Here is a 56,441-nt window from a genome sequence, read left to right on the forward strand (position 1 = left end):
GCACATTGTCGGCCGTCGGCGCGATCTCGCCATAGACCTTGTCGATCGCCTCGGCGTAGTAGCGGATGGTGCCGGCCGCCGACAGCGGCTCGGCCTTGTAGGCCATGCCGATCTCGGTGCCGTTGTCGCGCACGCCAAGCACGGCCAGCCCATCGACATGTTTTTCGATCAGCTCGGCAAATTTCGTCAGCACCTTCTTGCGAAAGGCAGGGGCGGCGCGCGACCATGAACCCTTCTCGAATGCTTTTCGCGCCGATCGGACCGCGCGATCGATGTCGGCGGCATTGCCGTCAGCGATGCTGGCAAAAGGGCGGCCGTCGATCGGCGAAATCACCGCCAGCGTCGCGCCGCTCGTCGCTGCGGCCTGTACGCCGTCGATAAACAAGCCCCGCTCGCCGATCTCCGTCTTGCGCAGCGCGTCGATGGCATTCTGGCTGATCATTGGTGGCGAACTCCCAGGGAAACATACAACGTGGTTGGCGCGCGGAATTCCCAGCCGCGAAACACCGGCACCTTGCCTGGCACCAAGCTGAGATCGGGGAAGCGCAGGAGCAGCAGCCTTAACGCAATGCACATCTGCTCGCGCGCGAAAAACCGGCCCGAACAGAAATGATGACCAAAGCCGAAGGCGGCATGATTGCCTTCCCTGCGGTTGATGTCGAAGCGGTCTGGATCGGCAAAGCGGCTCTCGTCGCGGCTTGCCGAGGAGACAAGTGCAGCGACCGCGGCGCCGGCAGGGATGGTTACGCCGCCAAGCTCGACCGCCTGCGTCGTCTGCCGCGTCTGGGTTCCGATCGGCGCCACCCAGCGCAAGCCTTCATCGACAGCCCTGGGCACAAAGGTCTCGGGATCGGCGAGCACCTGCCGCAATTGTTCGGGATGCGCAAGCAGGCCGGCGAGGATCGAACCGGCACCATGTCCGGGCTCCTGCATGCCGCCAAGCAGAATGACCTTGATGCTCGGCATCAAGAAATCGATCGGCCGCGTCGTGCCTTCCGGCATGCCGTCATGCAGCATATGCGACAGCGCCGAGCCGTCGGGGGCGCGCGCCAGTCTATCCAGAGTCGGCCGGATGGCTGCGCCGACCTCGGCGCTGATCGCGTCGGCGATCTCTTGCCGCTTCGGGTCGTTCTCGAAATTGATGGCGCCCTGCGCAAGGCCATAGAACCAGCGGCGCAGCGTCGGCATGTCGATGTCGGCAAGGCCAAGCGAGCGCGCCAGGCTGAGCGTCGACACCGGCTCGAAATAATCCGCCATCAGCTCGGCGGAGCCTTGTTCGGCGATCCGGTCGAGAAAAGGTTCGGCAATCGACCGTACGAGATCGCCGGCATAGGCGGCGACGGTGCGCGGCCGGTATTTCGGATCGACGCCTTGGCGCAGCTGTCTATGCGTTTCGCCGTCGGTGGTCAGGATGGTCGGCTTGCCGAACGAGCGTTCGACCGGAGACGTACCGACGACGGCGGAGAAGATGTCGGGTGACTTTGCGACGGTCTCGACGTCCTTCCAGCGGGTGACGAACCAGAGATTGACCGCCGGCACGAAAGCGACAGGCGCACTGCGCCGCAGTTCCGCATAGATCGGATACGGATCGGCTTCCAGCGCCTCAACGGTGATGCTCTCGGCAAAGCTCAACGCCGTTACTCCCTTGCGATGGAAAGGGGCGGCGCCGAACGCGCTACCCCCTTGTCCTTTGTCCTAGTCCTTCAGCGGCACGCCGAGATTTTCGAAGGCAACCGGATCCCGGCTCTTCAACGCACCGGCAAGCAGCAGGCCGACCACCGCGGCAATCAGCACCAGCCCCGGCAGCAACACGCCAAGGAAGCCACCGGCCCCGGACAGGCCACCGAAATTAATGACGATCAGGTAGATGATGACGACGAAAGCGATGAAGGCCAGCCCAGGCACGATGGTGGTCTTCAGCGTATTCTCCTGCGTCGACGGGTTGGCGCGGAAGTACATCACCACGGCGAGCGAGGCCACTGCCATCATGACGATGACTCCCAGCGTCGCGACATTGGTCAGCCAGGAAAACAGCGCCAGAACCGGATCGAGGCCGAGTATCGCGAACAGTCCGATGACGATCGCTGCCAACACGCTCTGGATGACGGAAGCAACATGCGGGCTCTGGTGCACTGAATGCGTCACGCCGATCGCTTCAGGCAACAGCTTCTCGCGGCCCGAGACGTAGATGTAGCGGGCAACCGCGTTGTGGAACGCCAGCACGCCGGCAAACAGGCTCGACACGAACAGGATGCCCATGGCGTGCGACAGCATGGTTCCGGCGTAGCGGTCGGACAGGCCGAACAGGAAAGTCGTCGGATCCTGAAGCGCTTGCAGTGCGGGCAACAATTTGTCGACGCCGGCGCCGACCGCCATCAGCCAGGCCGTGACCATGTAGAAGACGCCGATCAGCAACACTGAGAAATAGGTGGCGCGCGGAATGGTCACCTTGGGGTCGCGGGCTTCCTCGGCGTAGATCGTCGTCGCCTCGAAACCGATGAAGGCGGCGAAACAGAACAGGATGGCGATGGCGGGCGAGCCGCTGACGATCTGGCTCCAGCTGAACGGCGCCGCAGAGAGACCACTGTCGCCACCGGTCTTGAGGATGGCGAGGTCTAGCACCAGCACAACGATGTATTCGCACAGCACCAGCACCGTCAGGATCTTGGCCGAGAGGTCGACCTGGCGGTAGCCCAACACCGCGACGATGGCGACGGCGATGAAGCTCCACACCCACCAGGGCAGGTCGATGCCCCAGCCGGCGAACAGGCCGGCGGTTGCGGCCCCCAGCAGGCCCATGACCCCGATCTGCATGGCGTTGTAGGACAGGATCGCGATGATTGCGGTTGCGCCGCCGGCAAAACCGCCCAGCCCGCGCGCGGCATAGGCATAGAAGGCGCCGGCATTGCCGACATGGCGCGACATGGCGACGTAGCCGACCGCAAACAGCAGCAGCAACACGGTCACGATAAGATAGGTGCCGGCAAAGCCCGCCCCATTGCCCATAAGCATGCCGAGCGGCGTGCCGCCGGCGACCGCGGTGAGCGGCGCCGCCGCCGAAATCACCATGAAGGTGATAGCGCCGACGCCAAGACTGTTCTTGCGCAGCCTGTTGGCGGGCGCCTGTTCCGAAACTGCTGACATTTGTCCCTCCAGTTTTACGAACCCGTGGGTTCGCGGCCGCTCGGCCTGTTCCCTGAATTCCATCGGTTCATTATTTGAACCCTTATTTTGAATATAGACTTGCAAAGAATGCGGATGCCTGTCAAGTTAATTCACACATTAAGTTTCTATCCGAGCGGGAGGCTGGATGGGTACGGTCGGCAAGGCGATTTCACTTCTGGAGCTGTTCACGGTGGACGAACCCGAGTTCGGACTTTCCGATCTCGCGCGGCGGTGTGCGTTCGACAAGGCGACGACGCGGCGGCTGCTGGTGGCGCTTGGCGGCCATGGTTTCGTCGAGCAGGATGCCGGCACGCGGCACTATCGCCTCGGCGCCGGCCTGTCGCGGCTGGCGCGTATCCGCGAAGCCTGCTTCCCGTTCCTGCAAACGGCAATTCCCGTGGCGCAGGATTTGGCGGGTTCGACAACCGAGACGGTGCATCTGTCGGAATTCGGCGTCGACAGGCTGATCACCGTTTATGTCGAGCATTCAAGCTGGGCAAACCGGGTGAACATCGATGTCGGCCAGCTTCTGCCGCTGCATTCCACCGCCTCCGGCATCGCCTATCTCGCCTTCGCCGACAACGCGACCGTGAAAGCATGCCTGACAGGTTCGCTTGAGGCCTTCACCGATCATACCCTCGTCGAGCCGGCCGCCATTTCAAAGTCGATCGGCGAGGCGCGCGACCGCGGCTATTCGATCTGCGACCAGGGCCATGAGGACGGCGTGATCGGCGTCGCGGCTGCAATCCGCGCCGCCGATGGTCTTGCGCTGGGGACAATTGCGGTGGCAGCCCCGAAGGCCAGGACGACACCGGCTACGATCGTGGAACGAGGGCTTGCGGTTGTGACCGCGGCACGGGAGATTTCGATGCGCCTCAATGGCGAAAACCTGCAAACCCTGAGGAGGCAGGCCTGATGTCTGCAGATATGGCGACGCCCCGCATCCTGGTCATCGGCACGGGCGACACCAAGACCGACGAACTGCTGTTCATGAAAGCGTGTATCGAGGCATCCGGTGGCCGCGCCGTGATGATGGATGTCAGCGTGCTGGGCGCCCCCGCCTATAGTCCCGATCACGACAAGCATGCCGTTGCGCGGGCCGCTGGCGTGACGATGGCCGAAATCGTCTCGAGCGGCGACGAAAACACCGCCATGACATTGATGGCCGTCGGCGCCGTTCAGCTGGTGCGCCAGCTTCACCAGCGCGGCGAGATCGACGCCTTCATCGCCATCGGTGGTTCGATGGGAACCGATTTGGCGCTCGATGTCGCGCTGTGCCTGCCGCTCGGCGTGCCGAAATTCGTCGTCTCGACCATCGCCTACTCGCATCTCATTCCGCCCGAGCGCGTCGCGCCCGACCTGATGATGATCCTGTGGGCAGGCGGGCTCTACGGCCTCAACACCATCTGCAAGCTGGTCCTTTCCCAGGCCTGCGGCGCGGTGGTCGGTGCGGCGAGGATCGTGCTTGCATCCCGTGCTTCGGCCCCGGCGGTCGGACCGACCATCGGCATGACTTCGCTGGGCAGCAGTTGCCTGCGCTATATGAAGACGCTGAAGCCGGCGTTGGAGCAGCGCGGCTATGACGTCGCAGTCTTTCACACCACCGGGATGGGGGGCCGGGCCTTCGAATCGATCGCCAGCCAGGACCATTTCTGCGCGGTGTTCGACTTCAGCCTGCAGGAGATCACCAATCATCTTGCCGGTTCGGTCGTCAGCTCCGGCGCCGACCGGCTCGAGAATGCCGGCGCCCGCGGCATTCCGCAGATCGCAGCCCCTGGCGCCGTAGACATGGTCGATTTGCCGACCTGGCAGGCGCTGCCGACAAAGTTCGCGCAGCGGCCATTCCATGCTCATAACAGGTTGATCGGCTCGATCACCGTCGATGCCGCCGACCGCCGTGAAGTCGCCAGGACCATCGCCGCCAAGCTCGGTGCGTCGAAGGGGCGCTCCGCTTTCATCCTGCCCTCCGGCGGCATCCAGGAATGGGATGCGCAGGGCGAGCCGCTGTACGAACCCGAAGCCCTCGCGGCGTTCACCGATGAGATGCGCAAGGCCATTCCCGCCGGCGTCGAGTTCCACGAGATCGACGCCCACATCAACAGCGACGAGTTCGTCGGCAAGGCGCTCGAAATCTTCGACCGCTGGGTCGAGGAAGGCATCATCCCGCGCGGCATGCCGGCCAAGGGAGTGGCTGCGTGAGCGCTGTTCCTGCCCAGGCGCTCGTCCTCGATTTCGGCGGCGTCGTCACCCGGACCCTTTTCGAGACCCATGCCTTGACCGAACAGGCGCTCGGCCTCGCGCCGGGAACGCTGCAATGGCACGGGCCGTTCGACCCGGATTCAGATCCGCTGTGGCGCTCCATGCAGGCCAACGACATCAGCGAGCGCGATTATTGGCGCACCCGCACCAGCGAAGTCGGCCGGCTCGTCGGCGAGGACTGGGAGGCAATGGAGACATTCGTCCAGCGCGCACGCGGAGCCGAGCCGGAAAAGATCGTGCGGCCCGAAGCCGTCCGCGCCATCCGGACCGTGCATGCGGCGGGATTTCGCCTGGCGATCCTGTCCAACGAGCTAGATCTGTTCTATGGCGCCGGCTTCCGTCAGCGGCTGCCGCTGCTCGAGCTGTTCGACACCATCGTCGACGCCACCTATACCCGCATCCTCAAGCCCGATCCGCGCGCCTATGCCTTGGTGACCGAGGCGCTTGGCCTGCCTGCCCGCGCCTGTGTGTTCGTTGACGACCAGCAGCGCAATGTCGATGGCGGCCGTGCCGTCGGCATGCGCACCGTTCATTTCGACGTCGCGCGGCCGGCACTTTCCTATGCCGAGGCCCTCGGCCATTTCGACCTCATCTCCTGAGACATTTGCGGAGCCTTGCGATGCGCGACATCAATTTCCTCACCGAGAAAAACGCCAAGCCGATCTGGCATCCGATGGCACACCCGGCCGAGATGCGGGCCAACCCGCCAAAGGTGATCATGAAAGGCGAAGGCGTGATGGTCACCGACATCGACGGCAACACCGTGCTCGATGCGGTTGGCGGACTGTGGAACGTCAATCTCGGCTACTCCTGCGACCCGATCAAGAAGGCCATCGCCGACCAGCTCAGCGCCCTGCCCTACTATTCCGGGTTTCGCGGCACGTCGACCGGCCCGTCGATCGAGCTCGCTTACGAACTCAGCGAATGGTTCGAACCGGAAGGCATGGTGCGGACCTTCTTCACCTCGGGCGGCTCGGATTCGGTCGAAACCGCACTGCGGCTCGCCCGCCAATACTGGAAGATCCGCGGCCAGGGCGACCGGACAAAATTCCTCGCGCTGAAGAAGGGCTATCACGGCACCCATTTCGGTGGCGCGTCAGTCAACGGCAACGCCAATTTCCGCCGCAACTATGAGCCGCTTATGCCCGGCGTCTTCCACATTCCCGCACCCTGGACCTTCCGCAATCCGTTCGATGAGACCGATCCGGCGCGGCTGGCCAAACTGTGCGCCAAAGCGCTGGAGGATGAGATCGCCTTCCAGGGCGGCGACACCATTGCCGCCTTCATCATGGAGCCGGTTCTCGGCGCCGGCGGCGTCATCGTTCCGCATGACAGCTTCATGCCGCTGGTCCGCGAGATATGCGACCGCCACGAAATCCTGCTGATCGCCGACGAGGTGGTCACGGGGTTCGGTCGCACCGGCGCCTGGTCGGGTTCGCGGCTATCCGGCGTGAAGCCGGATTTCATGACCATCGCCAAGGCGATCACCTCGGGCTATTTCCCGCTCGGCGCCACCTTGATCGGCGCCAAGGTCGCCGACGTCTTCGAGGCCGACAAGACCAGCTTCGGGGCGATCGGTCATGGCTATACCTATTCCGGCCATCCTGTCGGCTGCGCGGCAGGGCTGGCTGCACTTGCCGAGACCAAGCGGCTTCGCCTGGACGAGAACGCAGCCGCGCGCGGCATCGAGCTCGCGGCGACGCTGGAGGGGCTAAAAGCCAAGCACGCGATCGTCGGCGACATCAGGTACAAGGGCCTGATGGCTGCGCTAGAGCTGGTCTCCGATCGCACGACGAAAAAGCCGGTGGACAAGAAGACCATGGCCGTGGTTTCGGAAGCCACTTATGACGCCGGCGTCATGCTGCGCGTGTCCGGCAACAACATCATCCTGTCGCCGCCGCTGATCATCGGCGCCGCCGACGTGGCAAAGATCGGCGAGGCCATCGATGCAGGTCTGTCGAGGGCCTGATAGACCCGCTGACGCAATGGAGTTTGGTACGCAATGACCCAATCTGAGAAGAACCCGAGCGAGGAAGCGCTCGTCAAGCGGCGTGCCCGCCTGCTCGGCGCGAAATCGCAATTGTTCTACGACGAGCCCGTGCACCTGGTGCGCGGCGAAGGCGTCTGGCTCTACGATGCCGACGGCCGCAAGTATCTCGATGCCTACAACAACGTCGCCCATGTCGGCCATTGCCACCCGCATGTGGTCGAGGCCTTGTGCCGTCAGGCAAGCCTGCTCAACACCCACACACGCTATCTGCACACCGCAATTCTCGACTATGTCGAGCGGCTGACGGCGACCTTCAATGCAAGCCTCGCCACCGCAATCCTGACCTGCACCGGCAGCGAGGCCAACGACATCGCGCTGCGCATGGCGCAGGCCGCCTCCGGCAATATGGGCATCATCGCCACCGACGCCACCTATCATGGCAACACGACGGCGGTTTCGCAGCTGAGCACGCGCATGCCTCCGATCCGCGGCCGCGCCCCCCATGTCAGGCTGGTGCCGGCCCCCGACAGCTATCGCCATCCCGATGCGATGGCCAATGGCAAGGCCTTTGGCGACGCCGTGCGTCAAGCGATCGCCTCGCTGGCACAGGATGGCATTGGCCTGTCTGGCATCATCTTGTGTCCGCTGCTCGCCAATGAAGGTTTCCCGGCTCTGCCCACCGGATTTTTCGACGACGCCTTGGGGGCCGTGCGCGAAGCCGGTGGTCTGGTCATCGCCGACGAAGTGCAGCCCGGCTTCGGCCGCACCGGCAGCCATTTCTGGGGCCATCAGCGCGCCGGCTTCGTCCCCGACATCGTCACCATGGGCAAGCCGATGGGCAATGGCCATCCGATCGCGGCCGTGGTCACCACCAAGGAGATACTGGCGACCTTCCGCGACGCTTTCCGCTACTTCAACACCTTTGGCGGCAACCCGGTCTCCTGCGCAGTCGCCAATGCCGTCCTCGACGTCATCGAACAGGAAAACCTTGTCGCCAACGCGCAAGACGTCGGCGCCTATGCGCTTGGCCTGCTGCGCCCGCTGGCCGATCGGCATGAGTGCATCGGCGAGGTCAGGGGGGCCGGACTGTTCTTCGGCGCCGAGCTGGTCCACGACCGCGACACGCGCGAACCGGCGCCCGACATTGCCGAGCAGGTCGCCAATCGCATGCGCCATCGCGGCGTGCTGATGGGCAAGACCGGCATCCACGGCAATGTGCTCAAGATCCGCCCGCCCATGCCGTTCTCGCGCGACAATGCCGAGTTCCTGATCGGCCTGCTGGACGAGGTGCTGGGCCAAGTCGGCGGAGTGCCGGCGTGAATTCTGTTTCCACCCAATCCCAGCCCGAAACGGCAGCCGATGTCACGGAGCTCGCCAGGCGTGCGCTCGAACATTGGGGCGTCCGCAACTCTGAGCCGGAACTTCTGAAGCACCGCGAGAACGCCGTCTTCCGCGTGCGGCTGCCGGATGGCCAGCCGGCAGCCATGCGCATCCACCGGCTCGGCTACCACACGGACGCCGCGCTGCGTTCGGAACTGCAATGGATGGGCTTCCTGCAATCCGCCGGCGTCGCCACGCCGTCTTGCGTCGCAACACAGGCCGGCGATCCGTTCGTGCTTGTCAGAACGGCCACCTCGGCGCAGCCCCGGCAGGCCGATTGCCTGAGCTGGCTGGAGGGCCGCGCCGTGGGCGCACGCGGCGTGCCACTGGCCTACACGGCCGACCAGTCGATCCAGATCTTCACGGCGATCGGGCGGACCATCGCCCATATGCACAATGTCACTGCCTCGTGGACGCCGCCCGCGGGCTTCGTCCGCCATGCCTGGGACTTCGACGGCTTCTTCGGTGCGAACCCGGTCTGGGGCCGGTTCGAGACCTCGCCCCTTCTCGATGGTCCTCGCCGCGCGCTGGTCTTGCAGGCGCGCGACAAGGCAGTGAAGGCGCTGTCGGAACATGAGCGCAGCGCGCGCAATTTCGGCATCATCCACGCCGATCTGGTGCGCGAAAATGTGCTCATCCATGACAGCGCGGTGCGCATCATCGATTTCGACGATTGCGGCCATGGCTGGCACATGTACGACCTTGCCGTCGCCCTCTATCAGAACCGCGAGGAGGCGATCTACCCGCTGATCGAAACCGCTTTGCTTGACGGCTACCAGCAAGAGCGTGCGCTGATCCCGCAGGACATCGCCGCATTGCCTCTATTCGCCGCGTTGCGTGCCTTCGCCTTTCTTGGCTGGGTGCAAAGCCGCGTCGAAGGCGACATCACCAGGGATGTCGGCTTGCGGATGTCGACCATCGCAGCCGATGTGGTGATTGACTACCTGCGCGGCGAACAGCCCAACTGACGAGCCGATGAGAGCCGTCAGCTCTTGGCGAAATGGATGCTGACCGTTCCCGAGCTGCCGAAGTCGGCGACGATGGTATCGCCGGGCCGCGCCTCGACCGGGCGCACAAACGATCCGGACAGCACCACCTCGCCGGCCGCGATGGACATGCCGTAGCGGGCGAGCCTGTCCGCCAGCCAGGCAATGCCCATCGCCGGATGGTTGAGCACGCCGGCGCCAAGCCCGGTCTCCTCGACCTCCGCATTGCGCGAGACGATGGCGCCGATCCAGCGCATATCGGCTTCATCGGGTCGTTGCGGCCGACCGCCGATGACAATGCCGGCATTGGCGGCGTTGTCGGAAATCGTATCGAAGAAAGTGCGCGCCTTCTTTGTCTCGGCATTGACGCGTTCGATGCGCGTGTCGAGGATTTCGAGCGCCGGCGTGATATAATCGGTGGCGTTGAGCACGTCGAAGATGGTCACGCCTGGGCCCCTCAGCGGCGCCTTCATGACGAAGGCTATCTCGGCCTCGACGCGCGGCTGGATGAAGCGGCCGACGGGTATCGTCGCGCCGTCGTTGAAGAACATGTCGTCGAACAGCACGCCCGAATCCGGCGTGTCGATGGCGAGCGCATATTGCATCGCCTTCGATGTCAGGCCGATCTTCCAGCCCTTCGGGGTCAGCCCGGCATCGGTCTTGCGTTTCACCAGCGCTGCCTGGACGCGATAGGCATCCTCCATCGTCGCGTCGGGAAAATCGAGGCTGAGCAGACGGATCTGGCGGCGCGAACGCTCGGCTTCGAACAGCCTTGCCGCGGCATCTTCAACTTGCTCGGGGGTCACGATGCTGCCTCGTCGACGACCCCGTTGCGGAGCACGCCGATGCCGTCGGCTTCGACTTCGATCACGTCGCCCGGCTTCAGCCAGATCGGCGGGTCGAAGCGGGCGCCGGCGCCGGTCGGCGTACCGGTGACGATGATATCGCCTGGCACCAGCGTGGTGAAGGTGGAGACATAGGCGATGATCTTGCGGAACGAGAAGATCATCCGGCTGGTGCGGTCCTGCTGGCGCAATTCGCCATTGACGCGGGTGGTCAGCGCGATGTCGGCAATCTGCGCCTCGTCGGTGAACGGCACCAGCCACGGACCGAGCGAGCCGGTGCGGTCGAAATTCTTGCCCTGCGTGACGTTGAACTTGGCGTGCCGTACCCAATCGCGAATGGTGCCTTCGTTGCACAGGGATAGTGCCGCGATATGGTCAAGCGCATCCCTCTCGGCGATGCGTCGTCCACCCTTGCCGATGACGATGACGATCTCGCCCTCATAGTCCAGCTGCGGCGATTCCGGCGGCCGCACCAGCGGCGCGTCGTGGCCGACGAAGGAGCGGGGGAAGCGGATGAACAGCGACGGGTTGGAAGGCGCGGCCTGGCCGTCCTTGTACTCTTCGTTGCGGTCCGGGTAGTTGACGCCGACGCAGATGATCTTTTCCGGCGACGGCAGAGGGATTTCATAAGCGATGGCGCCGACTGGAAAATCGACGGCGTAGGCTTCGGCCTCTTCCGCCAGCCGCCGTAGCACGCCGGCCTCGATCACTTCGCGCAGCGTCGGCCACTGGCTGTGCCGCGCCGACAGGTCGACGACGCCCTTATCTGTGACCACGCCATAGCGCGTCTTGCCGCCGACGGTGAAGGTGGCGAGCCGCCCAGGTGCAGTCATCCCGGTCTCCGTCAGGTTCGCGTCTGTGGTCACGGTGCGATGATCGGCGACGCCGTCAAATCCGGTTGGCGTGCGGCCGCGCCGGCAAAGGTGCTGCCCTCCTCGAACCAGCTTTTCGGCGCCGGCGCGCCCCACAGCGTCTGGCGCTGCGGGTCCTTGAGGTCCCACTTGATCGGCTCCAGATCCGGATCGACCGTCTGGTAGTCCGAGCAGTAGATCTCGATGCGGTGATTGTCCGGGTCTCTGACATAGAGGAAGAAGGCGTTGGAAATGCCATGCCGGCCGGGGCCGCGCTCGATATTTGCGAGGTAACCCGTCGTCGCCATCAGATCGAGCAGGTCGATGATGTTGAGCGGTGTCGGCACCCAGAAGGCGACGTGATGCAGGCGCGGACCCACACCGTTGGTGAAGGCGATGTCGTGGACGCCGCCCTTGCGGTGCGTCCAGGCCGCCCACAGCTTTCCGCTACTGGCATCCTCGGTGTATTCGGTGACGCGGAAGCCAAGCTCGTTGTAGAAGGCGACGGACTCGTCGACATTGGGCGAGAAGCAGTTGAAGTGGTCGATGCGCAGCGGCTTCACGCCCTTGTAGAGCGCATATTTCTGATGAATCGGCGGCAGCCTTTCCATTTGGGCAAAGAACTCGAGCGGAATGCCGTGCGGGTCGCGGGTGCGGAAGGTGCGCGACTGGTACGGTCGCTCGACCCACTCGACCGGCAGGCCTTTTGCCTTGAAGAAGTGCTCGGCCTTGTCGAGATCCTCATCCGAGAAAACCTTGAAGCCGAGATCGCGTGCTTCGGCGCTGCCGGCCCTCTTCAGCACGATGCAGTGGTGTCCGCGCTCTTCCAGGGCCCTTAGATAGATGGCGTCCGATGTCTCGTCGGTAACCTGCAGGCCGAGCGTGTCGACATAGAAGGCGCGGGATTTCGCAAGGTCGGTGGCCGCCAGTTCGACATGGCTGAGGCGCACGATGTTGAAGGCGGGATAGAGGTTTGGTTTGGGCAGTGGCATGCGATGTCCTCCGGTCAGCCGCCGAGTTTCTGGATCGTGTGCGCTGAAGTGGCGAAGGCGATGTTCTTCGTCTCCATGTAGAAATCGAAGGAATGGTCGCCGCCGTCGCGGCCGATGCCGGAATTCTTGACGCCGCCGAACGGCGTCGGCAAATGCCGCACATTCTCCGAATTGACCCAGATCATGCCGGCGTCCAGCGCATCGGTGAAGCGGAAGGCGCGGGTAACATCCGACGTCCAGAGATAGCCGGTCAGGCCGTATTGGGTGTCGTTGGCCAGCGCCAGCGCTTCGGCCTCGTCCTTGAAGGAAATGGCGGTCAGCACCGGCCCGAAAATCTCTTCCTGGGCAATGCGCATCCTGTTGGTGGCGCCGGTAAACAGCGTCGGGCTGACATAGCAGCCACCGCCCGGACCGGCGAACTTGCCGCCGCCGGCGGCTACCACCGCGCCTTCCGATTTGCCGATCTCGATATAGGAAAGCACCTTTTCCTCGTGCACCGGATGGATCAGCGGACCAACCACCGTTTTGGGATCGAGCGGATGGCCAACCTTGATGCGCTTTGCCTTCTCCGCAACCAGATCCGTGAATGTGTCGTAGACCGAGGCTTCGACCAGCAGCCGCGACGATGAGGTGCAGCGTTCGCCGTTGAGCGAGTAGATCATGAACACGGCCGCATCCGCCGCACGTTCGAGATCGGCGTCGGCGAAGACGATCACCGGGTTCTTCCCGCCCAGTTCGAAATGCACGCGCTTCAGCGTATCGGCGCCTTGTTTCATGATCATCGAGCCGGTGCGGCTCTCACCGACAAAACCGATCGCCTTGATGTCAGGGTGCTCGGTCAGCGCCTTGCCGGCGTGCTCGCCGAGGCCGTTGACCAGGTTCCACACGCCTTTCGGCAGGCCGGCCTCCTTCGCGATCTCGACCAGCAGGCGAGCGGTCAGCGGCGAAAATTCGGCCGGCTTGTGGACGACGGTGCAGCCTGCCGCCAGCGCCGGCGCGATCTTCCATGTCGACAGCATGAACGGCGTGTTCCACGGCGTGATGATGCCGACCGGGCCGATCGGCACGCGCGTGGTGATGTTGACCTGGCCTGTCGTGCGCAGCGTCTCGCCGTCGCGCGCTTCCGGCGCGCGGTCGGCGAAGAAGCGGAAATTCTCGGCGCCGCGCAGCGCGGCCTTGGCCATGAATTTCAGCGCCTGGCCGGTGTCCATGCACTCGACGAAGGCGATCTCCTCGGCGCGCGCTTCGATCGCATCGGCTATCTTGTGCAGCAGCTTCTTGCGCCCGTCGCCCGGCATGGCGGCCCAGGCCGGGAACGCCGCCTTTGCCGCCTTGGCGGCGCGGTCGATATCGGCGGCGCTGCCACGCGCGACCTTGGCCAGCGGCTTGAGATCGACCGGCGACATGGCCTCGAAGGTCGAGCCATCCACCGCCGGCACCGCTTCGCCGCCGATCTGGTTCAGCACGCCGTCGCGCTTGAAACGGGCCAGATAGGCCTCGGCCTTTTTCAGATTGCCTTCGAGGTCGGACATATCAGCTTCCGTCACTTGCCGCGCAGTCGCGGGTGGATTGCATTTTTCTTCCAGCTCAGGACCGGATCGATTTCCCTGATCTCCAGGGAAAGAGCGAAATGCGGGGTCTCGAACAGGGGGGCGAGGTATTCGCTCACGGCGGAGAAGACCGCCTCCCCGGTTCGTCTCTTGTTCTCGGCACTGCGGCCGGTTCCAATGCGAAACGACATGTCGAGAAAGGCGTTTTCCGGTAAGCTGTCGGCGATCGCATAGGCCTCCGCGCGGAAGGCCCGCACCCGCACCGCGCCGGTTTCAAACAGCCCGGTGCCGAGCACGGTGCGCAACACCAGCGCGCACAATTCGCTCATGTCGACCTTGGCATCGAGGTTGGCCGAATACTCGATGGAAAAGTGAGGCACCGCGTCTCGCTCCCCGTATTGTTCCACTGCTGTAGTTAACGCGTTAATTACATGCAGCATCACTGAAGTCAAGCCTTGCATCCAAGTTGAGGCGACGATACGGGATGGAAAGGTCAGGTTTTGGCGTGCGGTCCCGCCGACCGCCCGCATCATTGGGGACGCTGCTTCTTGCTGCCTGAAAACACCCGTCGTTCTCTGCCGATGGCGCTGCTCCATGCCCGCGAAGTGGTGATGGCGCGGTTTCGTCCAATGCTGGCGGCGCATGATGTGACCGAACAGCAATGGCGCGTGCTGCGCGTTCTGAGCGAGGCCGGCCCTGTCGAGGCGACGGAACTTGCCGATCGCGCTTCGGTGCTGCCGCCCAGCCTGACACGCATCATCAAGACGCTCGAGGGCCGAAAATTCATCACCCGCAACAAGGCGGAAGGCGATGGCCGCCGTGTCGTGCTGACGATCGCCCCGGCGGGTTCCGCCCTGATCGATGCCTTGTCGCCGGAACGCCTCGTCATCTACCGCGACATCGAACAGCGCTTCGGACATGAGAGGCTCGAGCAATTGCTCGATCTGCTGGAGAGCCTGATCGCCGGCGAGAGCTGATTGCTGCGGCTCAGCCGCCAAAGCTGCCAAGCCGCGTCGGCTGCGTGTAATTGCGGTCGACATAGAGCAAGGCCGAGCCGCCGCTGCCGTGCCTGACGTCGATAACGCGGCCGATCATGACATTATGCGTGCCGACGATGTGCACATCCTCGATCTCGCAATCGAAATTGACGATCGCATCGGACAGCGCTGGCGTCCCCGAGGTCAGCGTTTGCCAGCGCGCCGCCGAATAGCGTGCCTCCATGTCCCTGGTCGCGCCGGCGAACTTGCCGGCCAGGTGCATATGGTCATGCGTCAGCACGTTGACGCAGAAGCGCCGGTTGGCGAGAAACATGGCCGCCTGCGTCGAGCGGCCGTTCATGCACACCAGCAGTGTCGGAGGTTCGTCCGACACACTGCACATGGCGGTGGCGGTGAAGCCGCCGCGCCCGGCCGGGCCATCTGTCGTGACGATGTTGACCGGCGCGCAGACCCTTGCCATGGCGTCGCGGAAATCGGCCTTCGAAATCTGCGTGGCCATCTGACATCACCCCGCCGATGAAGCGAGCGGATTGAGCCAGGTATCTCCCGTCCAGCCATTCTCGTCATAGTCGGCCATGCAGGTATCGACCAGTTCTTCCATGGCCTTCAGCCGGCCGCCGCGTTCGGCGCCCTTCAGCACCTGCAGCCGCACCTCTTCCGGCGCACCGGCATAGTTGAGTTCGTAGAGCGCGTGGCGGCCGCCGAACTCGGTGCCGGTCGCGTCCCACAACAGTTTCATGATCTTGATGCGCTCGACATGGCCCATGTCGTTGGAACCGCGCACATACTGCGCGAGGTATTTGTCGATCTCGGGATTGTTGAAGTCGCGCACCGATGACGGCAGGTAGATCAAGCCGGAGGCGATCACCCGGCGCACCGTGTCGATGACGCGCGGATAGGCTTCCGACATGAAAGTCCGGTAGGCAAGGGCTGCTTCCAGGTTGGGCAGGACAGCGCCATTCGCCCAGGGGATCGGATTGTAGGCCATGGCGTTGGAAAAGCTCCAGAACATGTGCCTGAGCGCGATGACCTCGCCCAGCGCCGCCTGGTTGCCGCGGAAGGCATCGCCGCCGGTGGCGCGCAGCGCCTTTGCCAGCAGGCCGGCGAGGAAGTCGAGCTTGACGGCAAAGCGTGTGCAGCCCTGGAAGCAATAGCCATGCATGAAGCCCGAAGCCGGATGGAAGGACAGGATTTTCTGCGCCTCGCGCAGCACCAGCACGTCCTCCCAGGGGATGAAGACATTGTCGAGCACCAGGATGGCATCGTTCTCGTCGAAGCGCGACGACAACGGATAGTCGAACGGAGCCGCCGCCGTGTTGGCCGTCTGCTCATAGGAGACGCGGCAGAACATCTTTACCCCCGGCGCATTCATCGGCACGATGAACATGACCGACAGCGACGGATCTTCGGTGACCGTCGCCGAACTCTGCGCCAGGAAATTGTAGTGGGTCAGCGCCGAGGACGTCGCCACCACCTTGGCGCCGGAGACATAGATGCCGGCGTCGGTCTCCTTGGTGATGTGGACGAAGACATCCTTCACCTGTTCGGCCGGCTTGTGGCGGTCGATCGGCGGGTTGACGATGGCGTGGTTCATGAACAGCACGGCTTCCTGCGCACGCTTGTGCCAGGCGAGCGCATTGTCCTTGAACGGGCCGTACCAGTCGGCATTGGCGCCGAGCGTGTTCATCAGTGCCGCCTTGTAATCGGGCGTGCGGCCCATCCAGCCATAGGACATGCGTGACCACTCGGCGATCGCGGTCTGCTGGGCCGCGAGTTCGCCGGAGGATTTGGCGACGCGGAAATATTTGTGGGTGTAGCCGCCCGAACCGGTATCGGTAGGCGAGGTCAGCGTGCCCTGCCGCTTGGGATCGTGCAGCGCATCATAGAGGCGCGCCAGCGACCGCGCCGAATTGCGCATCGCCGGATGGGTGGTGACATCGGCGATGCGCTCGCCGTTGATGTAGACCTCGCGGCCGTCGCGCAAGCTCTCCAGATACTCGGCCCCGGTGAACGGGCGCCCATTGTCGGCACGAAAGTCTTCCGATCGCATGATGTTCCTCCACTTATGGCATCAACTCTAGCGCTCCTGGCAAGGATCGGTTAGGACGTAACGGCAAAACCGATTGGACTTTTTCCGGCGCCATGAGCCTCAATTCCATTCCTGATTTCTTTGTCTATGGCGAGCCGGTGCGGCCGCTTGATGTCGGCTTCCTGCATGTCGAGACGGTGCTTGCGCGCAGCAACATTCATCTCGGCCAGGTTGCCGCGCACAAGCATCCGCAAATGGGCCAGATCACCTACTGGACCAGCGGCTCCGGCACCTACCGCATCGAAGACCAATCCTGGGACTTTTCGGCACCGGCCGTCAGCTTCGTGCCGAGCACCATCGTGCATGGCTTCTCGATCGGGCCCGGCACCGACGCCATCGTCGTTTCGGTCGCCGATGATGCGCTTGCGGCAATAGCCGCTCACAGCCTGCTGCCATTGGACCGGCCGGTCTTTGCCGATAGCCTTCCTCAGCACGTCGCGTGGAAAAGGCTGGCGGCGGTGCTGGAGATGATCGCCGCCGAATATGCCGAGGCGCAGGCCGGCAGTGACAAGACCCTGCCGGCGCTGATCGCCGTCGCGCTCTCGCACATCGCGCGCCTTGGTCCCGAGGTAATGGATGCCACCGGTTCTTCCGATGCTGCATTGGCGCGCGGCTTGCGCCGTCTGGTCGATGCGCATTTCCGCGACAACTGGCCCGTCGACCGCTACGTCGGGGCGCTGGCCACGACACCGCATCTTCTCGACAAGGCCGCCCATACGGTGCTTGGCAGCGGCGTCAAGCGGCTCATGGGCGAGCGACGGTTGCTGGAGGCCAAGCGGTTGCTGCTGTTCACCGTGCGCACCGTCGAGGACATCGCCTACGAAATCGGCTTCGAAGATCCGGCCTATTTCTCACGCTTCTTCCGGGAGCGGGTTGGCCAGGCGCCCGCCGCCTGGCGCCGCGCGCAGCTGGGGCAGAGTTGAAGCTTCCGCGCCGGCCAGGATCAGGCGTTTGGGCCGACACGCCGGCCAGGCACGGCGCCGCCGAGTTGATCCACCTGTTGATAGGTGTTGCCGCGCAGCATCACCCCGCACGGCGCGGCGCATCGAGATTGATGTCGCCGCGAAACTTGCTGGTGTTTTTTGTCGCTTCCAAACGGTTCGTTATTTGAACCACCAATTTACGTGCTATGAGCGGACTGCAAGGTGGATTGGCTTCCGTCCCATGCGAAGTATCTTGAGGATGCACGATGAGCACAGTCGGCAAAGCGATATCGCTGTTGGAGCAGTTCACGCTCGGCGAACCGGAGATCGGCCTGTCCGAGCTCGCCCGCAAAACCGGCCTCGACAAGGCAACGGCGCGGCGCCTGCTGATGGCGCTGGCCGACCACCGCCTGATCGAACAAGAGCCGGCAAGCCGCCGCTACCGGCTCGGCGCCGGCCTGTCGCGGCTGGCCCGCTTTCGCGACGCGCATTTTCCCTTCGTGCGCGTGGCAGCACCTGTGGTTCGCGAGCTGGCGCTGGAAACCGGCGAGACGGTGCATCTGTCGGAATTCAGCGCCGGCGCACTGCTGACGGTCCATGTCGAGCTCTCGGCAAAGGCCAACCGGGTCAATGTCGATGTCGGCCAGGTGCTGCCCTTGCACGGCACCGCCTCCGGCATCGCCTTTCTCGCCGCTTCGCCTCGGGAAGCGGCCGAGGCCTATGTCGACAAGCCGTTGCCGACCTTCACGCCACACACGGTGACGCAGCCCGAAAGGCTGATGAAGGCGATCCGGCTTGCCGCCAAGCGCGGCTATTCCTCGAGCTCCCAAGGCTATGAAGAAGGCGTGCACAGCATAGCCGCGGCAATCCTCGGCTCCGATGGGCGTCCTCTCGGTGCGCTCGCGGTGGCCTCGCCTGTGTCACGCGCCGATGACAGCATGGCAGCCAGCCAGGGCGAAGCGGTGATCCAGGCGGCGCGGCTGATTTCAGCGCGCCTGGCCGGCGAAGCCTGACATCTCTACCGTCGCAGGGGAGATGATTAGCGGGTTAAGTTCCCAGCGGCGCACCGGCCTTGCCGCGAGACCGGAACGCTTCGTCTGGGACAGGCGGCTGGAGCGCAGCAAGGAAGAATTGTTGTCGCCCGCCCGCGCGTCGCCCACGATCTCGGAAATCGCCTTTGCCTGCGGGTTCAATTCGAGTGCGCATTTTTCGCGCGCGTTCGAGAGCCGGTACGATGTGGCCCGCGGGAGTTGCGCCAGAGGCTGAGGGCGGTGGTGCATTAAGGGGTGGGCCGTTTGCCGGATCTTGGAGAGCGCCGTAGCTCGCCGAAAGCCGGCATCCGGCAGCAAGTTCTACATATTGGCAGCGGTTGGCCGCACGATCACTTCGTTGACGTCGACGCCATCGGGTTGATCAAGCGCAAAACGGATCGCCCGTGCAATGGCGTCCGGTGTGAGCGACTTCTGCCGCCATTCTTTCAGAGCCGTGGCGACCTGAGGATCGCTGATATCGTCGCCCAGTTCGGTTGCGGTCACTCCGGGGGAGATGATCGTGGCGCGGATGTCGTCATGCTCCTGCCGCAGCCCCTCCGTGATTGCCCAGACGGCATATTTCGTGCCGCAATAGACCGCCGCGGTGGGCAGCACGATATGCGCGCCGACCGAGGCGACATTGACGATATGCCCATTCTTCTGGGCGACGAAGCGCGGCAGCACCGCGGCGATCCCGTTCAGCACGCCGCCGATGTTGACATTGATCATGCGAGACCACTCATCGCGCTTCAGCGCGGCAAGCGGCGACAGCGGCATGACGCCGGCATTGTTGACCAGCACATCGATCTGCCCGAATTCGGCATGAGCGGCATCGGCAAAGGCGTCGAAATTCGCCGCGTCAGTCACGTCGAGTTCGCGCCACGCGACGCCTTTGCCTATTTCTGCGGCCAGCGCCTTGAGCCGCTCGGTGCGGCGGGCCCCGATGAACAGTCTGGCGCCGGCACCGGCAAGTTCCCGAACCGTCGCTTCGCCGATGCCGCTGGAGGCGCCGGTGATGAGTACAACCTTGTCTTTAAGTCCCGTCATGATCGTTCCTTTTTCGCTGCGGTGACGGGGAGATAGATGGCGCGAACCGGCAAAGGCCGGTAGCGTGATCGTCCAAAGAGTTTGCACGATCCTCCAAATGAACTCGAAATGCCTTGCAACATTTCGCGCCATGAAGATTTATGCGGCATGGAGAAAATCAATGAACTCGCCGAGCTGATCACCCGCTTTGCGCCGAAATCTGGCATGGCCGGCACTGCGGTGCCGCGGCTGTCGCTCATTCGCGCCAACCAGCCCAGTGCACCCGTGCCTGCGGTCTACGAGGCGTCGCTTTGCATAATCGCCCAAGGATCGAAGCGCGTCTCGCTGGCCGACCAGAGCGTGGTCTATGACGCATCGAGCTACCTGCTCGTCTCGGTCGACCTGCCGCTGGTCGGGCATGTGTTGGAGGCGAGCCCGGCGGCGCCCTACCTCTGTTGCAAGATAGATTTTGATTCCACCGCGCTGGCCGAACTGCTTGTGAAAGAAGGACGTGCATCCCCCAGCAGGGATCTGCCGGTGTTAGCTGCCTATCCAAGTGACCCCGACCTGATTGATGCCGCCTGTCGGCTTGTCAGGCTGCTCGATCGCCCCGAGAGCGTCACCGTGCTGGCGCCGCTGATCGAACGCGAAATCCTTTACCGGCTCCTCACCGGACCGCACGGTGACACGCTTCGCCAGATGGCGTCGGTGGACAGCCACCTGAACCAGGTCAGCCGCGCCATCGCCACGATCCGCAATCATTTCCAGGCACAACTGCGCATCGAAGAGATTGCGGCGGCATCAGGCATGAGCGCGTGGTCCCTTCATGCCCATTTCAAGGCGATTACGCGCATGACCCCGCTCGAATACCAGAAGCAGCTGCGCCTGCAGGAGGCGCGAAGGATTATGCTTGCCGGCGGCGCAAACGCAGGCACGGCCGGGTTCGCGGTGGGCTATGACAGCCCTTCGCAGTTCAGCCGAGAATATCGTCGCCTGTTCGGTGCGCCGCCCCGGAAAGATATTGACCGCCTTCAGGCAACACCCAGTTCGGCTGCGGCTTATTGAGTTTTCCGAGCGGCATGCGCCAGCCATGGCTGGTCAGGAGCCAGCCGCCTCCAGGTGGCGAAGCGTCCGATCATGCTCGGTAGAACTCCCGGTACCATTCGACAAAGCGCGGAACCCCTATTTCGATCGGGATTTTGGGCTTGAAGCCGGTCGCCTCCTCGAGCGAGCTGACATTGGCGAAAGTTGCCGGAACGTCGCCTGGCTGAAGTGGCCTGAGGTTGCGGTTTGCCTTGCGTCCCAGCGCGTCTTCGAGCACCTCGATCAATCGGTTCAGTTGAACGGGCGAATTGCCGCCGATGTTGTGAATCCTGAACGGGGCGTTGCTGGTCGCTGGGTCTGGCGCGACACTTTTCCACTCAGGATTGGGTGTCGCGGGTTGCTGCATGACGCGGATAATACCTTCGACAATGTCGTCGATATAGGTGAAATCCCGCTGCATGTTGCCATAGTTGAAGACCTCGATCGGCTCGCCGGCGAGGATAGCCTTGGCGAAGATGAACAGCGCCATGTCCGGCCGCCCCCACGGACCATAGACGGTGAAAAAACGCAGCCCGGTGGTCGGCAGTCCAAACAGATGGCTGTATGTGTGCGCCATCAGCTCGTTCGCCTTCTTGCTTGCGGCGTAAAGGCTGAGCGGATGGTCCGCCGGATCGTGCACGGAAAACGGCATGCGGGTGCTGCCGCCATAAATCGAACTCGACGATGCATAGACCAGATGGCCGACGGACGCCTGCCGGCATCCTTCCAGGATGTTGACAAAGCCGCTGAGGTTGCTTTCCACATAGGCGTGCGGATTGCTGATCGAATAGCGTACGCCGGCTTGCGCCGCGAGATTGACGACAACCTCCGGCGCGGCCGAAAGGAAGAGCTCCGAAATACGGTCCCGCTCCGTGAGATCGGCATGCTCGAAACAAAAATTCGAAAACGCTTTCAGCCGCTCGAGACGAGCCTGCTTCAGGCTGACGTCATAATACTTGTTCATGGAGTCGAGGCCGATAACCTGGCCTCCTTCGGCAAGCAGCCTCAGGCAAAGATGAAACCCTATGAACCCGGCTGCGCCGGTGATCAGTATCGGCCTGCTTGATGTCACTGCATATCCTAGCGTTAATTTCAGGCGAGCTTTACAAGCTCCAGTATTTTATGTTGTCGGGAACTTCATTGGGCTTGATGGCCGACTTGACATCGAACAGTGTCCCCCCGGCCTGATCATTTGAAAAAGACGCGCTCTTTCGTTGGTGAGATATTGCCTGTGAGGCACCGCCAGAACAAGCGCCTGCAAATCGTTTATCTCATCGAGCGGCAGGATTGTTTCGCCGTGATCACGCCGAGCGGTTTCGACATCGGCAAGGGGATCATGGACTTTGGGGACAATTCCGAACTGCCTTAGTTCCTTGACCATGTCGAAAACGCGGCTGTTGCGCAAATCCGGCACGTCCTCCTTGAATGTCAGCCCGAGAATGCCGACAGAAGCCCCTTTGACGGGCGTGTCAGAACCAATCAGCCGTTTGACAACCTGCTGGGCGACGAAGGCCCCCATGCCGTCATTGATGCGACGTCCGGCGAGGATGATCTGCGGATGGTAACCTTCGGCCTCGGCCTTGGCGGTCAAATAATATGGATCGACGCTGATGCAGTGGCCGCCGACGAACCCCGGTTTGAAGGGAAGGAAGTTCCATTTCGTCGACGCAGCATCAAGAACATCCTGCGTCCGGATATCGAGCCGCTCGAAGATCATTGCCAGTTCGTTCATCAGCGCGATGTTCAGATCGCGCTGGGTGTTCTCGATAACCTTCGCTGCCTCGGCCACCTTGATCGACGGGGCGCGGTAGACGCCGGCATCGATGATACGGCCATAAACGTTCGCGACGCGCTCCAGCGTCTCGTTATTCTCGCCGGAGACGACTTTGACGATCTTTTGCAGCGAGTGTTCCCGATCGCCGGGGTTGGCGCGTTCGGGCGAATAGCCGAGGGCAAAGTCGCGGGGATGTCGCAGGCCGGAAACCTGCTCGATGATCGGCCCACAGAAATCTTCGGTCACACCTGGATAGACTGTCGACTCAAAAACGACGACGGCGCCTTTGCTCACCGCCTCGCCGACGAGTTCGGACGCCAGTTTCAAAGAAGCTAGATCGGGAGCGCGATTTGCGTCGATAGGGGTTGGCACGGCGACGATGAAGAAAGTAGCGCCTTTCAACATCTCCCGGTCGGTGGTCAGCCCTATCGAGGTCTCCTTGAGCGCCGTTGCGTCAACTTCCCCCGTACGATCGACGCCGCCACGCAATTCCCCGATCCGACGCTCGCTGATGTCAAAAGCTATGGTGCCGGGGAAAACCTTCCCAAAGGCAATGGCTACCGGCAGGCCGACATAACCCAGGCCGATAACTGCAATGCGTTCGGACATCCGTGGGGTTCCTCGAGCCACCTGTTGAGCCGACGTGCTTGTATGGCAGGCTGTTGGCCAATTCAACGATGCTCTATCGCGAAGAGGAATGTCTCACGCAAATAGGCGTCACCGTTTTTTTCATGTTGCCATCCGCCGATGTCATCGATGTTGTGGATAAAATCCAGCAGGATCGGGTTTCGAGCCACTCTCTGCTGCGGATTGGGGTGAACCGTCAGGTTCTGCCGGCCATCTACGCAGCGGCGGCCCTGACGACAGGGCTGATATTCTCTGCTGCCAATCCATAGGTCACTATCGGCCTCAATCGTGCCTTCTGATCAAACCAAATGCCCGGATCGGAATTCGCATCGGCACCGAGCGGATCTGCGAAATTTCAGTTTGGTCCTTGTGCATTGGCTGCGGACACGTCGTATCCTGCGTGTGGCGACCGATATCTGGTCGATCAGCATTTGCCTGGGAGCAGAAATTGGCCAGACTCTATGACAGCCGCAGACGCATTCTCGTTACCGGGGGCGCAGGGTTTATCGGCTCGCATCTTATTGACCGCCTGTTGGAACGAGGCGACGAAATCTTGTGTGTCGACAACCTTTTCACCGGATCAAAGCGCAATATCGACCATTTGGCCAAGCATCCCCGCTTCGAATTCATGCGCCATGACGTGACCTTTCCGCTCTACGTCGAAGTCGATGAGATTTACAACCTGGCGTGTCCGGCCTCGCCTGTTCACTACCAGTACGACCCGGTTCAGACGATCAAGACCGCCGTGCACGGCGCCATCAATGTTCTTGGATTGGCAAAGCGGCTGAAATGCAAAGTCTTTCAGGCCTCCACCAGTGAGGTCTATGGTGACGCGTCTGTGCATCCGCAGCCCGAGAGTTACTGGGGCAATGTAAACCCGATCGGGCCGCGCTCATGCTACGATGAAGGCAAACGCTGCGCCGAAACGCTGTTCTTCGACTATCACCGACAACATGGCTTGTGGGTCAAGGTCGCGCGGATTTTCAATACGTTCGGGCCGCGCATGCACCCGGCAGACGGCAGGGTTGTCTCAAATTTCATCGTGCAGGCGCTTCGTGGTGAACCGATAACCATTTTCGGCGACGGCTCACAGACAAGGTCGTTTTGCTACGTCGACGACCTGGTGAGCGGCATGCTGCGCCTCATGGATACGGGGCCGGAGGTGACCGGTCCAGTAAACATCGGCAATCCAAGGGAAGTAACGATCAGGCGCTTGGCCGAACTGACGACGCAGATGACCGGATCAGGTTCGGATATAATTTACCGCGATCTTCCGCAAGACGATCCGCGGCACCGCCAGCCCGATATCACCCTTGCCAAAAGGCTTGTCGGCTGGGAGCCGACGGTGACTTTAGAAGCCGGGCTGCAACAGACGATCGACTATTTCAAAGCCCTGCTGCCGAAGGTTTCCACAAACTCGCCTTGACCCGGCACCGCAGTGCAACCGTCAAGTCTGACCGATCACCGTCGTGGTAGCGACGCCTTTTGCAGTCGACTCCGGTAGGCTTGAAGTTTTTCGAATTCTAATTATTTTAAGCTTGAAATTATTTTGAAGATCCATGGCGCTTCATCCGTCCGAGCCGGGACACCGGCATTTGGCGGAGAGCAGAAGGAGGAGGAAGATTTGCCGTTGTTCCGGATTAAAACTCCATGAACACAGCACGATTTTCCGAGAGTGTCACAGGCAAGATCGTCGATGGCGTTCTCATCGTCACGATCGAAAATCCGCCGGTCAACGCGCTGTCCCTCCATGTCAGGGCCGGACTGATGGCTGCGCTTGGGCGTGCGGCGTCGGATGAAGTGTCTGCCGTGGTGCTGACCGCCATTGGGCGCACCTTCATCGGTGGCGCCGATATCAAGGAATTCGGCAAGCCCGCTATCGGGCCCACACTGCCTGACGTGATCGAAGCGATGGAGAGCTTCGCCAAACCGATCGTCGCGGCAGTAGGCGGCGCGGCGCTCGGCGGCGGCTGCGAGATTGCGCTGGCCTGCCACTACCGGGTGGCCAGCAAGGCGGCCAGCTTCGGCCTGCCCGAGGTCAAGCTCGGGTTAGTGCCCGGGGCCGGCGGAACCCAACGCCTGCCCCGCCTCATCGGCACGGTCGCCGCAATTGACCTGATCGGCACGGGTCGGCCCGCAAATGCCGACGAAGCTCTCGCTCTCGGTCTGATCGATACCATTGCGGACGATCTTCCCGAAGGCGCGCTCGATGTCGCCCGCCGTCTCGTTGGCCAACCGCTGCGGCGCACGGGTGCGCTTTCCGTCCCGCGCTCGCAACCTGAGGCCGACGCGGCAGCCGCAAGAAAGGTGCTTTCCCGCAGCCGTGGACAGATCGCGCCTGCAGAGGCCGTGAGACTGGTCCGGGCCGCGTCCACGGCCAGACTTGAGGACGGTCTTGTGCACGAACGCGCGACCTTCCTGCGCCTCCGGGATTCTCGCGAGGCGGCAGCGTTGCGCCACGTCTTCTTTGCCGAGAGGCAAGCCAGCAAAGTCGACAGGCTGGAGGGTATCACGCCTCGCAAGGTCGAGACCGTCGGTATCGTCGGAACCGGCCTGATGGGTGCAGGCATCGCGGTCTCGGCCTTGAATGCCGGCTATGGCGTAATCGGCGTCGAGCAGACGGACGACGCCGCGGCAAAAGGATACGCGCGTATCGCCGGCCTTCTCGACAAGTCAGTCCAATCCGGCCGTCTCACCGATCATGCGCGCAGGGAGGCGCTGAGCCGGTTTGAAGCGGCCAGCGAAGCCGACAGGCTGGCGCAGGCCGATCTGGTCATCGAGGCGGTGTTCGACGATCTCGCGGTAAAAACCGAACTCTTCCGGAAGCTCGAACGTATCGTCCGCCCGGACGCCATCCTTGCGACCAACACCAGCTACCTCAACCCCGACGAGATCGCCTCGGCAACCGCCCGGCCCGAACGGATCGTCGGCCTGCATTTTTTCTCCCCGGCCAACGTCATGCGGCTAACCGAAGTGGTGGATTGCGCGGCGACGGCGCCCGATGTGCTCGCCTCGGCGATCGCCTTCGTCAGGAAGCTCGGCAAGCTGCCTGTCGTGTGCGGCGTTACCGAGGGTTTCATCGGCAACCGCATCTATTCCGCCTACCGCCGCGAGGCGGAGTTCATGGTGGAGGATGGCGCAGCACCCGATGAGGTGGATGCCGCGCTGGAGGCCTGGGGCTTCCCGATGGGGATCTTCGCGGTCAACGATATGGCTGGGCTGGAGATAGCCTGGGCGCGGCGCAAGCGACAGGCGGCGATGCGCGATCCGCAAGCACGTTATGTCGAAATCGCCGACCGGCTGTGCGAGGCCGGCCGCTTCGGCCGCAAGACCGGGCGCGGCTGGTACGATTATTCGGACGGCGAACGCAGGAGCGACCCGCAAGTAACGGCGCTGATCGAGGCCGTGCGAGCGGCCAAGGACATCGTGCCGCGCCGCTTTTCGCCCGATGAGATCGTCACGCGCTTGCTGGCGGCAATGGCCGAAGAGGGCAAGGCCTTGCTTGCCGAAGGCATCGCGGCGCGTGCCTCCGACATCGATCTGGTGATGATCAACGGCTATGGCTTCCCGGCCCACAAGGGCGGGCCGATGTTCCACGCCGGAGACATCTGACGGACAAGCTACGACAGCTTGGCTACGACGGCGCGCAACGCCTGGCCGAAACGCCTGACCTCGTCGACCGTGTTGTAATGGACCAGCGAGGCGCGGATGGCGCCGCTGTCCATCGACAGGTTGAGACGCTTCATCAACCGGGGCGCATACATATGGCCGTCGCGGATGCCGATCTGCATCTCAGCCATTTCCTCGACGATCCGCTGCGGCGACAGCTTGCCGATGTTGAAGCAGAAGGTCGGCACGCGCTCCTTGATGCGGGTCTCTTCCGAAACCCCGTAAATGGTCGCGCCGCAAGCTTTGAGCACCGCGAGCATCTCACGCGCCAGGAGCACTTCGTAGTCGCGGATAGCGCCCATGCCGGCAACGATGTTGTCGCGCCGCGAGCGGTTGTTGGAGGGCGCCAGATTGCGGCCGATCAGTTCCAGGTACTGCACCGCGGCATCCATGCCTGAGACGTTCTCGTAGATGAAGGTGCCGGCCTCGACCTTGTAAGGCGGCTCGTCGGGGATGAAATCCTCGCGGAAGGTCGGTAGCCGCTTCAGCGTTTCGAAGCGGCCCCACAGAAAGCCCATATGCGGCGAGAAATTCTTGTAGCCGGAGCAGACGAGATAGTCGCAGTCCCAGGCCTGCACGTCGATCAGCCCGTGCGGTCCGTAATGCACGCAGTCAAGGAACACTTCGGCGCCAGCCGCATGCGCGATCGCGGCCACCGAAGCGACGTCGACGATCGAGCCGATCGAATGCGCGGTCACCGTGCAGGCGACGAGACGGGTGCGATCGGAAACCAGCGGCTTGAGGTCGTCGACATGCAGGTTGCCGTCCTCGCGCATGCGCCACCATTTGAACTTGGCTCCGGCGGGCTCCAGCGCCAGCCACGTGGCGATGTTGGCGTCGTGGTCCATATCGGTGATGACGATCTCGTCGCGCTCTGTGTCCTTGGCCAGCATCTGGCCGATGCCGAGGCTGACCAGGCGAATGAACGAGGTGGCGTTCATGCCGAAGCAGATTTCCGACGGACTGTAGGCGTTGATCAGCAAGGCCACGCTCTCGCGCGCATTGGCGACCGTTTGGTCGACCGCGACGCTGCGGCCGTAACGTCCGCCGCGCTGCACATTGTGCGAGACCAGGTGGTTGGTCACCGCGTCGAGCACGCTCTGCGGGATCTGCGCGCCGGCGGCGTTGTCCATGAAGATGAAATCACCGGCGCGCTGCAAGGCCGGAAACATGGCGCGGATGGTGTCGACCGGAAAGCCGCCGGCGGCTTGGTAATTGCTCAACTGTATCTCCTGCGAATGGCTTGGGAAGCGGGACGGTTGATGAGGTCAGCGCGTCTTCTCGGTCTTGAAGCGGTCTTCGAGCAGGCTGACGAGGCGGACCATCGGCCAGAGGAAGATGAGATAGACCAAAGCGGCGCCGATCAGCGGCGAGGGATTGGCATAGAGCGACTGCGCGTTGGTCGCTTCCTTCAACAGTTCAGGCAGCGCAACGGTGGAAGCGAGCGACGTGTCCTTGAACATCGAGACGCAATTGCTGGTCATCGGCGGGATGACGACGCGGATCGCCTGCGGCAGCACCACCTTGCGCAAGGTCAAAAGGAAAGGCAGGCCGAGCGCCTGTGCTGCCTCGAATTGGCCTTTCGGAATGCTCTCAATGCCGGAGCGGAACACTTCTGCTGAATAGGCCGACATGATGATGGCGAACGCCGTCACGGCGGAGGCCCAGGACGACAGACGGATGCCGAGGAAGGGCAGCGCATAATAGATCAGGATCAGCACCACCAGCACCGGCAGGGCGCGGAAGATGTCGGTGTAGCCGACCGCCAGCCAGCGCAGCGGCTTCGGCGCATAGAGCCGCAACAGGCTGATCCCCAGGCCGATGGGAATGCCGATGCCGATACTCAAAATGCCGAGCAGCAGCGTGTTCAGGAAGCCACGCAACAGCGCCGGCAGGCTGGACATGATCACGTCAGGATTGAAGAAGGTGTCGATTAGCGACATGGGAGCGTTCCCGAACCCCAGAGCAAAGGATGCTCAAGTTAAAACCAATCGACCTTGCCTCCCATGAGGCTATCCGTGCGGCAGCAGGCGCCGGAGCGTGAAATGAATCGTGCCGGCCCGGGAGCCGGCACGATTTAAGTGCATTGCCGGTCAGGCCTTGGGCAGCGGCATTTCCTTGACCGTCGAGGAATCGGCTGGCGCGTCGCTGCCGAACCACTTCTTGTGGATCGCGGCCAGCGTTCCGTCCTTCTTCATCGCGGTCAGCGCGTCGTTCAGCTTGCCGAGCAGCGGATGGTCCTTGCTCATCATCAGGCCGTACTGTTCGCCGGTCTTGATGCGCTGCTTGACCTTCAGGTCCTTCATCTTGGTGAAGGAGTATTCCATGCCCGGAATATCGCTGACGGCGGCGTCCACGCGGCCCGCGCTGAGGTCGAGCAGAAGATTCTGCTGCGTGTCATAGCCCTTCACGTCGCTGTAGCCGTCAGCCTCCTGATGCGCCTTGACCCAGGTCTCGCCGGTCGAGCCTGAAAGCACGCCGACGATCTTGCCCTTGAGGTCGGCCTCGGTGTTAACAGCGCTATCGGTCTTCGTCGCAATGCCCATGTCGGAGTCATAATAGGGCTGGGTGAAGGACAGCGTTTTCAGTCGCTCCGGCGTGATGGTGATCGAGGAGATCGCGACATCGATGCGGTTGGAACTGACAGCCGCGAACAGCGCCTGGAAGCCGAGGTCGGCAATGTCGGTGGTCATGCCGGCACGCTTGGCCGCTTCGTTGACGATGTCGACTTCAAAGCCCTCGAAAGTGCCGCTCTCGTTCTTGTATTCGAAGGGCGGATTGGTCGGGTAGGCGCCGACATTGAGCACATCGGCGGCAAAGGCGGTGGCCGGGCCGGCAGCGATGCCGATCGTGGCGGCGAGAAGAAGCAGGTTGCGACGAGTGAAGCTCATTTTGTGTTCCCTCTGGTTGTGATCGGGCGGGTTTGCTCCCGCACGGTTTGTTGCCGTCCCACCTCCCAGCGGGGCGTCAATTCATGGCGGCGACCATGCGCTCGAGCGCGGTCGCTATCTGGTCGCGTTCACGGCACACGCACATCCGCAGGAAGGCCGCTGCCGAATTTCCAAAGAGGTGGCCGGGAGCCAGCCCGACGCGCGCCGTCTCCAGTATCCTGGCGCAGGCCTGCCGGGCGTCGCTTTCGCCGTCCATGGCAAAGAAGGCATACATGCCTCCGCGCGGTTTCGTCGGCAGGATGATGCCGGGAATCTGTGCCAGCCTGTCATAGGCAAGGTCGAGGCCGGTTTTGATCCGCTGCCTGATCTCCTCGACCAGCGGCTCGCCTTGGCGGATGGCGGCGACAGCGCCTGCCTGGATAGGCGCGGCGGTGCCGCTGTTGATGTACTGCGTCATGGCGCCAAGCTGGTCGGCCACCCCCGACGGATGCGTCAGCCAGCCGATGCGCCAGCCGGTCATCGCCCACGCCTTCGAAAAACTGTTGACCGACAGCACCCGGTCGCCATCCTCGGCGATCTGCAGGATGGAAGGAGCAACATTGCCGTCGAAATAGAGCCGGCCATAGACCTCGTCGGAGATGATCCAGATGCCGGTGCGCCGGCTGAAGTCGAGCAGCGCCTGCATCTCCTCGCGCGACGCGGTCCAGCCGGTCGGGTTGGACGGCGTCGACAGGAGGATCGCGCGTGTGCGCGCATCGCAAGTGGCGAACAGCCGGTCGAGATCGAGATGCCAGTCGCCCTTGAAGTCGAGCGAAAACGGCCTTGGCTCGCCGCCGATCAGATGGATGGCGTTGTGGATGTTGGGCCATTGCGGCGCGACATAGACGACGTTGCTGCCGGTATCGACCAGCAGTTCCAGCGCCAGGTACAGCGCCTGCATACCGCCGGGCGTGACGGTGGTGCGCGCAATCGGGATAGACCGGCCGTGGATGCGCGTCTGATACTCGGCCAGGGCTTCGTTCAGTGGCCCCTGGCCACGCATGTTGGGGACGTAGAACGTCTGGCCTTCATCGAAGGCGGCCTTCGCGGCATCGCGGATGAAGGCCGGCGTCACCATGTCGCCTTCGCCGTACCAGAGCGCGATCACGTCGCCCAGTTCTCGGGCGCGCACGGCAAGGTTGGCGATGTTTTCAGTGTGCAGGTCACGGATCTGGGCGCGCACGCCGTCGAACGCATAGCGCGCGCTGGACGATGACTGGGGCAGTATGAACGACAAGGACTGAAACCCCTCCCACCCGGAGCACCACGACGGACTGCCCGGCAAGCCCCACCGGCACGACAGTCGCCATCCACTTTGGATGCTATCCAATGTGCGGCGCTTTTCAAGGAAAAAGTTTTAAGCTTAAAAAGTTTTTACCTGATCCCGCCCGTCTCACCCCAGCTCGGCGCGCGCAGCGGTGCAGTTGGCCGCGGCGCCGGCGCCAAGAAACATCGTGTCGCTGGCCAGCACGAAGAAGCTCGCGCCGATAGCGGCCCACTGGCTGATCGTCTGTGGGCTGGCGCAAAATATGCCCGATGTCCTGCCATGCGCGACGGTCTCGCGGATGATCCTTGTGATCGCCTCATTGAGCTTGTCCACGCCTTTCGGCCCGATCGCATCGATCGACACGGAGAGATCGCCGGGGCCGACGAAGACCACATCGATGCCGTCTATGGCCGCGATCGCCTCGATGTTGGCCAGCCCCTCCGATGTCTCGACCTGGACCGCGACGACCACCCTGTCATTGGCCGCGGCCAGATATTCGGGGATGCGATAGCCATAGCCGGCCGCGCGGCCAGGCCCGACGCCGCGTTCGCCCAGCGGCGGATAGCGCGAGGCTTTCACCGCCGCCTCGGCCTGAGCAGCGGTCGAGACGCGCGGCACGAGCACGCCTTGTGCGCCGCTGTCGAGCGCCGCCTGGATAGCTTCCGGCGCATGGCCGGGAACACGCACCATGGCCGGCACGCGGTGCACGTCGGCCGCGCGCACCATGGTTTCGATCGTGCCCCGCGCGATCTGAGCATGTTCCCAGTCGACGCAGAGGAAGTCGAGGCCGGCGAGCGCCATCACTTCGACGGCGACGGGATGCGGAATGGCGGCGAAAGAGCCGACGAGATTGGTCTTGCCGATGCACTTCTGACGGAACGCGCTCATCTCCATCCCCGTTTCGCCTAGCCCAAAATCATATCCGCAATCGGCGGCGAGGCGAAGCTATTTCAGGCTTGAAATATTTTTGCGCGGGCCTAGCGTGTCGGTCTCCCGCCACGAGTTCCCATGATGATCAAAACGCATCCCCTGCACGGCCCGAACAAACTGAAGCTGGGCGTCTTCTCGACCAATGCCGATGGCGGTCTGGCCATCACCGATGTGCCGGAACGCTGGACGGCAAGCTGGCAGGACAATCTGACGGCGGCGCAGATCGCCGACCGCGCCGGGCTGGAATTTATGCTGCCGATCGCGCGCTGGCGTGGCTTTGGCGGCCGCAACAAGGTGCGCGAATGGTCGTTCGAGACCTTCACCTGGGCAGCAGCGCTGGCGGTGGCCACCGAGCAGATCGGCCTGTTCATGACCGTGCATGTGCCGCTGGTGCATCCGCTCTATGCCGCCAAGGCGCTGGCAACTGTCGACCATATCAGCCAGGGCCGCGCCGGCTTGAACATCGTCTGCGGCTGGAACCCGAAGGAATTCGGCATGTTCGGCACGCCTTTGGTCGAGAAGGGCTACGACCAGGCCGCCGAATGGATCGAAATCCTGGAAAAGCTCTACGCCTCGGACCAGCCTCTGGACTATGAAGGCACCTACTATCGCCTCAAGGAGGCGGTGAGCCGGCCGGCGAGCCTGCAGGTTCCACGCCCGGTGACCATGAACGCTGCTTTCGGTGGCCCGGGCCGGGATTTCGCCGCCGCCCGATGCGATTATCTGTTCACGACCTTTTCGGAAATGAGCGATGCCGGCAAGCATGTCGCCGACATCAGCGAGCGGGCCGACAAGGTTGGCCGCAACGTCGGCGTCTACACGGTGGCGCATGTCGTCTGCCGTCCAACCATGGAAGAGGCGCAGGCCTACTACACGCGCTATGCCGTCGATCTGGTCGACCACGATGCGGTCGATGCTCATATGGCAGGCAAGAAGGAGTTCTCGCAGTCGCATGACCCGCATGCCTATGACCGCTACCGGCAGCGTTTCGCCGGCGGCGCCGGCACCTACCCGCTGGTTGGAACGCCGGAGACGATTGCCGCCGAGATGGCGGCAATAGCCGGGCATGGCTACCAGGGCATCGCGCTGTCGTTCGTCAACTACACCCAGGAACTGCCCTATTTCTGCGACCACGTATTTCCGCTGCTGAAGCGGGCGGGGCTGCGCTGCTGATCAATCCGGGAATAACGAATTCGTTAATCCGGAATGACGGCGGTTGCCTGAATTTCGATCTTGGCGCGATCTTCCACTAGCGCCACCACCTGCATGGCGGCCATCGCTGGAAAATGCCGGCCGATCACCTCGCGATAGGCCTCGCCTATACCCTTGAGATTGCCAAGATATTCGGCCTTGTCGGTGAAATACCAGGTCATCGCGGTGATGTGCCGTGGCTCCGCGCCGGCTTCCGCCAGCACGGCGACGATGTTTTGCAGCGTCTGCCGCACCTGGCCGGCGAAATCGTCGGTCTCGAACTGGCACTGCCCGTTCCAGCCGACCTGTCCGCCCACGAAGACGAGCCTGCCGCGCGCAGCAATGCCGTTGGCGTAGCCGACCGGTTTCGCCCAGCCCTCCGGCTGCAGGATCTCGTGCATTTTCAAGCCTCCCCGGTATTCTTAAAACCAAATCTCAAAATCAAATACGTCGCTGTCAGGCCGCGCCCATCACCTGCCGTGCGATCACCACCTTCTGCACATCGGATGCGCCCTCGTAGATACGTAGCGCGCGGATCTCGCGATAGAGGCTCTCGACGATATGGCCCTTGCGGACGCCGTCCCCCCCATGCAGCTGCACAGCCTTGTCGATCACCTCTTGCGCCTTGTCGGTGGCGAACAGCTTGGCCATCGCCGCCTCGCGGGTGACACGAGCCGCGCCCATGTCCTTGGTCCAGGCAGCGCGGTAGACCAGCAGCGCTGCGGCATCGATGTCCAGCGCCATGTCGGCGATATGGCCTTGCACCATCTGCAGCTCTGCCATCGGAGCGCCGAAAAGTTTGCGCTCGGCCACCCTGCTGATGCTTTCGTCCAGCGCCCGGCGGGCAAAGCCGAGTGCCGCCGCGCCGACCGTGGAGCGGAACACGTCAAGCACCGACATGGCGATGCGGAAGCCGTCTCCCGGTTTGCCGATCAGCGCCGAGGCCGGCACCCGGACCTGATCGAAGGAAAGCCGCGCCAGCGGATGCGGCGCGATCACTTCAAGGCGCTCGGCAATGCCAAGCCCCTTGGTATCAGCGGGTACGAGAAAGGCGGAAAGTCCCTTGGCACCCGGTGCCTCGGCGGTGCGGGCAAAGACGACGTAGAGATCGGCGATGCCGCCATTGGAAATCCAGGTCTTCTCGCCGCTGAGGATATAGAAGTCGCCATCGCGGCTCGCCATCATTTCGGTGTTGGCGACATCCGACCCGGAGCGTGGCTCCGAAAGCGCGAAGGCGGAAATCGTCTTGCCGGCCCTGGTCTTTGCCAGCCATTGCTGCTGGTCGGGCGTGCCGAACAGGCTGAGCGCGCCGGTGCCGAGCCCCTGCATGGCAAAGGCAAAGTCGGCCAACCCGTCATGGCGCGCCAGCGTCTCGCGGGTGATGCACAAGGTGCGGACATCGAGCGGTCCCGGATTGTCCGTATCGAGCGCCGTCGGCTTCAGCCAGCCGTCGCGGCCAAGTTTCGCCACCAGCTCGCGGCAGGCGGCATCGACGTCATGGTGATCGACGGGCAGGTTCCTGGCGCACCAGGCATCAAGGCGTTCGGCGAGTTCGCGATGCCGGTCTTCGAAAAACGGCCAGTTGAGGAAACTCTTGTCAGCCATCAATTGCCCTCGAACACCGGTTTCTCCTTGGCGACGAAGGCCTTGTAGGCGCGCTCGAAGTCACGCGTCTGCATGCAGATCGCCTGCGCCTGCGCTTCCGCTTCGATTGCCTGGTCGAGGCCCATCGACCATTCCTGGTTGAGCTGCGTCTTGGTGATGCCGTGCGCGAAGGTCGGGCCGGAGACGATGCGCGCCGCCATCTCGAGCGCGTCGGCCTCGAGCACTGCGGCATCGACCAGCCTGTTGTAGAAGCCCCAGCGCTCGCCTTCCGCCGCCGTCATCGTGCGGCCGGTGTAGAGCAATTCGGCGGCACGGCCCTGGCCGATGATGCGCGGCAGGATCGCGCAGGCGCCCATGTCGCAGCCGGCAAGGCCGACGCGGGTGAACAGGAAAGCGGTCTTGGCCTCCGGCGTGGCGATGCGGATGTCGGCGCTCATGGCGATGATGGCGCCGGCGCCGACCGCGACCCCGTCGACCGCCGCGATGATCGGCTTGCCGCAGTTGAGCATCGCCTTGACGAAATCGCCGGTCATGCGGGTGAAGGCGAGCAATTCCTTCATGTCCATCTTGACCAATGGGCCGATAATGTCGTGGACATCGCCGCCCGAGCAGAAATTGCCGCCATTGGGCAGGAACACCACGGCGTCGACGCCGTCGGCATAGACGAGATCGCGGAACGTGTCGCGCAGTTCCGCATAGCTGTCGAAGGTCAGCGGATTCTTGCGCTCCGGCCGGTCGAGCCGCACCTTGGCGATCCTGCCTTCGACTTCCCAAAGGAAGTGCTTCGGCTTGAGGCCGGCCATCGAACTCATTCGCGTCCCTCCCAGTTGCTGCGGAACGAGGTCAGCATGCCGGTCAGCCGGCGCGCATCCTCCTCGCTGACCTTGGCCAGCAATTCTCCGATCCAACCCTCATGCGCCGCGGCCATTGCGGCAAAAGATTTGGAACCCTCGTCGGTCAGTCGCACCATGGATGTGCGGCGATCGCCATTGCGGCGCGCGCGCGCGACCACCCCTTCCGAAACCAGCCGGTCGACGATGCCGGTGACATTGCCGTTGGATACCAGCAGGAAGCGCGACAGATCGCTCATCAGCATGCCTTCCGGCGCGCGGTAGAGGGCGGCCATGACGTCGAAACGCGGCAGCGTCGTATCGAATTCCTTCTTCAGGCGCTCGCGCAGCTCCGCTTCGATCGTGCGCGAGGCGCGCAGCAGCCTGATCCAGAGACGCAGCCGGTCCTTGCCGGGTCCCGACGGCGCGGGCAATGGGCCGGCTACCATGTTTCGCCTCCTGAGATCGAAATTGCTTGTCCGGTAATCGACGCAGCCGCATCGCCGCACAGCCAGAGCACCGCCGCGGCAACTTCCTGCGGCTGGATGAAACGGCCTTGCGGGTTGGTCGAGGCAAGGCTCGCCCGCGCCTGCTCGACTGAGCGGCCGGTCTTTTCGACGACGCGCTGAATGGACTCCTCCAGCATGCCGGTCTCTACGAAGCCCGGGCAAACGGCGTTGACGGTCACGCCGGATTTCGCCGTCTCGGCGGCCAGCGCCCGCATCAGCCCGACGACGCCGTGCTTGGCCGCCACATAGGGTGCGACATAGGCGTAGCCTTTCAGCCCTGCGGTCGAGGCGACGAAGACGATCCGGCCCGCCTTGCGCGCGGCCATGCCGGCCAGCGCCGGCTTCACCGTCAGGAAGGCGCCGGTCAGATTGACGTCGAGCGTGCGCTGCCAGTCGGCAAGCGAGGTCTTGTGCGCCGGCGTGCTGCCGGCCATGCCGGCATTGGCGACGACGATGTCGAACGGGCCGCGCACGGCTTCCGCTTGCGCGTAGAGCGATGTCACCGCCGCCTCGTTGGCAACATCGGCTGACATGGCGTGGATGCGGTCGTTCTCGCCAGCCACCTTGGCAAGCTCGGCCTCGCGCCGCCCGCATATGGTCACCTGTATGCCGGCCTCGGCCAGCACGAGTGCTATGGCCCGGCCGACGCCGGAGCCGCCGCCAGTGACCAGCGCATGTTTGCCTGAAATCGCCAAGGCCGTCGTCATACTTTCAGCCCCGCCGCCGCATCGCGCTCGGCCAGCCGGTAGATCTGGTCGCGTCCGGGAAGATAGGGATCCGGCCATTTGACCCCACGGTCAGTGAGCCTCACCGCCGCATGCAGCGTCCAGTAGGGATCGGCGAGATGCGGCCGTGCCAGGGCCACCAGGTCGGCGCGGCCTGCCATCAGGATCGAATTGACATGGTCCGGCTCATAGATGTTGCCGACCGCCATCGTCGCCATGCCGACCTCGTTGCGGATGCGGTCCGAGAATGGTGTCTGGAACATGCGGCCATAGACAGGCTTGGCGGCAATCGAGGTCTGACCTGCCGAGACGTCGCAGATGTCGACGCCGGCTTCGTGCAGCATGCGCGCGATCTCCACCGCATCGGCCGGCGTCACACCCTCGATGCCGACCCAATCATTGGCCGAAATGCGCACCGAAATCGGCTTTCGCGCCGGCCAGGCGGCGCGCACCGCATGGAAGATTTCCAGGGGATAGCGCATGCGATTTTCCAGCGAACCGCCATACTCATCCGTGCGCTGGTTGGTGACCGGCGTGATGAAGGACGACAGGAGATAGCCGTGCGCGGCGTGGATCTCCAGCATGTCGAAGCCGCAACGATCGGCCATTTCGGTGGAGGCCACGAACTGGTCGCGCACCAAATCCATATCGGCGCGGTCCATGGCTTTCGGCACCTGGTTTTGCGGCGACCATGCAATCGCCGAGGCTGCTATGACCGGCCAATTGCCCGAGGAGAGCGGCACGTCGGTGCCCTCCCAGCCGACACGGGTCGAGCCCTTGGCCCCGGAATGGCCAATCTGCGCGCAGATTTTCGCCTCGGTCTCGGCGTGGACGAAATCGACAAGCCGCTTCCACGCCACCTCATGTTCGGACGCATAGAAGCCGGGACAGCCGGGCGTGATGCGTCCTTCCGGGCTGACGCAGGTCATCTCGATATAGACAAGCCCGGCGCCGCCCTTCGCACGCTCGGCATAGTGGGCGAAATGCCAGTCGGTCGGGCAGCCGTCGACGGCCTTGTACTGCGCCATCGGCGAAACGACGACCCGGTTGTTGAGCTGCATGTCGCGCAGCTTGAACGGCGCGAACATCGGCGCCCGGCGCTGCCTGTTGCCGCCTGCCCCCGCCTGGCGCTGGAACCATTCCTCGGCGCTCTCAAGCCATTTGGCATCTCGCAGCCGCAAATTCTCGTGGCTAATGCGCTGCGAGCGGGTCAGCAGCGAATAATTGAACTGCACCGGATCGAGGCCGAGATAGCGCTCGACCTCCTCGAACCACTCCAGCGAATTGCGCGCCGCCGACTGCAGCTTCAGCACCTCGGTGCGGCGCGCATCCTCATACTTGCGGAAGGCGGCGTCGAGGTCCGGTTCGGTTTTGACATATTCGGCCAGCGCCACCGCGCTTTCCAATGCGAGCTTGGTGCCGGAGCCGATCGAGAAATGTGCCGAGGCCGCCGCGTCGCCCATCAGCGCCAGGTTCTTGTAGGACCAGCGTTCGCAGAGCACGCGCGGGAAATTGATCCAGGCCGAACCTCTGATGTGATTGGCATTGGTCATCAGAGCGTGGCCGCCGAGATGTTTCTCAAAAATGCGCTCGCAGACGGCGATGGATTCCTGCTGCGACATGGCGCCGAAGCCGAAGGCAGCCCAGGTCTGTTCGCTGCACTCGACAATGAAGGTCGCTGTCTCGCTGTCGAATTGATAGGCGTGCGCCCACACCCAGCCATGCTCGGTCTTCTCGAAGATGAAGGTGAAGGCATCGTCGAATTTCTGGTTGGTGCCGAGCCAGACGAATTTGCACTTGCGGGTGTCGATGTCGGGCTTGAAGACTTCGACGAAGGTGTTGCGCGCCCTTGAGTTCAGCCCATCGGCGGCGACGACCAGATCATGCGTCTCCATATAGGGCTGAGGGTCGGCGATATCGCTCTCGAACATCAGCCTCACGCCAAGTTCGCGCGCGCGTCGCTGCAGCAGGATCAGAAGCCGCTTGCGGCCGATGCCACAGAAACCGTGGCCCGACGAGACCGTGCGCACGCCGTCATGGATGACGGCGATGTCGTCCCAATAGGCGAAATGCTTCTTGATCCAGACAGCGCTGACCGGGTCGTTTTTGGCAAGGTTGTCAAGTGTTTCGGCCGACAGCACGACGCCCCAGCCGAACGTATCGTCGGCGCGGTTGCGCTCGAACACCGTGACCTCGTGGGCGGCGTCCCGCAGCTTCATTGAAATGGCAAAGTAGAGGCCGGCTGGTCCGCCACCGAGAACCGCAACCTTCATCCGTGCGATCTCCTCTTCGCTTGCTGCATCTCAAGTATCGCGCCGGAGATAAAATATTTCAAGCTTAAAGTTTCATGTTGGAACGATTGCTGAACACGGGTGGCGCGCCTGCGGGTTGGCCCGCAAGCGCGCTCTGGAAATCACTTCTCCGGGTTCTTCGGGCTCCACAGCACAGTCTCGGCGCCTTTCTCATAGGCCATCCCGTCGGGATAGCTGATCGCCTCCAGCTGCAGCCCCCATGGCGCCTGGAAATAGAGAATGGTCTGGCCGGCCGCCGGACCTTCCTTGACCGGCAGCGGCCCCATCCGCGTCTTCACGCCCTTGCCGTCGAGATAGGCTTTGGCCGCGGCGACATCATCGACGTACAATGCGATGTGGAAGCCGCCGATATCGCTGTTCTTCGGCGTCAAATCCTTCTGGTCGGGCGCGGTGTATTTGAACAGCTCTATATTCGATCCATAGCCGCAACGCACCATGGTGACCTGCTCGATGACAGCCTTCGGATCGACGCCCAGAAGATCCTGCATGAAGGTGCCCTTGTCATCGGCGAACGGACCGAACGACATCGCCTTCTTGCAGCCGACCACTTCGGTGAAGAAGTCGACCGCCTGCTTCATGTCGGGCACCGTGATCCCGGTGTGGTCGTGGCCGCGCATGCCGGGGATCGCATCGGCCGAAGCCGTTCCCATCGAGCCGAACAGGATCGCGGCAAGCATCGTGCCGCGGGCTGCGTAATTCATATTACCCTCCGTTCGCGGGCTGATTTTGCCCTCATGCACGTCCGAAGCCCGCTGTTCGGCGTGGGGGGTGAACAGTCCTATGCCGGCGCTTTCGTTGCTGGCCGCAACCAGTCCGCGTCGATCTCAGGCAGTGGGATGGCGGCAAGCAGGTCGCGCGTGTAGGTCTCCTTGGGATTGTCGAACAGCGCATCGGTGGCGCTCGCCTCGACGATCCTGCCCTCGCGCATCACGATCACTTGTTGGCACAGCCGCCGGATGACCGACAGGTCGTGGCTGATGAAGGCGACGGTCAGCCCCATCTCCGCCGCCAGTCTCTCCAAAAGGGTGAGGATCTGCGCCTGCGTCGATACGTCGAGGCCGGAGACGATCTCGTCGGCCAGCACGAATTTCGGCGACAGCGCCAACGCGCGCGCAATTCCGACGCGCTGGCGCTGGCCGCCCGACAGTTCATGACGATAGCGACTAGCGAAGCTTTGCGGCAGGCCGACGCGATGCAATGCCTCGGCGACGCGTTCCTTGAGCCTGTCGCCAAGCCCATTCTGCTTGAGCGGCGCGGCAATGATGCCGGCGATGGTGCGACGCGGGTTGAGCGACGACATCGGGTCCTGGAAGATCATCTGCAGGTCGCGGCGCAGAGGTCGCAGCTCTGCATCCGGCAGGTGGGCGATATCGCGGCCCTCGAAATGGATGCTGCCGACGCTCGGCTCCAGAAGTCTGACAAGCGTGCGGCCGAGCGTCGATTTTCCGGACCCGGATTCACCGACGATGCCGGTCACCAAGCCCCTCGGCAAATCGAAATCCAGGCCTCTCAAAATCTCGGCCAGCGGCGCGCGCCCGATCAGCGGCTTGCGGGTCATGTCGGGCAGCGCCACCTTCAGCCCGCGCACGGAAAACAGCGGCTCAACCATGCGGCCGCCTCCACGCCTGGTCTGCCGCGCCGATCTCGGCGGCAAGCCCGGCCAGCACGGTCTCGTCCACCGGCTTCAGCGAGGCAAAGGGATCCGTATAGCGCGGCGTAGCGGCCATCAATGCCCGCGTATAGGGATGCTCAGGCGCGGCGAAGAGAGCGGCTGTGTCAGCCTCTTCCACCACCTTGCCGGCGTAGAGCACAGACACTTGCTGGCTGATCTTTGCAACGACGCCGAGATCGTGGGTGACGAACAGGATCGCGGTGCCATGCTCGCGCTGCAGCTCGGCGATCAGTCGCAGGATCTGCTTTTGCACGGTAACGTCGAGCGCGGTTGTCGGCTCGTCGGCCACGATCAGCCGTGGCTCGGCGGCGAAGGCGGCGGCGATCAGCACGCGCTGGCGCATGCCGCCGGACAGCTCGTGCGGATAGCATTTCAGCACCCGGTCGGGATCGCGGATCTGCACCTCATCCAACAATTGCCGGATACGCTTGTCCGCCTTGTCACCGTTCCAGCCGAGAATGCGCACCAGCCGGTCAGTCATCTGCGGACCGATGCGGCGCGACGGGTTGAGCGCAGTCAACGGATCTTGCGGGATCAGCGCCGTGCGGGCGCCGATCAGCGTGCGCCTTGCCTTGGGCTGCAGCCTGCCGAGGTCTTCGCCTTCGAGCTGCATGGCGCCTTCGACGATGCGCACGCTTGACGGCAGCACACCGAGCACCGCCTTGCCGATCATCGTCTTGCCGGCGCCGCTCTCGCCGACAAGAGCACGCACCTCACCCCGCTGCACGGAAAGCGACACCGAGCGCAGCACGCGCTGGCCGTTCGGCAGCACGGCGCTCAGATTGGCAATATCCAGGCAAGCGCTCATCGCAGCACCGGATCGAAGCGTGTCTTCAGCGCCTCGCCGAACTGGCTGAAGGACAGCACGGTGAGGATCAGCGTGACAAGCGGAAACACCAGCACCCACCAGGCTTGATGTATCGACAGCCGGCCCTCGGCGATGATGCCGCCCCAGGTGGGATCGTCGGTCGAGATCGACAGATTGACGAAGGACAGGATGGCCTCGACGATGACGGCGATGCCCATTTCCAGCGACAGCAGCGCCACGATCGAGGGCAGTACATTGGGCAGCACCTCGCGCAGCATGATGCCGATGCGGCCATAGCCGGCGATGCGGGCGTTCTCGACGTAGTCCATGCGCGACTGGCCCATCGCTTCGGCGCGGATCACCCGGCAAAAGCGCGTCCAGTCGATGATGGCGATGGCGAGGATGACGGAACTGAGGCCGGTGCCGAGCACCGCGACCAGCAGGATGGCGAACAGCACCGGCGGGAATGCCATCCAGACGTCGACGATGCGTGAAATGATGCGGTCGGCCCAGCCGCCGAAATAGCCGGCGACCAGTCCGAGCGTCGAGCCGACAAGGCAGGCGGCGATCGCCGCCGCGAAAGCGACGATGAAGGCGATACGGCCGCCGAAGATCAGCCGGGAGAGGAGATCGCGGCCGAGGCTGTCGGTGCCCAGCCAATAGCCGGATTCCGCACCACTCATCCAGAATGGCGGCAGCCGTTCCAGCATCAGGTCTTGCGCCAGCGGGTCCTGCGGTGCGACCAGCGGCGCGAAGATCGCGGCCAGCAGCGCCAGCAGCAGCCAGCCGCCGGCCAGCCACAGCCTCGGGCCCAGTCCGCGCCAGGCGATGCGTGCCTCATCCATGGCGCAGCCTCGGATTGAGCAGCGCGTACATCATGTCGACGCCAAGATTGATCAGCACGAACAGCAGCGCGAACACCAGCACGATGCCTTGGATCAGCGGCAGGTCGCGGTTGATGACGGCATCGATCGCCATGTTACCGAGCCCTTCGTAGGAAAACAGCCGCTCGACGATGACCGTGCCGCCGATGAGGAAGGTGAACTGGACGCCGACGAGAGTCAGTGTCGGCAAGGCAGCGTTCTTCAGCGCCTCGCGTAAGATAACCTGCGTTTCCGAAAACCCCTTCACCCGCGCCAGCACGACATAGTCGAGGTCCAGCACTTCCTTCAGCGACTGTTTCAGCAACTGCGCGATGATTGCGGCCAGCGGCAGCGCCAGCGCCACAGCCGGCATCAGCATGTGCTTCAGGAGATCCCAGGTCAGGTCGAGGCGCAGCCGAAGCAAGCTCTCGAAGAAATAGAACTGGGTGACGAAGGGCAGGTCGAGCTGCGGCGACACGCGGCCGGAAATGTCGAAGATCGGCACCAGCACGCCAAACAAAAGGATCAGCACGAGGCCCCACAGGAAATCGGGAATGGAAAGGGCGGCACCGCTGGCGATATCGATGCCGGCTTCGACCGCCGTGCCACGTTCGCGGGCGCCGAGGATCGCCGTCGTGCCGCCGAGCCCAACCGCCATGATCAGCGCGACGATGGCGAGTTCCAGCGTTGCCGGCAAGCGGTTGAAGACGAGGCTGAGCACATCTTGCCTGAGCGAAATCGAGGTGCCGAAATCGCCCCTGACGACGCCGGACAGCCAGATGAAGAATTGCTGCACGATGGTCTTGTCGAGCCCGTAGAGTGCACGCAGCCGGTCGATGTCGGCATCTGTCGCACCGGGGGGCAGCATCATGGCGATCGGGTCACCAGGCGCGACGCGGATCACGACGAAGACGACGACAGCCACGCCGAACAGCGTGATCAGCATCGTCAGCAGACGGATCAGGAATCGTTGCAGGAGCATTCTGGTGTTGGCCCAGTGCGTTTCTAACGAAGAGCCCCCTCATTCGTCCGCTTCGCGGCCACCTTCTCCCCGAGGGGAGAAGAGGTCACGGACAGCTGAGCTGGTCTCTTCTCCCCAGCGGGGAGAAGGTGGCCCGAAGGGCCGGATGAGGGGGCCGCTCAGCGAAGGGTGGCGCCCACAAGCCGATATCAGGCCGGGGTCATCAGCGCCGGCAGCAGCGCGCCGGACACATGCTGCACCACGTTGACGCCCTTGGCATGCACGATAGGTTGCGCATACTGAATCAGCGGCAGCACATAGGCCTGCTCGGCGATATACTTGTCGACAGCCTTCCAGCCGGCGATGCGCTTGGCCTCGTCCTTCTCGCCCCAGAGCGGATTGATCATGTCGATCAGATCCTGGCTGTCCCACACCGAGTGCGGGCTCGGCCCATACATGGCAAAACCCGTCGACGTCGTCGGGTCGCCGATGGCGTTGCCCCAATTGTAGAAGGCGGCCGGCGCCAGCTTGTCGGCGGCGCGCAGTTCATAGTGCTTGGCGATCTCGTAGACCTCGATCGTCGCCTCGATGCCGACCTTACGCCACATGCCGACGATTGCCTGGATCATCTCATAATCCTTGGGCTTGAAGCCCTTGGTCGTCTGGATGGTGAACTTGACCGGTTTTTCCGGCGAATAGCCGGAAGCCGCGAGCAGCTCCTTGGCCTTTTCCGGATTGTGCTCGACCTTGATCGAGGCGTCGAAGGCCGTGTACTCCGGGGTCTCCAGCGTAGCGATCGGTTGGCCATAGCCGCGCAGCAGCCGCTTGACCAGAAGCTCCTTGTCCACAGCCATGACGGCGGCCTGGCGGACGTTCTTGTCCAGCATCGCTTCGATGTCGTTGAAGAAGATCATGCCGATGTCGGAAACGGGCTTGCACGAGCCGGCAAGCCCGTCTTTGGCGATCAGCCGGTCATACTCTTCATAGGGGACCTCCAGCGTCACCTGCGAGGAACCGGATTCGATTTCGGCAACGCGGCTCGCCGCATCAGTGACGAACTTGATCGTCACATTCTCGAAGGCCGGCTTGTCGCCCCAATAGTGCGGGTTGGCCTTCAGTCGAAGGAAAGCATTTCGCTCGAATTTTTCCACCATGTAAGGGCCGGTGCCGATCGGCGCCTTCTCGAAACCTTCGGCGCCGACCTTCTCGTAATAGGCCTTCGGCAGGATGTAGCCGGTCAGGAACGACATCCATTTAAAGTAGACCGGATCGAACTGCACGACGTCGCCGGTGATCTTGTTGCCGTCGATCTTGAAATTGTTGACGTTCTTCCAGACGAACTGGATCGGATTGCCGGTCTTTTCGTCGCCCGCCCGCTGCAGCGACCAGACCACGTCCTCGGGCGTGAAGGGCGAGCCGTCATGCCAGGTCACGCCTTCGCGCACCGTCATCGTCACCTTGGTGCGATCCTCGTTCCAGCCCCATTCGGTGAGCAGGCCAGGCGCAAAGGACAGGTCCGGCTTTTGCGGAATGAACTGGTCGAACACCGACTGGTAGAGGCCCTGGATCGTCGGGTTGACGGCCGAGGGTCCGGTGGTCGGATCCCAGGACGGCAGGTTGACGTTATAGGCGATGGTCAGCTCGCCCGCTGCCGCCTTGGCGATCTCAGGCAGGCCGATCGCCGCCACCCCAAGTGCCGCGGCACTGTATCCCAGCAATTCTCGTCTGTTGATTGTCATGGTCGTTCCCCTTGTTGGTTTTGTTGTCTTTGCGCGGCACTATCAGTTTATCGATCCGGGCTTCGTGGGCAGCAGCGCCTTGCCTCTCGTCGCCTTCATGAAATCTTGCGAGCTACCTCCCGCCAAGCTGTTGCGCGAGCATGAAGCCGGAGGCCGCGCCGGTGCCGGCGCCGGGCCATGTCGCGGCGCCTATGAGATGCAGATTGCCGACCGGCGTGTTCCAGCCGGCATAACCGCGCGCCGGGCGAAACAAGAAGTTCTGCGCCAGATGATGGCTGCCGCAGACCTGGTCGCCACCGACGAGATTGGGGTTCTCACGCTCGAGGTCGATTGGCGAGAACACTGCACGGCCGAGGATTTTCGCGTGCAGTCCGGGTGCGTAGATCTCGATGGTGTCGAGCACGCGTTCGGCATAGACGTCCTTGACCTGATCCCAATGCGCGGGCGCGATCTTGCCGGCCGCATCGCCCAGGATTTCGGCGGGCAGCATGCGCACCTGCACCCACAGCACATGCTTGCCCTGCGGCGCGCGTGACGGATCGACCGCTGTCGGCTGGCCGACGACCAGCACCGGTTCGTCCGGCAGCATGCCCGCCATCGCCTGCTGATAGGTGCGCGACATCGCGTCGAGCGAGGGCGACAGATGCACATAGGCGAACTGCCGAAGCTCCGCGCCGGCGCGCCAATCGGGCAGGTCGTCGAGCGCCAGATGGATCATCATCGTGCCCGGCGCGTGCCTGAATTTCTGCATCGCCGTGTCGAAGCCGGCGTCGCCGGAACCGTTGGGCAGCAACTTGCCGGTCAGCGCCCTGGGCGCGACGCCGGCAATCACTGCCTTGGTGGCCGTATGTGTCTCACCTGAAGCGAGTCGCACGCCCGATGCCTTGCCGCCGGCAACGGTGATCTCGGCAACTTCCGCCCCGGTGACGATCGTGCCGCCCGCCGAGGTGACCATACCTGCCAGCGCCCGGATGATCGTGTCGGCGCCGCCCTTGCCTAGCACCATGCCAAAGCTCTGGTTGGCGATCGATTCCAGATAGGGGAACACGGCGCCGCCGGCGATGTCGGGTGCGAAATCGAGATGCATGCCCCAGGTGGCAAGCGTTGCCCGCACATAAGGCGACTCGAAGGTCTCCTCCAGCCAGGCGCGAGGTGACGACAGCAAAAGCCGGCCGGTATCGAGCGCGCCTGACATGCCCTTCTTGCGCCACAGGTTCCAGGCGGTGCCGGCAAGCGCGCGGGCACTCATCGGCGATCCCAGCAGCCGGAACAGATGCTCGGCCTCAGCAGGAAAGGCGGCAACGAGCTTGCGCCACGTCGCGGCATCGGCGGCGGAGAACGCGGCCAGCCGCGTGGCAGTCCTTTCCAAGTCATTGCTGACGCCGAACCAGCGTCCGTCCGGAAAGGCGCTGGCGAAACAGTCGGCGACCGGCGCGAACTCAAGACCCTGCGCTTTCAATTCATTTGCATATTTCCGGTGGAAGGCGGAGCCGGCAAACAGGCTCAGATTCATTGCACCGAAATCGTGCCGGAACCCTGGGAGGGTGTATTCGTGGGTCTGGACGGCACCGCCGATTGCTGCGCTGCGCTCGAAAATCCCGGTTTTCCAGCCTTTCAGCGCCAGATGCGCGGCGCATGCCAGACTGTTGTGGCCCGCCCCGACAAAGATGGCGTCGAACTCGCTCACGCCCCGTTCCCATTTCCTTTATGCTTAAAGATAATTGCAGATGCATATGTTTTCGTCTAGTAGGATATTAAGGGCCGAGACGAGCCTTGATCTTCACCAGAAAGAGGGAACTTCAGACCATGGACACGCAAAAACTCCTCGGCGAAGTCGCCGGCCAGCTGCTTTCAGGCGCCATCAGGGTGGTCGACCTCTCTGCGCAACTCGGACCCGACACGCCTCTTATCAAGCTGCCGCCGGAGCTTGCCGTCGACACGCCAAAGGTCGAGATCCATAACATCTCCCGTTATGACAAGAACGGCCCGTGGTGGGCATGGAACTGGCTGAAGCTTGGGGAGCATTCGGGCACGCATTTCGATGCGCCGCAGCATTGGATCAGCGGCAAGGACTATCCGGACGGCGCCACCGACACCATTCCGGCGCAGAATTTCATTGGTCCGGTCAATGTCATCGACTGCTCGAAGGAAGCCGCCGCTGACCACGACTTCCTGCTCACCGTCGACCACATCAAGGCGTGGGAAGCCAAGCATGGCGCCATCAACGCCGGGGAGTGGGTGGTGATGCGCACCGACTGGTATAAGCGCAATGGCTCGGAAGCCGAATTCCTCAACGCCAACGAAACCGGCCCACATACGCCAGGTCCGACAGCCGAAGCCATCCAGTTCCTGATCAGCAAGGATATCAAGGGCTGGGGCTCAGAGACGATCGGCACCGATGCCGGCAAGGCAGGCGGGATGGAGCCGCCATTTCCAGCCCACACGCTGATGCACAAGGCGAACCGCTATGGCCTCGCCAGCCTCTGCAACCTCGACCAGTTGCCTCCAAAGGGCGCCATCCTGATCGCCGCACCGCTCAAGATCGAGCATGGCACCGGCAGCCCTATCCGCGCGCTGGCGCTTGTATCCAACGGCTAGGTGAAAGCACGCCAAGGTGAGCCAGCCGGATCACATCATCGTTGGCAGCGGCATCAACGCGCTGGTCTGCGCGGCGATGCTCGGCGGCAAAGGGGCGCGTGTGCTCGTCCTCGAGCGCAATGACCGCATCGGCGGCTGCGTGCGTACCGAGGAGATCACCGCTCCCGGCTTTATCCATGACGTGATGGCAACCACCTTCGTGCTGTTCATCACCTCGCCGGCTTTTGCGGCGTTGGGCGGCGATCTCGCCAGGCACGGGCTGGAATTCTGCCACACCGGCACGCCAACTGGCGTGCTGCGGCCGGACGGCAGTCATGCAGTGCTCACCACCAACCGCGCCGCCAATGTCGCGGCAATCAATGCGATTGCCGCCGACGATGGCGACCGGCATGCGGACGATGTCAGCGGCATCGAGCGCAATGCCGGCCTGTTGTTCGGCCTGCTCGGCGGCAGCCTGTGGTCCTATCCGACGGCGAAACTGCTGGCCGGCGATGCCTGGCGGCGCAGCCCACGCGGCCTTGCCGCCTTTCTCGGCGAAGCACTGGTGCCGGCGCGCAGCTGGCTGGAAAGCACCTATCGGTCCGAGACAATCCGCGCGCTGTGGGCGCCCTGGGTGCTGCACGCCGGGCTCGGACCGGAAGACGCCTTCTCAGGGCAGATCGCCAAGGTCATTGCCTTCGCGCTGGAAGCGGCCGGGGCGCCGATCGTCAAGGGTGGAGCGAAGACCCTGCTCACCGCCTTCGAAGCTCTGATAAGGGAACGTGGTGGCGACATCCGTACCGCCGCCGATGTCGCCTCGATCGTCCAGAGCGGTGGCCGCGCGACCGGCGTACGGCTCGCCTCGGGCGAAACGATTACAGCAAACAAGAGCGTCATCTGTTCGGTCACGCCGACGCAGCTTTACCACCGGTTGCTCGGCAGCGAGGCTCCCAAGGCCGATGTCGAAGCGACACAGAAATATCGCTACGGCAAAGGCAATTTCCAGATTCACTATGCGCTGAACAAGCCGCCGGCATGGCGCGGTGCTGGCCTGGACCAGGTGGCATTGTTGCACCTGACGCCGGGGCTCGATGGCGTCTCGAAAGCCTGCAACGAGGCGGCGCGCGGCATGCTGCCCGAAGTGCCGACCATCTGCGTCGGCCAGCCGCATGCGCTCGATCCGTCGCGCTGCCCGGAGGGCAAGGCGATCCTGTGGCTGCAACTGCCCGAGGCGCCCAGGCACATCAAGGGCGACGCCGCAGGCACGCTGCATGCACCGGCTGACGGACAATGGACCGAGGCGCTGCGTGAAGCCTACGCCGACCGCGTCGAAACCATTCTCGCCAGCCACATCGATGGCTTCAAGGGCAGCGTGATTGCGCGCCGCGCCTATTCACCGGCCGATCTCGAAGCGATGAACATCAATCTGGTCGGCGGCGACCCGTATGGCGGGTCGTCCACCATCGACCAGTCGTTCCTGTGGCGGCCGTTCAAGACCAGCCGCAACCATCAGACCGGCATCAAAAACCTCTATCACATCGGCGCCTCCACCCATCCGGGTGCAGGGCTCGGCGGCGGCTCCGGCTTTCTTCTGGCGGGCAGGCTGTGATGGAGCAGAAGGTCGCAGAAAAACGCCAGCGCATTTCGACGCTTGGCCAGATCGGCCTGCAGCAATTCGCGCCCTATCTGATGAACCGCATCATGGGGCGCTACAACGCCACCTTGCGCGACGATTTCCGCAAGCAGGGCCTGACCATTCCGCAGGTCCGCACGCTCGCCGTGCTGTCGGTCACCGACGGTATCACCGTCAACGACCTCTCGGTCTACACCGTCATCGAGCAGTCGACCTTGAGCCGCAAGCTCGACACGCTGGAAGGGCAAGGCTTCGTGCGGCGCGAGCAAGGCGTCACAGACAGCCGCATCCGCCATGTCTTCCTGACCGATGACGGCCGCGCCGAGTTCGCGCGCGCCTGGCCGGCAATGCATGACGCGTTCGAGGCGATGTTCGACGATGTCGACGACGCCGAATACGCGGCGCTGATCGCCACATTGCAGAAGATGCTGAAGAACATTCGCAAGCACGACATCTAGACGTTAGGCGCCGGCCGCACCGCCGGCAACGGAAGGTTGGAAAAATGGCCGAACGCTCTTTTGCCAAGGAAGTCGAAAAACTCAGGCTCGGCGCCGGCGAGGAATTTGCGGGCGAAGGCATTCTCGCCATCACCAAGGCGCTGCTGCAATGCGGCGTCGGCTATGTCGGCGGATACCAGGGCGCGCCGATCAGCCATCTGATGGACGTGCTGGCCGACGCACAGGAGATTCTGGGCGAACTCGGGGTGCATTTCGAGGCGAGCGCCTCGGAAGCCACCGCCACCGCCATGCTGGCGGCCTCGGTGCATTACCCCATTCGCGGTGCGGCGACCTTCAAGTCGACCGTCGGCACCAATGTCGCGTCCGACGCACTGGCCAACCTCGCCTCCGGCGGCGTCACCGGCGGCGCGCTGATCATCGTCGGCGAAGACTATGGCGAAGGCTCCTCGATCATGCAGGAGCGCAGCCATGCCTTCGCCATGAAGAGCCAGGTCTGGCTACTCGACCCGCGCCCCAATTTGCCGTCGATCGTCAAGGCGGTGGAGGATGGTTTCGAGCTGTCCGAGGCATCCAACACGCCGGTGATGCTGCAGGTGCGCATCCGCTGCTGCCATGTGCATGGCCATTTCATCGCCAAGGACAACAAGCGCCCGCCGATGACGGTGGCCGATGCGCTCGACGCGCCGCGCCGCGACACCGGCCGCATCGTGTTGCCGCCCGCCTCCTTCCTGCACGAGAAGGAGAAGGTGCAGAAGCGCTGGCCGGCGGCGGTGGAGTTCATCGCCAAGAACAAGATCAACGAATTCTTCGGCTCGGACCACGGCTCGGTCGGCATCGTCATGCAGGGCGGCATGTACAATTCGGTCATCCGCGCGCTGCAGCGTCTCGGCCTCGCTGACACCTATGGCGAGACCGATGTGCCGCTCTACGTGCTCAATGCCGTCTATCCCCTGATCGACGACGAGTTCCTCACCTTCTGCGAAGGCAAGCAGGCGGTGCTCGTGGTCGAGGAGGGCCAGCCCAACTACATCGAGCAAGCCTTTGCCGCCATGCTGCACAAGGCCGGGCGCGGCACCAGGCTGGTCGGCAAGGAATATCTGCCGATGGCCGGCGAATATACCGGCCAGGTCATGCTCGACGGCATTGGCGCCTTCCTGCGCGCCGAATCCCCGCATCTCTTGCCGGGCGAGGTGCGCGCGCCCAACAAGGTCGGCGATGGCGTCGACGCCGCCGACCTGATCAACGTCGTGCCGGGCCGTCCGCCGGGCTTCTGCATCGGTTGCCCGGAGCGGCCGATCTTTGCCGCGACAAAGCTGGTCGAGCAGGAACTCGGGAACCATCACATCGCATCCGACATCGGCTGCCATTTGTTCTCGATCATGCCGCCTTTCGAGCTCGGCGCCACCACCATGGGCTACGGGCTGGGGCCGGCATCGGCATCGGCGTTCAATTCGCCCGACGCCAAACGGCGGTCGATCTCTTTCGTCGGCGATGGCGGCTTCTGGCACAATGGCCTGACCTCCTCGATCGGCAACGCGGTCTTCAACAAGAACGACGGCGTCATCGTCATCGTCGACAATTTTTACTCCGCCGCCACCGGTGGGCAGGACATCCTGTCGTCGCGTGCGGGCAACAAGACCAAGTCGACCAAGCATCCGATCACCGAAGCGGTGAAGGGCATGGGCGTCAAATGGCTGCGCCACATCGACCGCACCTACGATGTCGGCAAGATGCAGGACACGCTGCGCGAGGCGCTGACGACGGAGGAAAAGGGACCAAAGGTCATCGTCGCCTCTTCCGAATGCATGCTCAACCGCCAGCGTCGCGAAAAGCCGCTGGTCGACAAGGCGATCAAGGGAGGGACCCGTGTCGTCAAGCCGAAATTCGGGGTCGACGAGGACATCTGCACCGGCGACCACGCCTGCATGCGGCTGTCCGGCTGCCCGTCGCTGTCGGTGAAATCGCTCGACGATCCGTTGCGTGACGATCCGGTGGCATCGATCGACCAGAGCTGCGTCGGCTGCGGCAATTGCGGCGAGGTGGCGGACGCCGCCGTGCTGTGCCCATCCTTCTACCGCGCCGATGTCGTGCACAATCCGGGCCGCTGGGACCGTTTCCTGGAAAGCGCTCGCCGCGCCGTGATCGGCCTGATGCAGCGCCGCCGCGAGAGCCGCAGGTTGACGTTCGCCGATGCTTGACCAGGCTTCGCCCTTGCGTCCGAAATCCGGTGCCGCCGATACCGAGCCGGTGATCAAACTCGCTTTGCTCGCGGTCGGTGGCCAGGGCGGCGGTGTGCTCGCCGACTGGATCACCGATGTCGCCGAGCGCAATGGTTACGTCGCGCAATCGACCTCCGTCGCCGGCGTCGCCCAGCGCACCGGCGCTACGATCTATTACGTCGAGATGGCCCGCGACACCGGCCGGCTGCCGGTCTTTGCCCTGTCGCCTTCGCAGGGCGACGTCGACATACTGATCGCCGCCGAGCTGATGGAAGCCGGCCGCGCCATCATCAGGGGCTTCGTCACGCCCGATCGCACCACGCTCATTGCTTCTTCGCATCGCATTGCCGCGGTGTCGGAAAAGATCGAGCCGGGTGACGGCCGGGCCTCGTCTTCGAAGGTACACGCGACGGCGGAAGCTGCATCGAAACGCTTCATCGCCTTCGACATGGAAAAGATCGCCGCCGATAATGGCTCGATGATTTCCGCCAGCCTCCTTGGCGCGCTGGCAGGCTCCGACGCATTGCCGTTCAGGCGTGAAAGCTATGAGCAAGCGATCGGCGCCGGCGGCCGGGGCGCGAAAGCCAGCCTCGCTGCCTTCGCCGTTGCCTACGACCGCGCGCGCGGTACGACCGTCCCCGCGCCAGAGCCGGCAGAACCGGCCACGGTCGACCCCGCTCCGGGTGCAGGGCGCGTGAGCGGTCCGCAGAACCTGCTGCAGGGTTGGCAGGCACTGGCTGCCCGCATCGACCTGATGCCCGCGGCGGTGCGCGACATGGCGCTCCGGGCGCTGAGAAAGGTCGTCGACTATCAGGACATCTCCTATGGCGGCGAGTATCTCGACCGGTTGGACAAGGCCGTTGCGCTTGATGATCCCGGCCACGCCCATGCATTGTCCATCGCCGCCGCCAAGCATCTGGCCAACGCGCTGTGCTATGACGACATGATCCGCGTCGCCGATCTCAAGACTCGCTCGACCCGCGACCAGCGCGTGCGCCGCGAGGTCGGCGTCAAGAACGGCTCGATCCTGCAGGTAACCGAGTATTTCCATCCGCGCATCGAGGAGTTCTGCGGCACTTTGCCGGCGGGGTTGGGCAGCTACATTGAGAACCGGCCGAAACTCGCTGCTTTCCTTGATCGTCGCATCAACCATGGCCGGCGCATTCGCACCGACAGCTTTGCCGGCTTTGCGGTCCTCTGGTTCATCGGAGGCCTGCGCCGCTGGCGGCGGCGCCTGTTGCGCCACAAGGTCGAGACGGCGCATCTGGAGCGCTGGTATGCGCTGGCGCTCAGCCACGCGCCTCAGGACTACGCGCTCGCCGTCGAAATCCTGAACTGCCGCCGGCTGATCAAGGGCTACAGCGACACCCACCTCCGCGCCCAGTCCAAATTCGATCGCGTGCTGTCGGCGCTCGATCTGGTCAAGGGCCGCGATGACGCTGCCGACTGGATCAGGCGGTTGCGCGAAGCTGCGCTGAAAGACGAGAAAGGCGACATGCTCGATGGCGCGCTGAAGACGGTGGCATCGTTGTGATCATGGTGTCGGAGGAGGTCGAGCTTAGGCTGGTACCTCTACGCTACTGCCGCCGTTTCCCTACTCCCACTGGATTCGCGGATTGAACACGCCGCTTCAAGCGATCGCAGCTCGGCTTCCACCCGGATTGCGGGAAGCGTTGCCGGCCGACCTGCGGGCGTCAGTCGCGCGATATGGACAGCCCCGAGAGAAGCGGAGCGTACGCGGCGAGCCTGCGGGATACGAACTCGGTGAAGAGCCGCACCCGCTTCGTCTTGCGTGTCTCGCCTTGCGTGAGAAGCCACAGTGTCCCATGCATGGGCACGTCGATCCCCGGCACCCTCACCAGCAGGGGGTCGGCATCTCCGACGAAGCACGGCAGTTTCGTTATCCCAATCCCTTGGTGCGCCGCGATGATCTGCGTCTCGGCGTCAGGTGTCCTGAACGGTACTCCCGTGACGTGAACTTCTCCCTCGCGCGCCCAGTCCGGAATTCCATGATTGTCTATGCCTATCCACCGGATGGGATCAGGCGTGCCCGCACGCCACGCGGCTAGTCGATCGCGAGACATGTAGACGCCGCTGAACAGCTCCGGTCCCTTCAGGCCGTGAAGATTGAGCGGCAGGGTCTTGCGGTCGGCGACAATGCGGATCGCGACGTCGGCCTCTCGGTTGGTCAGATTTGCCAGCTCACCGGACGACAAGATTTCCATCTCGATGTCGCGATGCAAACGCGCGAAGTCGGCGAGATCCGGCATGAGCAGGTGTGTGGCGAGGAACGGTGGAAGCGTCACCCGCAAAAGCCCGCGCGCGCTCTGGTCACGACCGAAGACTCGCGTCTCCAGTTGGTGCGACGACGCTTCCATCTGGGTCGCGAGATCGAGGACCTCCTCGCCCGCAGCCGTCAAGCGGTAGCCGGAAGGCAGCTTTTCGAACATCTGCGCCCCGAGGCGTTCCTCGAGCTGAGCGATGCGCCGCAGCACGGTCGAGTGGTTCACACCGAGGTGTGCGGCGGCAGCACGCACCGAGCCTACGCGCGCGGCGGCAAGAAAGTAGCGAACGTCATCCCAGTCGATCATGGTGCATTCCTGCGCAGCGAAGTGCGGCTTGCAAAGCCCATACTAACACGATCAGCCGTAGTTCGTGCGGTCGCCGCGGCGTTCAATCATCTAGCTGGATCGTTTTCGCACCAGCGATGTGCGCGATTGCGCACTCACCGCCCGACTTCGGCGAACCCATCTTGAGGCTCTCGCGGGACTTTCCCGTACAGCCAAAGATACGAGACGGCGAAACGAAGGATGCATGACATGAACAGACTGAATGGAAAGACCGCTGTGATAACTGGCGGCGCTACGGGCATCGGTCGCGCCGCAGCCAAGCGCGTTATCGAGGAGGGCGCCTTCGTCTTCATCTTCGGCCGCCGGCAGGAAGCGCTCAACGCCGCCGTGGCTGACCTTGGGCCTAGTGCCCGCGCGGTTAAGGGCTCGGTCTCGGATGAGGCCGACCTCGACCGACTCTACGCTGCGGTGAAGGCCGAGCGCGGAAGCCTCGATATCGTCTTCGCCAATGCCGGGGCGGGAAGTCTGCTTCCGCTCGGGCAGATCACCGCCAGGCACATTGACGAAACCTTCGACACCAATGTGAAGGGTACGATCTTCACGGTCCAGAAGGCGCTGCCGCTGATGAGCCAGGGCGGTTCGATCATCCTCACCGGCTCGAGCGCCGGCACCACGGGCGCTCCGGGGTTCACTGCCTATAGCGCGAGCAAGGCGGCAGTGCGCAACCTGGCGCGGACCTGGGCGGAGGACCTGAAGGGCACCGGCATCCGGGTAAACGTGTTGTCGCCCGGGGCGACGGCGACCGAACTCGCGAAGGAGGCGTTGGGCGAGGAAGGCCAGAAGGCCTACGGCGCGATGACTCCGCTCCAGCGCATGGCCAATCCGGCGGAGATCGGGGCCGTGGCCGCCTTTCTCGCGTCGCCGGACAGCAGCTTCATGACCGCCAGCGAAGTCGCCGTCGACGGCGGCCTGGCTCAACTCTGACCCCCAGCGCGGTCCGTACCTGGGCCGCGCGCAACGAAAGACAAAGAATTATGAAAAAACTCGAAGGCAAGATCGCAGTCATCACGGGCTGAAGCAGCGGGATCGGATTGGCCACAGCCAAGCGCTTCGTAGAAGAAGGAGCGCACGTCGTGATTACCGGGCGAAGAGAGAAGGAGCTGAAGGAGGCCGCAGCCTTCATCATGAAAAACGTTACGACGGTCGTGGGTGACGTGTCGCTCCTGGAAGATCTGGATCGCCTCTATGCCGTCGTGAAGGTGAAACATGGTCATATCGACATTCTCTTCGCCAACGCCGGCGCGGGGACGATCGCACCGCTCGCCGTCGCTACCGAGGCACATTTTGATCAGACCTTCGATGTGAACGTGAAGGGTCTGTTCTTTACGGTGCAGAAGGCCCTTC

The 56,441-nt window shown here is 63.4% G+C and carries 53 protein-coding genes and 2 pseudogenes (2 of these 55 only partly in view); 22 read left to right on the top strand and 33 right to left on the bottom strand.

Going from position 1 to position 56,441, the window contains the following annotated elements; genetic code table 11:
* The 3 genes from NLY33_RS28930 to NLY33_RS28940 all read right to left on the bottom strand — a co-directional run.
* Positions 1-442, bottom strand: the 5' portion of a protein-coding gene (locus NLY33_RS28930; protein ID WP_023704735.1) for an aldehyde dehydrogenase. Its footprint begins 1,046 nt before the window's first position; 442 of the gene's 1,488 nt are visible here — the first part of the coding sequence; the start codon lies at positions 440-442; the stop codon falls past the left edge of the window.
* Positions 439-1,632, bottom strand: coding sequence for a cytochrome P450 (locus tag NLY33_RS28935; RefSeq protein ID WP_023704734.1), 1,194 nt, complete (start codon positions 1,630-1,632; stop codon positions 439-441). Before NLY33_RS28935 ends, NLY33_RS28930 begins: the two co-directional genes overlap by 4 nt.
* 63 nt (positions 1,633-1,695) lie before the next feature.
* Positions 1,696-3,144 (bottom strand): APC family permease, encoded by a 1,449-nt coding sequence (locus tag NLY33_RS28940; RefSeq protein WP_023704733.1) that lies wholly within the window; start codon positions 3,142-3,144, stop codon positions 1,696-1,698.
* A 166-nt stretch (positions 3,145-3,310) separates the two neighbouring features.
* Here NLY33_RS28940 and NLY33_RS28945 point away from each other — a divergent pair, with 166 nt between their 5' ends.
* The 6 genes from NLY33_RS28945 to NLY33_RS28970 are packed head-to-tail and all read left to right on the top strand — an operon-like array spanning position 3,311 to position 9,762.
* Positions 3,311-4,081, top strand: a complete 771-nt coding sequence (locus NLY33_RS28945; protein WP_023704732.1) for an IclR family transcriptional regulator — start codon at positions 3,311-3,313, stop codon at positions 4,079-4,081.
* Complete coding sequence (locus NLY33_RS28950) at positions 4,081-5,364, top strand: Tm-1-like ATP-binding domain-containing protein (protein ID WP_023686943.1); 1,284 nt, start codon at positions 4,081-4,083, stop codon at positions 5,362-5,364. The genes NLY33_RS28945 and NLY33_RS28950 overlap by 1 nt, the downstream gene beginning before the upstream one ends.
* Entirely contained in the window at positions 5,361-6,023 is a 663-nt protein-coding gene (locus tag NLY33_RS28955) for an HAD family hydrolase (RefSeq protein ID WP_023704730.1), read from the top strand. The genes NLY33_RS28950 and NLY33_RS28955 overlap by 4 nt, the downstream gene beginning before the upstream one ends.
* A gap of 20 nt (positions 6,024-6,043) precedes the next feature.
* Entirely contained in the window at positions 6,044-7,393 is a 1,350-nt protein-coding gene (locus NLY33_RS28960) for an aminotransferase class III-fold pyridoxal phosphate-dependent enzyme (protein ID WP_023708115.1), read from the top strand.
* A gap of 33 nt (positions 7,394-7,426) precedes the next feature.
* Complete coding sequence (locus NLY33_RS28965; protein WP_023704728.1) at positions 7,427-8,734, top strand: aminotransferase class III-fold pyridoxal phosphate-dependent enzyme; 1,308 nt, start codon at positions 7,427-7,429, stop codon at positions 8,732-8,734.
* Positions 8,731-9,762, top strand: a complete 1,032-nt coding sequence (locus NLY33_RS28970) for a phosphotransferase enzyme family protein (protein ID WP_023704727.1) — start codon at positions 8,731-8,733, stop codon at positions 9,760-9,762. The genes NLY33_RS28965 and NLY33_RS28970 overlap by 4 nt, the downstream gene beginning before the upstream one ends.
* A gap of 17 nt (positions 9,763-9,779) precedes the next feature.
* Here the strand turns inward: NLY33_RS28970 and hpaH are convergent, their stop codons facing one another.
* The 5 genes from hpaH to NLY33_RS28995 are packed head-to-tail and all read right to left on the bottom strand — an operon-like array spanning position 9,780 to position 14,398.
* Positions 9,780-10,589, bottom strand: coding sequence for a 2-oxo-hept-4-ene-1,7-dioate hydratase (gene hpaH / locus NLY33_RS28975; RefSeq protein ID WP_023710038.1), 810 nt, complete (start codon positions 10,587-10,589; stop codon positions 9,780-9,782).
* On the bottom strand, positions 10,583-11,458 hold the full coding sequence (locus tag NLY33_RS28980) for a fumarylacetoacetate hydrolase family protein (protein WP_023704726.1): 876 nt from the start codon (positions 11,456-11,458) through the stop codon (positions 10,583-10,585). Before NLY33_RS28980 ends, hpaH begins: the two co-directional genes overlap by 7 nt.
* A gap of 29 nt (positions 11,459-11,487) precedes the next feature.
* A complete protein-coding gene (gene hpaD, locus NLY33_RS28985; protein ID WP_023704725.1) occupies positions 11,488-12,468 on the bottom strand; it encodes a 3,4-dihydroxyphenylacetate 2,3-dioxygenase in 981 nt (326 codons plus the stop codon).
* 14 nt (positions 12,469-12,482) lie between these two features.
* Positions 12,483-14,000, bottom strand: coding sequence for a 5-carboxymethyl-2-hydroxymuconate semialdehyde dehydrogenase (gene hpaE, locus NLY33_RS28990; protein WP_023704724.1), 1,518 nt, complete (start codon positions 13,998-14,000; stop codon positions 12,483-12,485).
* Positions 14,001-14,011: 11 nt separating this feature from the next.
* Positions 14,012-14,398: a 5-carboxymethyl-2-hydroxymuconate Delta-isomerase gene (locus tag NLY33_RS28995; protein WP_023704723.1), complete on the bottom strand. Its 387-nt coding sequence runs from the start codon at positions 14,396-14,398 to the stop codon at positions 14,012-14,014.
* A 201-nt stretch (positions 14,399-14,599) separates the two neighbouring features.
* On the opposite strand from NLY33_RS28995, the gene hpaR reads away from it, so the two are divergent.
* Positions 14,600-14,995, top strand: a complete 396-nt coding sequence (gene hpaR / locus NLY33_RS29000) for a homoprotocatechuate degradation operon regulator HpaR (RefSeq protein ID WP_023704722.1) — start codon at positions 14,600-14,602, stop codon at positions 14,993-14,995.
* Between the two features lie 10 nt (positions 14,996-15,005).
* Here the strand turns inward: hpaR and NLY33_RS29005 are convergent, their stop codons facing one another.
* Both NLY33_RS29005 and NLY33_RS29010 read right to left on the bottom strand, forming a co-directional pair.
* Positions 15,006-15,515, bottom strand: a complete 510-nt coding sequence (locus tag NLY33_RS29005; RefSeq protein WP_023667825.1) for a flavin reductase — start codon at positions 15,513-15,515, stop codon at positions 15,006-15,008.
* 6 nt (positions 15,516-15,521) lie between these two features.
* Positions 15,522-17,066, bottom strand: a complete 1,545-nt coding sequence (locus NLY33_RS29010) for a 4-hydroxyphenylacetate 3-hydroxylase N-terminal domain-containing protein (protein ID WP_023704721.1) — start codon at positions 17,064-17,066, stop codon at positions 15,522-15,524.
* Positions 17,067-17,158: 92 nt separating this feature from the next.
* Between NLY33_RS29010 and NLY33_RS29015 the strand changes: the two genes are divergently transcribed.
* The 3 genes from NLY33_RS29015 to NLY33_RS29025 all read left to right on the top strand — a co-directional run bounded on the left by NLY33_RS29015 (position 17,159) and on the right by NLY33_RS29025 (position 19,294).
* Positions 17,159-18,028, top strand: coding sequence for a helix-turn-helix domain-containing protein (locus tag NLY33_RS29015; RefSeq protein WP_023667823.1), 870 nt, complete (start codon positions 17,159-17,161; stop codon positions 18,026-18,028).
* A 266-nt stretch (positions 18,029-18,294) separates the two neighbouring features.
* Positions 18,295-19,041, top strand: coding sequence for an IclR family transcriptional regulator (locus NLY33_RS29020; protein WP_023667822.1), 747 nt, complete (start codon positions 18,295-18,297; stop codon positions 19,039-19,041).
* Positions 19,042-19,063: 22 nt separating this feature from the next.
* On the top strand, positions 19,064-19,294 hold the full coding sequence (locus NLY33_RS29025) for a helix-turn-helix domain-containing protein (RefSeq protein ID WP_023708113.1): 231 nt from the start codon (positions 19,064-19,066) through the stop codon (positions 19,292-19,294).
* Between the two features lie 86 nt (positions 19,295-19,380).
* Here the strand turns inward: NLY33_RS29025 and NLY33_RS29030 are convergent, their stop codons facing one another.
* Positions 19,381-20,106, bottom strand: coding sequence for an SDR family oxidoreductase (locus NLY33_RS29030; RefSeq protein WP_023682721.1), 726 nt, complete (start codon positions 20,104-20,106; stop codon positions 19,381-19,383).
* 147 nt (positions 20,107-20,253) lie between these two features.
* Between NLY33_RS29030 and NLY33_RS29035 the strand changes: the two genes are divergently transcribed.
* A complete protein-coding gene (locus tag NLY33_RS29035; RefSeq protein WP_023708112.1) occupies positions 20,254-21,150 on the top strand; it encodes an AraC family transcriptional regulator in 897 nt (298 codons plus the stop codon).
* 70 nt (positions 21,151-21,220) lie between these two features.
* Here the strand turns inward: NLY33_RS29035 and NLY33_RS29040 are convergent, their stop codons facing one another.
* Together NLY33_RS29040 and NLY33_RS29045 are read right to left on the bottom strand one after the other, a co-directional pair.
* The gene (locus NLY33_RS29040) at positions 21,221-22,240 is read right to left on the bottom strand and encodes an NAD-dependent epimerase (protein ID WP_023704720.1); all 1,020 of its coding nucleotides are present in this window, start codon (positions 22,238-22,240) and stop codon (positions 21,221-21,223) included.
* A 31-nt stretch (positions 22,241-22,271) separates the two neighbouring features.
* A pseudogene (locus tag NLY33_RS29045) lies at positions 22,272-23,551 on the bottom strand (nucleotide sugar dehydrogenase).
* A gap of 68 nt (positions 23,552-23,619) precedes the next feature.
* Between NLY33_RS29045 and NLY33_RS29050 the strand changes: the two are divergent.
* The 3 genes from NLY33_RS29050 (at position 23,620) to NLY33_RS29060 (ending at position 27,181) form a co-directional block, all read left to right on the top strand.
* Entirely contained in the window at positions 23,620-23,838 is a 219-nt protein-coding gene (locus NLY33_RS29050; protein WP_023709688.1) for a hypothetical protein, read from the top strand.
* Positions 23,839-24,017: 179 nt separating this feature from the next.
* Positions 24,018-24,995 (top strand): UDP-glucuronic acid decarboxylase family protein, encoded by a 978-nt coding sequence (locus tag NLY33_RS29055; protein WP_023667815.1) that lies wholly within the window; start codon positions 24,018-24,020, stop codon positions 24,993-24,995.
* Positions 24,996-25,219: 224 nt separating this feature from the next.
* Positions 25,220-27,181 carry a 3-hydroxyacyl-CoA dehydrogenase NAD-binding domain-containing protein gene (locus NLY33_RS29060; RefSeq protein WP_023704718.1) on the top strand — a complete coding sequence of 654 codons (1,962 nt, stop codon included), beginning with the start codon at positions 25,220-25,222 and terminating at the stop codon, positions 27,179-27,181.
* Positions 27,182-27,189: 8 nt separating this feature from the next.
* On the opposite strand, the gene NLY33_RS29065 is transcribed toward NLY33_RS29060, so the two are convergent.
* The 5 genes from NLY33_RS29065 to NLY33_RS29085 all read right to left on the bottom strand — a co-directional run bounded on the left by NLY33_RS29065 (position 27,190) and on the right by NLY33_RS29085 (position 32,323).
* Positions 27,190-28,461 (bottom strand): cysteine desulfurase-like protein, encoded by a 1,272-nt coding sequence (locus NLY33_RS29065; protein ID WP_023704717.1) that lies wholly within the window; start codon positions 28,459-28,461, stop codon positions 27,190-27,192.
* Between the two features lie 45 nt (positions 28,462-28,506).
* Positions 28,507-29,181, bottom strand: coding sequence for an amino acid ABC transporter permease (locus NLY33_RS29070; protein WP_023667812.1), 675 nt, complete (start codon positions 29,179-29,181; stop codon positions 28,507-28,509).
* A 150-nt stretch (positions 29,182-29,331) separates the two neighbouring features.
* Complete coding sequence (locus NLY33_RS29075; protein WP_023682726.1) at positions 29,332-30,129, bottom strand: ABC transporter substrate-binding protein; 798 nt, start codon at positions 30,127-30,129, stop codon at positions 29,332-29,334.
* Between the two features lie 76 nt (positions 30,130-30,205).
* On the bottom strand, positions 30,206-31,405 hold the full coding sequence (locus NLY33_RS29080; protein ID WP_023704716.1) for a pyridoxal phosphate-dependent aminotransferase: 1,200 nt from the start codon (positions 31,403-31,405) through the stop codon (positions 30,206-30,208).
* A gap of 156 nt (positions 31,406-31,561) precedes the next feature.
* Positions 31,562-32,323 (bottom strand): HpcH/HpaI aldolase family protein, encoded by a 762-nt coding sequence (locus NLY33_RS29085; RefSeq protein ID WP_023749762.1) that lies wholly within the window; start codon positions 32,321-32,323, stop codon positions 31,562-31,564.
* A 123-nt stretch (positions 32,324-32,446) separates the two neighbouring features.
* On the opposite strand from NLY33_RS29085, the gene NLY33_RS29090 reads away from it, so the two are divergent.
* Complete coding sequence (locus NLY33_RS29090; protein WP_286439858.1) at positions 32,447-33,538, top strand: LLM class flavin-dependent oxidoreductase; 1,092 nt, start codon at positions 32,447-32,449, stop codon at positions 33,536-33,538.
* Between the two features lie 23 nt (positions 33,539-33,561).
* On the opposite strand, the gene NLY33_RS29095 is transcribed toward NLY33_RS29090, so the two are convergent.
* The 14 genes and pseudogenes from NLY33_RS29095 to NLY33_RS29155 all read right to left on the bottom strand — a co-directional run bounded on the left by NLY33_RS29095 (position 33,562) and on the right by NLY33_RS29155 (position 47,267).
* Positions 33,562-33,957: a RidA family protein gene (locus NLY33_RS29095; RefSeq protein ID WP_023667806.1), complete on the bottom strand. Its 396-nt coding sequence runs from the start codon at positions 33,955-33,957 to the stop codon at positions 33,562-33,564.
* A gap of 55 nt (positions 33,958-34,012) precedes the next feature.
* Positions 34,013-35,161: an acyl-CoA dehydrogenase family protein gene (locus NLY33_RS29100; RefSeq protein ID WP_023695191.1), complete on the bottom strand. Its 1,149-nt coding sequence runs from the start codon at positions 35,159-35,161 to the stop codon at positions 34,013-34,015.
* Complete coding sequence (locus NLY33_RS29105; RefSeq protein ID WP_023704713.1) at positions 35,161-35,973, bottom strand: enoyl-CoA hydratase family protein; 813 nt, start codon at positions 35,971-35,973, stop codon at positions 35,161-35,163. The genes NLY33_RS29100 and NLY33_RS29105 overlap by 1 nt, the downstream gene beginning before the upstream one ends.
* Entirely contained in the window at positions 35,970-36,440 is a 471-nt protein-coding gene (locus NLY33_RS29110; RefSeq protein ID WP_023667803.1) for a MarR family winged helix-turn-helix transcriptional regulator, read from the bottom strand. Before NLY33_RS29110 ends, NLY33_RS29105 begins: the two co-directional genes overlap by 4 nt.
* Complete coding sequence (locus tag NLY33_RS29115; RefSeq protein ID WP_023704712.1) at positions 36,434-37,207, bottom strand: SDR family NAD(P)-dependent oxidoreductase; 774 nt, start codon at positions 37,205-37,207, stop codon at positions 36,434-36,436. Before NLY33_RS29115 ends, NLY33_RS29110 begins: the two co-directional genes overlap by 7 nt.
* Positions 37,204-39,498 carry a bifunctional salicylyl-CoA 5-hydroxylase/oxidoreductase gene (locus NLY33_RS29120; RefSeq protein ID WP_023704711.1) on the bottom strand — a complete coding sequence of 765 codons (2,295 nt, stop codon included), beginning with the start codon at positions 39,496-39,498 and terminating at the stop codon, positions 37,204-37,206. The genes NLY33_RS29115 and NLY33_RS29120 overlap by 4 nt, the downstream gene beginning before the upstream one ends.
* A 140-nt stretch (positions 39,499-39,638) precedes the next feature.
* A complete protein-coding gene (locus tag NLY33_RS29125) occupies positions 39,639-40,238 on the bottom strand; it encodes a VOC family protein (protein ID WP_023704710.1) in 600 nt (199 codons plus the stop codon).
* Positions 40,239-40,315: 77 nt separating this feature from the next.
* Positions 40,316-41,146: an ATP-binding cassette domain-containing protein gene (locus NLY33_RS29130; protein WP_023704709.1), complete on the bottom strand. Its 831-nt coding sequence runs from the start codon at positions 41,144-41,146 to the stop codon at positions 40,316-40,318.
* Entirely contained in the window at positions 41,139-42,017 is an 879-nt protein-coding gene (locus NLY33_RS29135; protein WP_023704708.1) for an ABC transporter ATP-binding protein, read from the bottom strand. The genes NLY33_RS29130 and NLY33_RS29135 overlap by 8 nt, the downstream gene beginning before the upstream one ends.
* Entirely contained in the window at positions 42,014-42,862 is an 849-nt protein-coding gene (locus NLY33_RS29140; protein ID WP_023704707.1) for an ABC transporter permease, read from the bottom strand. The genes NLY33_RS29135 and NLY33_RS29140 overlap by 4 nt, the downstream gene beginning before the upstream one ends.
* Positions 42,855-43,862 carry an ABC transporter permease gene (locus tag NLY33_RS29145; protein WP_023699867.1) on the bottom strand — a complete coding sequence of 336 codons (1,008 nt, stop codon included), beginning with the start codon at positions 43,860-43,862 and terminating at the stop codon, positions 42,855-42,857. Before NLY33_RS29145 ends, NLY33_RS29140 begins: the two co-directional genes overlap by 8 nt.
* Before the next feature lie 42 nt (positions 43,863-43,904).
* Positions 43,905-44,017: pseudogene (locus NLY33_RS29705) on the bottom strand (endonuclease domain-containing protein); the annotation flags it as partial.
* Positions 44,018-44,050: 33 nt separating this feature from the next.
* Complete coding sequence (locus NLY33_RS29150; protein WP_023686913.1) at positions 44,051-45,580, bottom strand: ABC transporter substrate-binding protein; 1,530 nt, start codon at positions 45,578-45,580, stop codon at positions 44,051-44,053.
* 112 nt (positions 45,581-45,692) lie between these two features.
* Positions 45,693-47,267, bottom strand: coding sequence for a phytoene desaturase family protein (locus tag NLY33_RS29155; protein WP_023704706.1), 1,575 nt, complete (start codon positions 47,265-47,267; stop codon positions 45,693-45,695).
* A 119-nt stretch (positions 47,268-47,386) separates the two neighbouring features.
* On the opposite strand from NLY33_RS29155, the gene NLY33_RS29160 reads away from it, so the two are divergent.
* From NLY33_RS29160 to NLY33_RS29180, 5 genes are read left to right on the top strand one after another with little or no spacing between them, the layout of a single operon-like run.
* The gene (locus NLY33_RS29160) at positions 47,387-48,178 is read left to right on the top strand and encodes a cyclase family protein (protein WP_023708108.1); all 792 of its coding nucleotides are present in this window, start codon (positions 47,387-47,389) and stop codon (positions 48,176-48,178) included.
* Positions 48,179-48,194: 16 nt separating this feature from the next.
* Complete coding sequence (locus tag NLY33_RS29165; RefSeq protein ID WP_023704704.1) at positions 48,195-49,766, top strand: phytoene desaturase family protein; 1,572 nt, start codon at positions 48,195-48,197, stop codon at positions 49,764-49,766.
* Complete coding sequence (locus NLY33_RS29170) at positions 49,766-50,248, top strand: MarR family winged helix-turn-helix transcriptional regulator (protein WP_023708107.1); 483 nt, start codon at positions 49,766-49,768, stop codon at positions 50,246-50,248. The genes NLY33_RS29165 and NLY33_RS29170 overlap by 1 nt, the downstream gene beginning before the upstream one ends.
* A gap of 44 nt (positions 50,249-50,292) precedes the next feature.
* Positions 50,293-52,446: a thiamine pyrophosphate-dependent enzyme gene (locus NLY33_RS29175; RefSeq protein WP_023704702.1), complete on the top strand. Its 2,154-nt coding sequence runs from the start codon at positions 50,293-50,295 to the stop codon at positions 52,444-52,446.
* Positions 52,439-54,001 carry an indolepyruvate oxidoreductase subunit beta family protein gene (locus tag NLY33_RS29180; protein WP_023704701.1) on the top strand — a complete coding sequence of 521 codons (1,563 nt, stop codon included), beginning with the start codon at positions 52,439-52,441 and terminating at the stop codon, positions 53,999-54,001. The genes NLY33_RS29175 and NLY33_RS29180 overlap by 8 nt, the downstream gene beginning before the upstream one ends.
* Before the next feature lie 160 nt (positions 54,002-54,161).
* Here NLY33_RS29180 and NLY33_RS29185 read toward each other — a convergent pair whose 3' ends face one another.
* A complete protein-coding gene (locus NLY33_RS29185; protein ID WP_023667788.1) occupies positions 54,162-55,058 on the bottom strand; it encodes a LysR family transcriptional regulator in 897 nt (298 codons plus the stop codon).
* Positions 55,059-55,286: 228 nt separating this feature from the next.
* Between NLY33_RS29185 and NLY33_RS29190 the strand changes: the two genes are divergently transcribed.
* Entirely contained in the window at positions 55,287-56,021 is a 735-nt protein-coding gene (locus tag NLY33_RS29190; RefSeq protein ID WP_031196212.1) for an SDR family NAD(P)-dependent oxidoreductase, read from the top strand.
* A 101-nt stretch (positions 56,022-56,122) separates the two neighbouring features.
* On the top strand, positions 56,123-56,441 hold the 5' end (the start) of the coding sequence (locus tag NLY33_RS29195) for an SDR family NAD(P)-dependent oxidoreductase (protein ID WP_245261085.1). It continues 383 nt past the right edge of the window; only the first 319 of its 702 coding nucleotides appear in the window; its start codon is at positions 56,123-56,125; its stop codon lies beyond the right edge, outside the window.

Source organism: Mesorhizobium sp. C432A (assembly GCF_030323145.1).
Taxonomy (GTDB): Bacteria; Pseudomonadota; Alphaproteobacteria; order Rhizobiales; family Rhizobiaceae; genus Mesorhizobium.

Excerpts from the sequence above, each read along its gene's own strand:
- NLY33_RS28940 (WP_023704733.1), bottom strand. The coding sequence starts at position 3,144 with ATGTCAGCAGTTTCGGAACAGGCGCCCGCCAACAGGCTGCGCAAGAAC.
- NLY33_RS28945 (WP_023704732.1), top strand. The coding sequence starts at position 3,311 with ATGGGTACGGTCGGCAAGGCGATTTCACTTCTGGAGCTGTTCACGGTG.
- NLY33_RS28950 (WP_023686943.1), top strand. The coding sequence starts at position 4,081 with ATGTCTGCAGATATGGCGACGCCCCGCATCCTGGTCATCGGCACGGGC.
- NLY33_RS28960 (WP_023708115.1), top strand. The coding sequence starts at position 6,044 with ATGCGCGACATCAATTTCCTCACCGAGAAAAACGCCAAGCCGATCTGG.
- NLY33_RS28965 (WP_023704728.1), top strand. The coding sequence starts at position 7,427 with ATGACCCAATCTGAGAAGAACCCGAGCGAGGAAGCGCTCGTCAAGCGG.
- NLY33_RS28980 (WP_023704726.1), bottom strand. The coding sequence starts at position 11,458 with ATGACTGCACCTGGGCGGCTCGCCACCTTCACCGTCGGCGGCAAGACG.
- hpaD (WP_023704725.1), bottom strand. The coding sequence starts at position 12,468 with ATGCCACTGCCCAAACCAAACCTCTATCCCGCCTTCAACATCGTGCGC.
- hpaE (WP_023704724.1), bottom strand. The coding sequence starts at position 14,000 with ATGTCCGACCTCGAAGGCAATCTGAAAAAGGCCGAGGCCTATCTGGCC.
- hpaR (WP_023704722.1), top strand. The coding sequence starts at position 14,600 with ATGGCGCTGCTCCATGCCCGCGAAGTGGTGATGGCGCGGTTTCGTCCA.
- NLY33_RS29005 (WP_023667825.1), bottom strand. The coding sequence starts at position 15,515 with ATGGCCACGCAGATTTCGAAGGCCGATTTCCGCGACGCCATGGCAAGG.
- NLY33_RS29010 (WP_023704721.1), bottom strand. The coding sequence starts at position 17,066 with ATGCGATCGGAAGACTTTCGTGCCGACAATGGGCGCCCGTTCACCGGG.
- NLY33_RS29015 (WP_023667823.1), top strand. The coding sequence starts at position 17,159 with ATGAGCCTCAATTCCATTCCTGATTTCTTTGTCTATGGCGAGCCGGTG.
- NLY33_RS29020 (WP_023667822.1), top strand. The coding sequence starts at position 18,295 with ATGAGCACAGTCGGCAAAGCGATATCGCTGTTGGAGCAGTTCACGCTC.
- NLY33_RS29025 (WP_023708113.1), top strand. The coding sequence starts at position 19,064 with ATGATTAGCGGGTTAAGTTCCCAGCGGCGCACCGGCCTTGCCGCGAGA.
- NLY33_RS29030 (WP_023682721.1), bottom strand. The coding sequence starts at position 20,106 with ATGACGGGACTTAAAGACAAGGTTGTACTCATCACCGGCGCCTCCAGC.
- NLY33_RS29035 (WP_023708112.1), top strand. The coding sequence starts at position 20,254 with ATGGAGAAAATCAATGAACTCGCCGAGCTGATCACCCGCTTTGCGCCG.
- NLY33_RS29050 (WP_023709688.1), top strand. The coding sequence starts at position 23,620 with ATGCTCTATCGCGAAGAGGAATGTCTCACGCAAATAGGCGTCACCGTT.
- NLY33_RS29060 (WP_023704718.1), top strand. The coding sequence starts at position 25,220 with ATGAACACAGCACGATTTTCCGAGAGTGTCACAGGCAAGATCGTCGAT.
- NLY33_RS29070 (WP_023667812.1), bottom strand. The coding sequence starts at position 29,181 with ATGTCGCTAATCGACACCTTCTTCAATCCTGACGTGATCATGTCCAGC.
- NLY33_RS29075 (WP_023682726.1), bottom strand. The coding sequence starts at position 30,129 with ATGAGCTTCACTCGTCGCAACCTGCTTCTTCTCGCCGCCACGATCGGC.
- NLY33_RS29085 (WP_023749762.1), bottom strand. The coding sequence starts at position 32,323 with ATGAGCGCGTTCCGTCAGAAGTGCATCGGCAAGACCAATCTCGTCGGC.
- NLY33_RS29090 (WP_286439858.1), top strand. The coding sequence starts at position 32,447 with ATGATCAAAACGCATCCCCTGCACGGCCCGAACAAACTGAAGCTGGGC.
- NLY33_RS29095 (WP_023667806.1), bottom strand. The coding sequence starts at position 33,957 with ATGCACGAGATCCTGCAGCCGGAGGGCTGGGCGAAACCGGTCGGCTAC.
- NLY33_RS29100 (WP_023695191.1), bottom strand. The coding sequence starts at position 35,161 with ATGGCTGACAAGAGTTTCCTCAACTGGCCGTTTTTCGAAGACCGGCAT.
- NLY33_RS29105 (WP_023704713.1), bottom strand. The coding sequence starts at position 35,973 with ATGAGTTCGATGGCCGGCCTCAAGCCGAAGCACTTCCTTTGGGAAGTC.
- NLY33_RS29110 (WP_023667803.1), bottom strand. The coding sequence starts at position 36,440 with ATGGTAGCCGGCCCATTGCCCGCGCCGTCGGGACCCGGCAAGGACCGG.
- NLY33_RS29115 (WP_023704712.1), bottom strand. The coding sequence starts at position 37,207 with ATGACGACGGCCTTGGCGATTTCAGGCAAACATGCGCTGGTCACTGGC.
- NLY33_RS29120 (WP_023704711.1), bottom strand. The coding sequence starts at position 39,498 with ATGAAGGTTGCGGTTCTCGGTGGCGGACCAGCCGGCCTCTACTTTGCC.
- NLY33_RS29125 (WP_023704710.1), bottom strand. The coding sequence starts at position 40,238 with ATGAATTACGCAGCCCGCGGCACGATGCTTGCCGCGATCCTGTTCGGC.
- NLY33_RS29130 (WP_023704709.1), bottom strand. The coding sequence starts at position 41,146 with ATGGTTGAGCCGCTGTTTTCCGTGCGCGGGCTGAAGGTGGCGCTGCCC.
- NLY33_RS29135 (WP_023704708.1), bottom strand. The coding sequence starts at position 42,017 with ATGAGCGCTTGCCTGGATATTGCCAATCTGAGCGCCGTGCTGCCGAAC.
- NLY33_RS29140 (WP_023704707.1), bottom strand. The coding sequence starts at position 42,862 with ATGGATGAGGCACGCATCGCCTGGCGCGGACTGGGCCCGAGGCTGTGG.
- NLY33_RS29145 (WP_023699867.1), bottom strand. The coding sequence starts at position 43,862 with ATGCTCCTGCAACGATTCCTGATCCGTCTGCTGACGATGCTGATCACG.
- NLY33_RS29150 (WP_023686913.1), bottom strand. The coding sequence starts at position 45,580 with ATGACAATCAACAGACGAGAATTGCTGGGATACAGTGCCGCGGCACTT.
- NLY33_RS29160 (WP_023708108.1), top strand. The coding sequence starts at position 47,387 with ATGGACACGCAAAAACTCCTCGGCGAAGTCGCCGGCCAGCTGCTTTCA.
- NLY33_RS29170 (WP_023708107.1), top strand. The coding sequence starts at position 49,766 with ATGGAGCAGAAGGTCGCAGAAAAACGCCAGCGCATTTCGACGCTTGGC.
- NLY33_RS29175 (WP_023704702.1), top strand. The coding sequence starts at position 50,293 with ATGGCCGAACGCTCTTTTGCCAAGGAAGTCGAAAAACTCAGGCTCGGC.
- NLY33_RS29180 (WP_023704701.1), top strand. The coding sequence starts at position 52,439 with ATGCTTGACCAGGCTTCGCCCTTGCGTCCGAAATCCGGTGCCGCCGAT.
- NLY33_RS29185 (WP_023667788.1), bottom strand. The coding sequence starts at position 55,058 with ATGATCGACTGGGATGACGTTCGCTACTTTCTTGCCGCCGCGCGCGTA.
- NLY33_RS29190 (WP_031196212.1), top strand. The coding sequence starts at position 55,287 with ATGAACAGACTGAATGGAAAGACCGCTGTGATAACTGGCGGCGCTACG.